The 56,646-nt window shown below is 60.1% G+C and carries 53 protein-coding genes and 5 pseudogenes (2 of these 58 running past the window's edge); 28 read left to right on the forward strand and 30 right to left on the reverse strand.

The window, feature by feature from the left end; translation table 11 throughout:
• The 3 genes from EXE48_RS19445 to EXE48_RS13910 form a co-directional block, all read left to right on the forward strand.
• Nucleotides 1-32, forward strand: the 3' portion of a protein-coding gene (locus EXE48_RS19445) for a DUF7837 family putative zinc-binding protein (RefSeq protein ID WP_443984493.1). 121 nt of this gene lie to the left of the window's left edge; only the last 32 of its 153 coding nucleotides appear in the window; its start codon lies off the left edge, out of view; it ends in the stop codon at nt 30-32.
• 228 nt (nt 33-260) lie between these two features.
• Nucleotides 261-443 carry a hypothetical protein gene (locus EXE48_RS13905; protein ID WP_137705240.1) on the forward strand — a complete coding sequence of 61 codons (183 nt, stop codon included), beginning with the start codon at nt 261-263 and terminating at the stop codon, nt 441-443.
• Nucleotides 444-489: 46 nt separating this feature from the next.
• Nucleotides 490-726, forward strand: a complete 237-nt coding sequence (locus EXE48_RS13910) for a hypothetical protein (RefSeq protein WP_121600554.1) — start codon at nt 490-492, stop codon at nt 724-726.
• Between the two features lie 184 nt (nt 727-910).
• Here EXE48_RS13910 and EXE48_RS13915 read toward each other — a convergent pair whose 3' ends face one another.
• The gene (locus EXE48_RS13915; protein ID WP_137711827.1) at nt 911-2,299 is read right to left on the reverse strand and encodes an ATP-binding protein; all 1,389 of its coding nucleotides are present in this window, start codon (nt 2,297-2,299) and stop codon (nt 911-913) included.
• A 1,723-nt stretch (nt 2,300-4,022) separates the two neighbouring features.
• Here EXE48_RS13915 and EXE48_RS13930 point away from each other — a divergent pair.
• Nucleotides 4,023-4,643 (forward strand): archaellin/type IV pilin N-terminal domain-containing protein, encoded by a 621-nt coding sequence (locus EXE48_RS13930; RefSeq protein ID WP_077152443.1) that lies wholly within the window; start codon nt 4,023-4,025, stop codon nt 4,641-4,643.
• 113 nt (nt 4,644-4,756) lie between these two features.
• Here the strand turns inward: EXE48_RS13930 and EXE48_RS13935 are convergent, their stop codons facing one another.
• The 6 genes from EXE48_RS13935 to tenA all read right to left on the reverse strand — a co-directional run bounded on the left by EXE48_RS13935 (nt 4,757) and on the right by tenA (nt 9,722).
• Nucleotides 4,757-5,311 carry a hypothetical protein gene (locus tag EXE48_RS13935; protein WP_137705233.1) on the reverse strand — a complete coding sequence of 185 codons (555 nt, stop codon included), beginning with the start codon at nt 5,309-5,311 and terminating at the stop codon, nt 4,757-4,759.
• Complete coding sequence (locus EXE48_RS13940) at nt 5,308-6,564, reverse strand: NRAMP family divalent metal transporter (protein WP_137705268.1); 1,257 nt, start codon at nt 6,562-6,564, stop codon at nt 5,308-5,310. The genes EXE48_RS13935 and EXE48_RS13940 overlap by 4 nt, the downstream gene beginning before the upstream one ends.
• 62 nt (nt 6,565-6,626) lie before the next feature.
• Nucleotides 6,627-6,791, reverse strand: a complete 165-nt coding sequence (locus tag EXE48_RS18480) for a hypothetical protein (RefSeq protein WP_158293670.1) — start codon at nt 6,789-6,791, stop codon at nt 6,627-6,629.
• Nucleotides 6,788-8,323 (reverse strand): sodium:solute symporter family transporter, encoded by a 1,536-nt coding sequence (locus EXE48_RS13945; protein WP_137711828.1) that lies wholly within the window; start codon nt 8,321-8,323, stop codon nt 6,788-6,790. Before EXE48_RS13945 ends, EXE48_RS18480 begins: the two co-directional genes overlap by 4 nt.
• On the reverse strand, nt 8,317-9,060 hold the full coding sequence (locus tag EXE48_RS13950; RefSeq protein WP_241992014.1) for a TenA family protein: 744 nt from the start codon (nt 9,058-9,060) through the stop codon (nt 8,317-8,319). The genes EXE48_RS13945 and EXE48_RS13950 overlap by 7 nt, the downstream gene beginning before the upstream one ends.
• Nucleotides 9,057-9,722 (reverse strand): thiaminase II, encoded by a 666-nt coding sequence (gene tenA / locus EXE48_RS13955; RefSeq protein WP_137711830.1) that lies wholly within the window; start codon nt 9,720-9,722, stop codon nt 9,057-9,059. The genes EXE48_RS13950 and tenA overlap by 4 nt, the downstream gene beginning before the upstream one ends.
• Before the next feature lie 505 nt (nt 9,723-10,227).
• On the opposite strand from tenA, the gene EXE48_RS13960 reads away from it, so the two are divergent.
• Both EXE48_RS13960 and EXE48_RS13965 read left to right on the forward strand, forming a co-directional pair.
• Nucleotides 10,228-10,533 carry a helix-turn-helix domain-containing protein gene (locus EXE48_RS13960; RefSeq protein ID WP_137711831.1) on the forward strand — a complete coding sequence of 102 codons (306 nt, stop codon included), beginning with the start codon at nt 10,228-10,230 and terminating at the stop codon, nt 10,531-10,533.
• Nucleotides 10,530-10,973: a metal-dependent transcriptional regulator gene (locus EXE48_RS13965; protein WP_137711832.1), complete on the forward strand. Its 444-nt coding sequence runs from the start codon at nt 10,530-10,532 to the stop codon at nt 10,971-10,973. Before EXE48_RS13960 ends, EXE48_RS13965 begins: the two co-directional genes overlap by 4 nt.
• A gap of 179 nt (nt 10,974-11,152) precedes the next feature.
• On the opposite strand, the gene EXE48_RS13970 is transcribed toward EXE48_RS13965, so the two are convergent.
• Nucleotides 11,153-11,701, reverse strand: a complete 549-nt coding sequence (locus tag EXE48_RS13970) for an OsmC family protein (protein ID WP_137711833.1) — start codon at nt 11,699-11,701, stop codon at nt 11,153-11,155.
• A 431-nt stretch (nt 11,702-12,132) separates the two neighbouring features.
• Nucleotides 12,133-12,879 carry an IclR family transcriptional regulator gene (locus EXE48_RS13975; protein WP_137711834.1) on the reverse strand — a complete coding sequence of 249 codons (747 nt, stop codon included), beginning with the start codon at nt 12,877-12,879 and terminating at the stop codon, nt 12,133-12,135.
• Nucleotides 12,880-13,202: 323 nt separating this feature from the next.
• On the opposite strand from EXE48_RS13975, the gene EXE48_RS13980 reads away from it, so the two are divergent.
• From EXE48_RS13980 to EXE48_RS14005, 6 genes are all read left to right on the forward strand, one after another.
• Entirely contained in the window at nt 13,203-14,549 is a 1,347-nt protein-coding gene (locus tag EXE48_RS13980) for a sugar ABC transporter substrate-binding protein (protein ID WP_137711835.1), read from the forward strand.
• A gap of 17 nt (nt 14,550-14,566) precedes the next feature.
• Nucleotides 14,567-15,637 carry a carbohydrate ABC transporter permease gene (locus EXE48_RS13985; protein WP_053773106.1) on the forward strand — a complete coding sequence of 357 codons (1,071 nt, stop codon included), beginning with the start codon at nt 14,567-14,569 and terminating at the stop codon, nt 15,635-15,637.
• A complete protein-coding gene (locus EXE48_RS13990) occupies nt 15,637-16,473 on the forward strand; it encodes a carbohydrate ABC transporter permease (protein WP_053773107.1) in 837 nt (278 codons plus the stop codon). Before EXE48_RS13985 ends, EXE48_RS13990 begins: the two co-directional genes overlap by 1 nt.
• Before the next feature lie 2 nt (nt 16,474-16,475).
• A complete protein-coding gene (locus tag EXE48_RS13995; protein WP_053773108.1) occupies nt 16,476-17,597 on the forward strand; it encodes an ABC transporter ATP-binding protein in 1,122 nt (373 codons plus the stop codon).
• Between the two features lie 6 nt (nt 17,598-17,603).
• On the forward strand, nt 17,604-18,752 hold the full coding sequence (gene dgoD / locus EXE48_RS14000; protein ID WP_137711836.1) for a galactonate dehydratase: 1,149 nt from the start codon (nt 17,604-17,606) through the stop codon (nt 18,750-18,752).
• A 76-nt stretch (nt 18,753-18,828) separates the two neighbouring features.
• Nucleotides 18,829-19,695, forward strand: a complete 867-nt coding sequence (locus EXE48_RS14005) for an SDR family NAD(P)-dependent oxidoreductase (RefSeq protein WP_053773110.1) — start codon at nt 18,829-18,831, stop codon at nt 19,693-19,695.
• Nucleotides 19,696-19,753: 58 nt separating this feature from the next.
• Here EXE48_RS14005 and bga read toward each other — a convergent pair whose 3' ends face one another.
• Complete coding sequence (bga, locus tag EXE48_RS14010) at nt 19,754-21,847, reverse strand: beta-galactosidase Bga (protein WP_053773111.1); 2,094 nt, start codon at nt 21,845-21,847, stop codon at nt 19,754-19,756.
• A 128-nt stretch (nt 21,848-21,975) separates the two neighbouring features.
• Between bga and EXE48_RS14015 the strand changes: the two genes are divergently transcribed.
• The 4 genes and pseudogenes from EXE48_RS14015 to EXE48_RS14030 form a co-directional block, all read left to right on the forward strand.
• Nucleotides 21,976-23,979, forward strand: a complete 2,004-nt coding sequence (locus EXE48_RS14015; RefSeq protein WP_137711837.1) for a glycoside hydrolase family 36 protein — start codon at nt 21,976-21,978, stop codon at nt 23,977-23,979.
• A 228-nt stretch (nt 23,980-24,207) separates the two neighbouring features.
• Nucleotides 24,208-24,846, forward strand: coding sequence for a bifunctional 4-hydroxy-2-oxoglutarate aldolase/2-dehydro-3-deoxy-phosphogluconate aldolase (locus EXE48_RS14020; RefSeq protein ID WP_053773112.1), 639 nt, complete (start codon nt 24,208-24,210; stop codon nt 24,844-24,846).
• Nucleotides 24,843-25,410: pseudogene (locus EXE48_RS14025) on the forward strand (PfkB family carbohydrate kinase); the annotation flags it as partial. The gene EXE48_RS14020 and the pseudogene EXE48_RS14025, both read left to right, overlap by 4 nt.
• Nucleotides 25,411-25,477: 67 nt before the next feature.
• Nucleotides 25,478-25,925, forward strand: a pseudogene (locus EXE48_RS14030) (CBS domain-containing protein); the annotation flags it as partial.
• 12 nt (nt 25,926-25,937) lie between these two features.
• Here the strand turns inward: EXE48_RS14030 and EXE48_RS18810 are convergent.
• Both EXE48_RS18810 and EXE48_RS19285 read right to left on the reverse strand, forming a co-directional pair.
• Nucleotides 25,938-26,111, reverse strand: a complete 174-nt coding sequence (locus EXE48_RS18810) for a DUF8595 family protein (protein WP_199236398.1) — start codon at nt 26,109-26,111, stop codon at nt 25,938-25,940.
• Nucleotides 26,108-26,233, reverse strand: coding sequence for a hypothetical protein (locus EXE48_RS19285; protein WP_274595444.1), 126 nt, complete (start codon nt 26,231-26,233; stop codon nt 26,108-26,110). The genes EXE48_RS18810 and EXE48_RS19285 overlap by 4 nt, the downstream gene beginning before the upstream one ends.
• A gap of 215 nt (nt 26,234-26,448) precedes the next feature.
• On the opposite strand from EXE48_RS19285, the gene EXE48_RS18940 reads away from it, so the two are divergent.
• The 5 genes and pseudogenes from EXE48_RS18940 (at nt 26,449) to EXE48_RS19380 (ending at nt 30,252) form a co-directional block, all read left to right on the forward strand.
• A complete protein-coding gene (locus EXE48_RS18940) occupies nt 26,449-26,754 on the forward strand; it encodes a DUF8134 family protein (protein ID WP_206750431.1) in 306 nt (101 codons plus the stop codon).
• A 92-nt stretch (nt 26,755-26,846) separates the two neighbouring features.
• On the forward strand, nt 26,847-28,637 hold the full coding sequence (locus tag EXE48_RS14040) for a nitrite/sulfite reductase (protein ID WP_137711839.1): 1,791 nt from the start codon (nt 26,847-26,849) through the stop codon (nt 28,635-28,637).
• A gap of 2 nt (nt 28,638-28,639) precedes the next feature.
• Entirely contained in the window at nt 28,640-28,939 is a 300-nt protein-coding gene (locus EXE48_RS14045) for a DUF6360 family protein (RefSeq protein ID WP_121600541.1), read from the forward strand.
• Between the two features lie 5 nt (nt 28,940-28,944).
• Nucleotides 28,945-29,859: pseudogene (locus EXE48_RS14050) on the forward strand (RNA-guided endonuclease InsQ/TnpB family protein); the annotation flags it as partial.
• A gap of 27 nt (nt 29,860-29,886) precedes the next feature.
• A complete protein-coding gene (locus tag EXE48_RS19380) occupies nt 29,887-30,252 on the forward strand; it encodes a toxin-antitoxin system TumE family protein (protein WP_394348058.1) in 366 nt (121 codons plus the stop codon).
• Nucleotides 30,253-30,295: 43 nt separating this feature from the next.
• On the opposite strand, the pseudogene EXE48_RS14060 reads toward EXE48_RS19380, so the two are convergent.
• The 6 genes and pseudogenes from EXE48_RS14060 to EXE48_RS14085 all read right to left on the reverse strand — a co-directional run.
• Nucleotides 30,296-30,616: pseudogene (locus EXE48_RS14060) on the reverse strand (7-cyano-7-deazaguanine synthase); the annotation flags it as partial.
• Nucleotides 30,617-30,758: 142 nt separating this feature from the next.
• Nucleotides 30,759-31,217 carry a hypothetical protein gene (locus EXE48_RS14065; RefSeq protein WP_137711840.1) on the reverse strand — a complete coding sequence of 153 codons (459 nt, stop codon included), beginning with the start codon at nt 31,215-31,217 and terminating at the stop codon, nt 30,759-30,761.
• A 3-nt stretch (nt 31,218-31,220) separates the two neighbouring features.
• Nucleotides 31,221-31,760, reverse strand: coding sequence for a DUF7342 family protein (locus tag EXE48_RS14070; RefSeq protein ID WP_137711841.1), 540 nt, complete (start codon nt 31,758-31,760; stop codon nt 31,221-31,223).
• Nucleotides 31,761-31,829: 69 nt separating this feature from the next.
• Nucleotides 31,830-31,937, reverse strand: a pseudogene (locus tag EXE48_RS19130) (7-cyano-7-deazaguanine synthase QueC); the annotation flags it as partial.
• A gap of 123 nt (nt 31,938-32,060) precedes the next feature.
• Nucleotides 32,061-32,312: a type II toxin-antitoxin system HicA family toxin gene (locus tag EXE48_RS14080; RefSeq protein ID WP_004050680.1), complete on the reverse strand. Its 252-nt coding sequence runs from the start codon at nt 32,310-32,312 to the stop codon at nt 32,061-32,063.
• Complete coding sequence (locus EXE48_RS14085) at nt 32,313-32,573, reverse strand: type II toxin-antitoxin system HicB family antitoxin (RefSeq protein ID WP_137707419.1); 261 nt, start codon at nt 32,571-32,573, stop codon at nt 32,313-32,315.
• A 98-nt stretch (nt 32,574-32,671) separates the two neighbouring features.
• Here EXE48_RS14085 and EXE48_RS19520 point away from each other — a divergent pair, with 98 nt between their 5' ends.
• The gene (locus EXE48_RS19520) at nt 32,672-33,091 is read left to right on the forward strand and encodes a DUF8127 domain-containing protein (RefSeq protein WP_514111748.1); all 420 of its coding nucleotides are present in this window, start codon (nt 32,672-32,674) and stop codon (nt 33,089-33,091) included.
• 6 nt (nt 33,092-33,097) lie between these two features.
• Here EXE48_RS19520 and EXE48_RS14100 read toward each other — a convergent pair whose 3' ends face one another.
• From EXE48_RS14100 to EXE48_RS19140, 5 genes are all read right to left on the reverse strand, one after another.
• Complete coding sequence (locus EXE48_RS14100) at nt 33,098-34,255, reverse strand: Fic family protein (protein WP_137711842.1); 1,158 nt, start codon at nt 34,253-34,255, stop codon at nt 33,098-33,100.
• A gap of 658 nt (nt 34,256-34,913) precedes the next feature.
• Entirely contained in the window at nt 34,914-38,252 is a 3,339-nt protein-coding gene (locus tag EXE48_RS14110; RefSeq protein WP_137711843.1) for a tetratricopeptide repeat protein, read from the reverse strand.
• 841 nt (nt 38,253-39,093) lie between these two features.
• Nucleotides 39,094-42,606 carry an Eco57I restriction-modification methylase domain-containing protein gene (locus tag EXE48_RS14115; RefSeq protein WP_137711844.1) on the reverse strand — a complete coding sequence of 1,171 codons (3,513 nt, stop codon included), beginning with the start codon at nt 42,604-42,606 and terminating at the stop codon, nt 39,094-39,096.
• 258 nt (nt 42,607-42,864) lie between these two features.
• Nucleotides 42,865-43,749, reverse strand: a complete 885-nt coding sequence (locus EXE48_RS14120; RefSeq protein ID WP_137711845.1) for an IS1595 family transposase — start codon at nt 43,747-43,749, stop codon at nt 42,865-42,867.
• Nucleotides 43,750-44,018: 269 nt separating this feature from the next.
• Nucleotides 44,019-45,116 carry a hypothetical protein gene (locus tag EXE48_RS19140; RefSeq protein WP_241992015.1) on the reverse strand — a complete coding sequence of 366 codons (1,098 nt, stop codon included), beginning with the start codon at nt 45,114-45,116 and terminating at the stop codon, nt 44,019-44,021.
• Between the two features lie 495 nt (nt 45,117-45,611).
• On the opposite strand from EXE48_RS19140, the gene EXE48_RS14130 reads away from it, so the two are divergent.
• The gene (locus tag EXE48_RS14130) at nt 45,612-46,427 is read left to right on the forward strand and encodes a hypothetical protein (RefSeq protein ID WP_137711846.1); all 816 of its coding nucleotides are present in this window, start codon (nt 45,612-45,614) and stop codon (nt 46,425-46,427) included.
• Nucleotides 46,428-46,496: 69 nt separating this feature from the next.
• Here EXE48_RS14130 and EXE48_RS14135 read toward each other — a convergent pair whose 3' ends face one another.
• Nucleotides 46,497-47,720 (reverse strand): outer membrane protein assembly factor BamB family protein, encoded by a 1,224-nt coding sequence (locus EXE48_RS14135; RefSeq protein ID WP_137711847.1) that lies wholly within the window; start codon nt 47,718-47,720, stop codon nt 46,497-46,499.
• 313 nt (nt 47,721-48,033) lie between these two features.
• Between EXE48_RS14135 and EXE48_RS14140 the strand changes: the two genes are divergently transcribed.
• The 3 genes from EXE48_RS14140 to EXE48_RS14150 all read left to right on the forward strand — a co-directional run bounded on the left by EXE48_RS14140 (nt 48,034) and on the right by EXE48_RS14150 (nt 50,276).
• The gene (locus EXE48_RS14140; RefSeq protein ID WP_137711848.1) at nt 48,034-48,555 is read left to right on the forward strand and encodes a hypothetical protein; all 522 of its coding nucleotides are present in this window, start codon (nt 48,034-48,036) and stop codon (nt 48,553-48,555) included.
• A gap of 326 nt (nt 48,556-48,881) precedes the next feature.
• Entirely contained in the window at nt 48,882-49,298 is a 417-nt protein-coding gene (locus EXE48_RS14145; RefSeq protein WP_137711849.1) for a DUF1648 domain-containing protein, read from the forward strand.
• Nucleotides 49,299-49,385: 87 nt separating this feature from the next.
• Nucleotides 49,386-50,276, forward strand: coding sequence for a DUF7351 domain-containing protein (locus EXE48_RS14150; RefSeq protein ID WP_137711850.1), 891 nt, complete (start codon nt 49,386-49,388; stop codon nt 50,274-50,276).
• Between the two features lie 7 nt (nt 50,277-50,283).
• Here EXE48_RS14150 and EXE48_RS14155 read toward each other — a convergent pair whose 3' ends face one another.
• The 5 genes from EXE48_RS14155 to EXE48_RS14175 all read right to left on the reverse strand — a co-directional run bounded on the left by EXE48_RS14155 (nt 50,284) and on the right by EXE48_RS14175 (nt 54,102).
• Nucleotides 50,284-51,684, reverse strand: a complete 1,401-nt coding sequence (locus tag EXE48_RS14155; RefSeq protein WP_137711851.1) for an alpha/beta hydrolase — start codon at nt 51,682-51,684, stop codon at nt 50,284-50,286.
• 114 nt (nt 51,685-51,798) lie between these two features.
• The gene (locus tag EXE48_RS14160; protein WP_137711852.1) at nt 51,799-52,740 is read right to left on the reverse strand and encodes a hypothetical protein; all 942 of its coding nucleotides are present in this window, start codon (nt 52,738-52,740) and stop codon (nt 51,799-51,801) included.
• A gap of 410 nt (nt 52,741-53,150) precedes the next feature.
• Nucleotides 53,151-53,423 (reverse strand): DUF7521 family protein, encoded by a 273-nt coding sequence (locus EXE48_RS14165; protein ID WP_137707441.1) that lies wholly within the window; start codon nt 53,421-53,423, stop codon nt 53,151-53,153.
• Complete coding sequence (locus EXE48_RS14170) at nt 53,420-53,755, reverse strand: DUF7521 family protein (protein WP_137711853.1); 336 nt, start codon at nt 53,753-53,755, stop codon at nt 53,420-53,422. The genes EXE48_RS14165 and EXE48_RS14170 overlap by 4 nt, the downstream gene beginning before the upstream one ends.
• Nucleotides 53,752-54,102 carry an ArsR/SmtB family transcription factor gene (locus EXE48_RS14175; protein WP_137711854.1) on the reverse strand — a complete coding sequence of 117 codons (351 nt, stop codon included), beginning with the start codon at nt 54,100-54,102 and terminating at the stop codon, nt 53,752-53,754. Before EXE48_RS14175 ends, EXE48_RS14170 begins: the two co-directional genes overlap by 4 nt.
• Before the next feature lie 1,212 nt (nt 54,103-55,314).
• Here EXE48_RS14175 and EXE48_RS19450 point away from each other — a divergent pair.
• Nucleotides 55,315-55,452, forward strand: a complete 138-nt coding sequence (locus tag EXE48_RS19450; protein WP_137711855.1) for a recombinase family protein — start codon at nt 55,315-55,317, stop codon at nt 55,450-55,452.
• Here EXE48_RS19450 and EXE48_RS19455 read toward each other — a convergent pair.
• Nucleotides 55,447-55,683 carry a hypothetical protein gene (locus EXE48_RS19455; protein WP_443984492.1) on the reverse strand — a complete coding sequence of 79 codons (237 nt, stop codon included), beginning with the start codon at nt 55,681-55,683 and terminating at the stop codon, nt 55,447-55,449. The two genes, EXE48_RS19450 and EXE48_RS19455, sit on opposite strands and share 6 nt — an antisense overlap.
• Before the next feature lie 340 nt (nt 55,684-56,023).
• Here EXE48_RS19455 and EXE48_RS14190 point away from each other — a divergent pair, with 340 nt between their 5' ends.
• Nucleotides 56,024-56,646: the beginning of a PAS domain S-box protein gene (locus tag EXE48_RS14190; protein ID WP_137711857.1), read on the forward strand. 3,148 nt of this gene lie beyond the right edge of the window; 623 of the gene's 3,771 nt are visible here — the first part of the coding sequence; the start codon lies at nt 56,024-56,026; its stop codon lies off the right edge, out of view.

Consider the following 56,646-nt stretch of genomic DNA (forward strand, 5'->3'; position numbering starts at 1 on the left):
CGTCCTGTGAGAAGGTTGTAAAGCCGGAGTAGAAAGGATCACAGCGCACTACGCAGCTGGGTCCGCCTGAAAGGAGTAGTCGATCGCGATACCGTCATACGGGAGGGTCAGGTTTGGGAGGCCCCCTTGACGCAAGACGATACCTGCGTTCACCAAGACGTCAAGATCAAGCGGCACGAACGCACCTGAGAGTGGCTTTCGCTCAAAACCTCTCATTATCATCGGTGGATCATTTACGCGTTGAGACCGTAGAATGCGGTATGGCGACAATCGACGCAGACAAAATGATGGTCATCGCCGGGGTGCTACTCAGTACCCTCGCGTTCGTGGACATTTACAAGACGTGGAAAAAGACACGACGAACCGAGCGCACTGAGGACGAACCCGACGTGACAGCGAGGGCCGGAGAACAAAACCAGAATTCACCGGCGTCAGAAGGATGAACGGGCTGGGGCAAACATCTTTACGGCTATAGTTTCAATTCAATATATGGTTGATACAGACGATGCGGTGGCTGATGTCGCAGAGGATATCGACGCCGATGGACTAGGTACTGCGGTGATCGCGTCGATTGGCTCCGTTGCGCTGGCCCTGTACTTCTACTACGTCCGCGGGGACAAGCAACGTGGACAGTTCGTTGGCCTCTGGCCTACGACGATCCTCGCCGTGGCATCCTACTTCAAACTCGAAGAGATCCGCCAGAAGCTGGACGAGCTGGACGCTTAATTTCTTCGCCGTCCAGAAGTCGAGATCTCAGCTTTGTACCTACTTTGACATCCTCCCGCGCCTGAAGACGCGGGAATCCCGAGCGTTGGGATATTAGGGTTTACAGACTCCCTGTTCTCTCGTGTTGAACGACCTGCTCTCGTGGTCGGACAGGAAGACTCCAAGCTGTGCCAACCAGCCGTTACTATCCAAGCGCGGCGACGACGTCGTCGATTGTATAGAGACGGACATCGTCGCGCTCGCGGGCGGCGCCTTGGACACTGTCGGCAAATCCACTCCGGGAGAACAGCGCGTATTCGACGGTTCGCGAGCCACCGCCCGACAGCTGCCACCGGAGTTCCTCGACGTGCGTCTCCAGCGATGCCAGGGCGCCGTAGTCAAGCGGCGATGCCTGATACTTACACTCGCCGACGACAAGCGTGTCTTCGTCAGTGAGCCCGACGACATCGATCTCGTGGTCTTGATACCACCACTGCCCAACATCGACGATCGGCGTCTCGTCGTACAGGGTCCACAGGGCCTCACAGCACAGTTGCTCGAAAGCAGGAGCGACGAAATCGGCCAGCTCGGGGTCGACAAGTCGGTCGTAGGCCTCCTCACCGAACTGGTCGTACCGATCCGCACTCCCGTACAAGAATCGGAACCAGAATCGGAACAGGGGATCCCGAAGTCGGTACTGACTCCGCTTGGATCGTTCAGGTTTCTCAGTCACGGGCACATGCCGTTCAATGAGTCGGAGCCGGGAGAGCCGATCCAGATACGTCGATAGCTGGTTGTAGTCGATACCTGTCACGCTGGCAATCTCGTTGCGGCCTGTTGCCCCACCGGCGATCGCTTCGAGGATCGAGAAGTAGCGCGTCGGCTCCGTTAGTTCCATCCGGAGAACGTACTCCGGCTCGTTACGGAGCGATCCGTGGCGAGTTAACACCGTCTGCTGGATGTTCTCGCCGAGGGACCGATCCGCGTCGAGTTCCTCGAGGTAGTAGGGAACACCACCGAACACGCTCCACGCGCGAACGGCCTCGTCCGCCGTCGCATCGTCCGGGAAAAACTCCGTCGCGGCGTCGAACGAGAGTTCACGGATGTCGAGTGTAAGGGAGGTTCGCCCGTACAGCGGACTGTCTCCGAGCAGCGTTGCTTCCTCCATCATACTGATCGACGACCCGACCAGCACGAACGTCGTCTCCGACTCGTCGAACTCGTGGTCGAACAGCGCCTGTAACACCGACGGGAGGCTCTCGTCCTGTTCAATCAGGTACGGAAACTCGTCAAGGACGACAATCGCGTTCTGGTCGGCTAGATACCGGAACAGGCGCTCCCAATCAAGACGGATATCTTCGATACCAGGAACCGTGTCGGCCGCAGCTTCGACGAATTGTTCCAGTTGGAGCTCCCGCGTCTTCTGTCGTGCCTGATAGAAGACCGCGTTCTCTCGTCTCTCAAGCGCCTTCTTGACGAGTCTCGTCTTCCCGAGCCGTCGTCGGCCGTACACGACGGCGAGATTCGCGTTTTCCGAGTCGAAAAGCCCGTGGAGCCGAGCCAACTCCTCTGAGCGGTTCACGAAGCCTGTCATGGCGCTGAATTAGTGGTGCGGAATAAAAATATTCTGAATAATCATATTCTGCAATATCATATCTAGAGATATTATCGATTGAGGATTCAACAGAGTCGTGTATTTGGCTCTGTTGAAATCCTATTCTTCAGATATGTTCTCGTCTGAAATAGCCGGTTGATGAGAGTTGCTTACTGATACATCCGTTCGAAAACAGACTGTGTAACGATTATAACGACGGTGACAATGGTAAACCTCGACAACAGTCCAAAATCGGTCAATGCCCGTAGGGCGATCAGAACACCAATGGCAACTACAACAGAGGCGGCTAGTTTCTGGTTCTCGCGGGAGACCATATCGTAAATCAACAGAATTGAACAAAGTACCTACCGGAAAGAGGTTCCTCTGTACTGGCCGCAACTGAGTCAGAATATCTCACTTACTGAGGATTTCAATAGAGTCGCGCCCGTAGATATATAGGCCCTCATTCTCAAACATAGGAATTATGAATACTGAACCACGCCGCATACTCCTCGGTGTCTTGTTTGTGCTTCTTGGAATCGCACTAAGTGGATTCAGTTTGATTTATGATGCGGTTACACCCTTAGGACTAGCCCTCAGTCTGTTGTTTGTACTACTCGGTATCGCCTACATATGGTCAGATGGAACGATTTCAGAAGAGTTGGGGATAGGGATCTCATAACGGTCATTTGGATCTGTTGAAATCATATTCCTCAGACATGCCCTTATCAAAACCGCTGGTCAGTGTGACGATGCTTATCGACCCGGTGACCAATTTCCTGTAAAAAACAGGTAGGCCTCACCGAATAAAATGAGAGCGAGAATCCCGACGGGAACGGCCCATATCCCACCAATGCTCAATATTTCCAGTAGAAATCCGACCGTTATTCCAGCGATCAGGAACAGGAGGCGCGAACCGAGGGACTCGCGTTTGGAGGATTGCCCGGACATTATTTATGCCACGTTGCTTAGGGTTTAAAAGTCATATCCAATTGAATCCTTAGCACTAACCTTCGATATATTTCGTTTTGAATAATTCAGAGTGATCGATCAAGATTATGAACAAGACAAGCGATAGTAAGTTCACGGCTCTGTTGAAATACTTAAGAAATGACAGGTCGGCGTACGGGATACAGCGGACCCAACTAGTCCAGCAAACCGTTCTCAATACATCGAAGTCCCCACAAGTATTCCGGAGAGAACATTTCGACCGGCGGTAGACTACTCCCAGTAGGAGTCAACCGATTCACCAGCGAGCCGTGCGCGGACAAACAGGTACGTGAAATGTACGGGAACGTAGCCGAGACAGAATAACCAGCCCTGTGGATTTGAGACTAAGTTCCATGTGCGTTCAACGCCTCTAGATCCCTTAGAAAGCGTCTCCAACCCGGTAACTGACTCAAGAGCTGGCCCGACGATATATACAAATACGCAAAGATAGAGTATGCCCACGACAAGAAGCTCGAGTGACTGATCGGAACGCATCGTTCGTCAAGTGATGGACAATAGATGTAGGCCGCAAATAAGGTCACTGGCTCTGTTGAAATCCCATTCATCAGATAGATTTTCACCTGAAACAGCCGGTCGATGAATTCTCTGTATTGACCGTGATCGGTCTGGAACATATCTCCTGCTGAGGATTTCAACAGAGCCGTGTACTTGTAATTTCGATACTGATAGCTACCGATGAAACGTTTAGTATGATAACCGCGCAAATCACTCCATGACATCGATCGACGATCGTGGCGCATCCCCAGTTATTGGTACTATACTCATGGTCGCGATCGTCGTAGTCATCGGTGTCGCTGTCGGGATGACGGCGATGGGATACAGCGACGATCTTCGAGATCTGACGGCCCCTGTAACCTACGGGGATAACCTGATCCAGAATCCCGGATTTGAACGCGGAAACAACAGCTGGGAAGACGGCACTGGAAACACAACCTCTGCCGCGAAAATTGTCGAGGGAGGCGGGATAGACGGCTCGAATGCGGTGCGACTCCAGAGTGTCAGCGGGCAGCAAGACTACGTTGAACAAAATCTTGACACGGTGTTGAGACCCGATGCGGAGTACCGTCTGTGTGCGGAATCTCGTCTTGACGAACAGAGTGGCGGACGGGCATGGGTTGGCGTCCAGCACGCCGACGGTGGACCCAAAAATCACCTCGCCATCTGGGAGGTGACGTGGGGAGAATACCGCGGACAGTGTGAGTATTTCAAGGCTGATGCTGAATTGAAAAATATTACAGTGTGGGTGTATACTGAGGGTGACGAATCGGTTCTTGCTGACGAGTTTGTCCTACAGCGAACGCAGTTCCTGACTGATGCAAGGCCCGACGAGTAGCCAATAGCATCGGTTCTGATTCCTCTGCTGTGAACACGGCGTAGGATGCGTCACGTCCCGGCCGCGTCGGCCAACTTTTTGCGGCGGCCAAATAGGGAGCTCCTTAGGGAGGGTTAACTGAGTTCGATTGTTCGATCAGTCCAACTCCTCAGGCGGCGTAAAACCGTCTGTTCACGCCGCGAGACGGGATCATTGCTCCCGAACTCGTCTCCCTCGTAGGCGTTGACGACGACGCAGTCAGCTTGGCTACAGTACTCGATGAACTTGTCTAGGTCTCCCGCCTCATGTTGGAATCCGATGGTGGCGTCGTTGACGAAGACGGCGGCAGGAGCGGACGGTGCGTCGTTGAACCGGCGGTTGGCTCGTTCGGCATTTTCACGGGCTAATTTGAGCACGTCTGCCGTCTCACTGCCCTGTGAGCGCGGGGCGTTTGCTTCGACGGGGTCGATCCAGACCTGGTCGGGAATCTCCACGAACCGGCACAACCGGCGGCCGACGACGCGGTCGGTTCGACCCAGCTCGGGGCCGAACTCGAAGACAACCGTTTCCTGTGTCCGACCGTCTTCAAGCCAATTCGTGAGTGTCCGTGCGGTGAGACTCGTCTTCCCGACCCCAGATGACCCGACGATCAGTGTCCGTCCGGTCAGCGGGATCTGTGTCTCTGTCACACCAACACCTCCTCACGGACGTATTTAATACCCGAGACGACCGTCGCCACGCCGAGTAGGAGGGCAAACGCGAGGACGGTCCCGGAAAGGACGTCAATACCGCTTCCGGCCTGCTCTCGGAGAAAATTCACTGCGAGCGTTCCGGAGACGACCAGTAGGCCAAGTCCTCCGGCGTTTGCCAGCGTGGAAGGCGGCTCGGACACCGCATCGCTGTTAAGCAGGTAGAGTACGATCGCGATGGCGAACGGCGTCCCCACTGTTCCCAATGCGAGGACGAGCACGAGTTGACTGATAACCTCCCCGCCGATGAACGCGCCAGCAGCGGACACCAGTGCGAACCCCGCGAGCAGGACTCGATATCGCGTGTCCGAAACCGATGTCCCCCAGCCGAGCTTGTCTGCGACGAGAAACGGCGGGACAACGGTGTTTCCACCGAGGGTGGAGACGGCAGCGCCACCTAGGCCCAGAAGAAACAGCGTCCCGGCGCTGTCACCGACCAGCGGACCTAGCGTCTTTCCGGCACCGATCGCGGTCAGTTCCGGATCGGACAGCACGCTCGCTGCCACGAGGAACACGGCGACACTGTAGACGCCGAACGCCCCCAGCATCGAGACGCTGATGTCCAGTGCGGCGAGGTCGTAGTCTCGAACGGTCCAGTCCCGTGCTCGCATCGTATACGACTGCATCGTTATCAGCGTGATGTGAACCGCGCCACCGAGGATGCCAGCTGCGATCAGCCCGCTACCCGCGGGTAACGACGGCACGAGACCGGTCGCAGCGGCCTCGTAGTCGACGGGGACGACCCACAGCGACGCGACGAACGCGAGCACGACGACCGTCACCAGCGCCTTAGAGAGGAATTCAACGAACCGGTAGCCACGACCGGCAAGCCCGGCCGCGAGAACTATCCCCCAGACCAATCCCCAAATCCGGGCATTGACACCGGTCAACGACGCCGAGACAGACGCGGCAGTGTTCATGATGACGAACTGCGCCGCGCCCGCGACGACAACAACGTCGACAACGAGGACGACCGCCCACCCCTCACCGACGTGGTCCTCCACGACGTCTACGATACCGCGTTCGGTGAGTAGCCCGAGCCGCATCGCGAGAAACTGCGCGACCGCACCCGCGGCCGCGGACAAAATAACAACCCAGAGGAACGTGTAGTCGAAGCTCGCACCGGCGGCGATCAGGCTGGCCATCGTCGCCGGGCCGGCGGCGATGGCACCGGCTACCCACGACGGACCCATCTCGCTGAGGTATGCACGAACTGCACTACCACCTGTGGACAGACGTTCGGATCGTTGATTGCTCACAACTCGTCACCGGGCTTGGACGTGCCCGTGTGGCCCCCGTTGCCACCGATCCAGCCGAACTCAGCGGCGATCACATACACCTCATACAGGAACACGGCGGAAACGGCCGAGACTGTCCCCCAGAGTAATATCGCGAATTCGGCCGACCCAACTGGGGTCATTGGTCGTCCACCTCCCGGTCCTCCAGTTGTCCGCCGTCGGGTTGTAGGTCGTCCAGCCGTCGGATCTCGCTCGCGAGCTCGTCGAAATCATATCGGTGTGACGAGCGCTTGGCAAACGCTAGCGTACACACAGTTGCGGTCACGAAGGCACCGGCGAACGACGTGAGATAAAGCCCGTCAGGTGACGGCAACATCGCACCGACGAGTGGGATCGAACGGAGAGCGTCGGCGATTCCGAGCGGAAACGGGAAGACTGCCGCACCGACCGCGAGGCCACCGACACTACTTATGAGTGCGCCCGTCCCCGTGAGTTTGTCCGAGAACAGTCCGTACAGGAACGGGACCGCGACGGCTGCGCCCAAGAGGTCGGCAAACAAGAAGAGCGCCAACACACTCTGCGCCGTTTGGCTGACGTAGATTGCCGCGACGGCGACGACGATTGTGAGAACTCGGGCGCTGAGCGAGAGCGTCCGGTCGTCGGGGTCGTCGAGTAATCGCGGGAGGTCTGCCGTGACAACGCTCGAAAGCGCGTTGAACAGCGTGTCGACCGAACTCATCACGAGCAGGAGTGCGAGAAGTGTGACCGCGACCACGGCCCACTCCGGGAACGTCTCACCCAGAAGCGCAAAGAACGCTGTCGAAGGGTTCTCGACGGATGCGTTGCCGACGGCGACAACGCCGAATAAAGCGGCGAGTAAGACTATCATTCCGTTAGCAACGGTCGCGGTTCGGAACCCTCGCGCAACCGTCTTCGCGTCAGAGCCCGCGTATATCCGCTGCCACCACGTCTGATTGATTAGCTCGGCTCCGAATATCGCGAGCGCGATAGCGATCCCGAACCGGATCCCGTCCGAGTTCAGTGGGTCGAGCAGAGACGGGTCGGTTGCGACGATCCCGTCGTAGACTGCTCCCGTTCCGCCGAGGGTAACGATCGCGCCGGTGAAGGCGACGACCAACAGCGGGAGAACCAGTGCGGTCTGGACCGTGTCGGTGAGAATGCTCGCGCGGAGTCCACCGTACCCCGTGTAGGCCAAGACGAACCCGCCGACGAGGACCGCCGTCAACCACTGTGGCACGTCGGCGACGAGCGCGAGGGCTAACGCGATCCCAGTGAGTTCAGCGGCGAGAAAGATGAACATATAGAACACGCTCACGAAGAGAATGAACGTGTACATCGCGCTTCCATATCGAGCGTACGCGTACTCCGTGAGTGAGTGCCCGTCGGGAATTACGTCGCGAACCCGAGGTCCGATCTTCGAATACGCCAACATGGGAAGCGCCTCACCGACCGCGTAGCCGACGACCGCCGCGATACCGAAGGAGGCCCCTGCTTCGGGCGCCGACAGCAGGACCCAGACGCCCATCACGGAGGCGATCAGCGTGGCGGTCAGCTGTCCCCCACCGGCCGAGTTGCGGGCGGTAATGAGGTCCTCGGCCGAATCAAACCCCCCACGGGAGGTGTAGACCCCCATCGCGGTGAATGCGACGAGCGTCGCGATGGTGAGTCCGAGCACTGTCTCAGTCGTCACCATCGCCGACCAGCCTCCGACATCTCCTGATCGTACGCTGCCGCGAAGAAGGCGAACTCCAGCTCAACAGTCCGCCGGAACAACCGCTCGAGGCCGCGTTGTCGCTGTGGCGAGACCATAGCACCCTCGCGGTCGAGTTCTCCTCGGAGCCACGTCACGAAGTCACCGAACGAGTCGTTGTTGTGGAGGTCGATCCACTCGGCGAGATAGAAGCGGTCAGGCCGCTCAGGAGGCATGTCCGTGGCCCATTCGAGATAGATCCACTCGGCAGGAACCAGCACGGCGAGTGTTTCGGGGTAACCGCCTTCACGGCCGGCCCGTTCGAGCAAGTCCACAAACGCTCTGCTGCTGGCGGTGAGTTCCGGATCCGCGTCCGTCGCCTCGGGGACATCGAGCGCCTCGAAGGCCCGTTCGAAGTAATCGTTCTCGTCGTCCGTGAGTACGGTCAAGAATTCGGTAAGTGACGACTTCGCCTCCATCGTGGGTGCGTCACCGACCGCGCGACCGACCGTTCCGACGAGCGTTTCCACGAATGCGTAGTCCCGAACAAGGTATCGTCGGAACGCGTCGTCGGCAAGCTCGCCGCTCCCGAGTTCTCGCACGAACTGGTGCGTCACTGTATCGGTCCAGTCGGGTTCAGCACGTCTGCGAAGCCAGTTAGTGAACGAGGGGTCGTCACGGTTCGCGGCGTAGGTGTCGAACGAGTCCGGCGCGCCCGTGGTCTCGTCGCCGGCGCTCATATTGCCCACTCCTCCTGTCGCCATGCGGCGTCCCAAAACCGGTATTCGTAGCGGGCCGAGGTGTGGAACAGTTTGCGAAACCGCTCTCGCGTCTCGGTATCGGCGTCGGCTGCCACGTCGTTGAGGAGTTCTTTACACCACGTCGTGAGTTCGGTGAACTCCTCGCCGGCGTACGTCTGGATCCACTCCGCGTACCGTTCGTCGTCGGGAAGTCCCCTATCGGCGAGTCGTTTCCCGGTCTCGTTGAATCCCCACATACAGGGGAGTAACGCTGCGACGAGGTCACCGAATGTCTTCGTCGCGGCCACTCGGACGAGAAAATCGGTGTACGCTCGTGTCGTGGGGGACGGTATCGTCGCTTCGAGATCCGCCTCCGAGACACCAAAATCTGCAGCGTACGCACGGTGAAGGTCCATCTCCGTGTTGATCGTCGAATCAAGCAGTTCGGCGAACGTCCCCATTCGACCGATATCGGGAGCCTTCGTCGCGCCGTGTGCAAACACTCGAGCATACTGGGTCAGGTAGTAGTAATCTTGCTCAACCCAGTAGCGAAACGTGGCCTCGTCAAGTGTCCCTTCACCGAGCTTTTCGACCATTGGGTGATCGACGATGGCCTGCCACGTGGCCTCAGCCACATCGTTGAGTTCGTCGGTAAAGACCATAGCCGATATCCATCGTTCGTCAACTTATAACTTGGTAATATAATCAAGTAATGGCAGAGGGAGGCTAATACGTCTCTCCCGCTTCTGGCGGATGACGCTTGACTTTGAGACGGTTGCGTTGAGAAGATATTCTCCGTCTCCACGGAGACGCCGCTGTCGGGAAGATTGAGACCGACACTAGTCTTGAGCCGCATCTTGTCTCGGACGATCAAGCGTTTGCCGTCGAAACCGACGATGGGCAGTGGTCGTATTGAGATGTGGCCGCGCCGGCCTCTGGAACGCGGCCGAGTACGCCCAGTCGGTACTCATCGAGGAGGTATGGTACCTCTTCGGTAGGACCCACCAGATTAGGATGGCCGCCTAGCGGGTACTCGCTAAGCAGGTCCCAAAAGCGCTCAAGCCGATTGGTGTCAACATCACGCTGACTGTCTGCGGCGGGCGCGCCTGACTGGCGGTTTTGCTACTAGCAAACCGTTTATATTACACGAGGGGTAGCACCAACGAGATGAGCGACGAGACGCCACACCGCCGCCGGCGGCGCCGGCGTCGTCGCGACAACGGCCGGTTCGCGGAGACAGTCCCGCCCGAGGCGGTCCAAGACGTGTTTAGCGCCGTTGACAGCCCGGTCGTGACGACCACAGACGTCGCAGACGTGCTCGGGGTATCGACCGAGGCAGCGCGGACGAAGCTCAACGGGCTGGTCGGGCGGGGGGAGCTCCGCCGGCGTGAGACCGGCCGGACAGTCGTGTACTGGGTAGCCGACGACCCGTGGCCGACCGGCAAAGGAGCGGCACGGGGGCGGACACGATGAGTGACGCGTCCTCTGCGAGCCTCCCCGTGAGCCCGGCGGAGGGGCGTCATCTCTGCGGACTGCTGGTATTGACGCTCACCGACGACTCCCCGGTCGGCACCGGTGTTTTGGCCGACTCCCTCGGTGTGAGCGGGCCGACGGTCACCGAGACGATTAAAACACTCGACGAAGCGGGGCTGGTGACCTACGAGCCCTACGTCGGGGTGGAGTTGGCCTCCCGCGGCGAGCGCATCGCACGGGACCTGCTGTGGCGGCGGTGTCTCGTCCAGCAGTTTTTCGAGACGGTGGATATCTCCTTGGACACCGAACAGGCCTACCGGATCGGCCGGACTGTTCCCTCCGGAGAGCTCTCCCGACTAGACGATCAACTCTCCCGGCCCTGTGACCGCCCCTGCGAGGCGACCGACGCGCTCGACTGCGAGCGGCTGGTCAGCCGGTGACCGACGGTGCGGTCCGTCAGTCTCCGCGCGGCCGCTGGGTTCGCGCTTGTTACAGTTAAAACAAGCCTGAGTCAGCGGTTAGAAATATCCTGCGTATTGACCGCCGAGGATTCTACTAGATTTCGTTAGTGCGTCGGGCGGATGGGTCCCTTTCCTGATTCACCCGACGGAACGACCACTTACTCGAACTGGAGATCGAAGTTGAGTGTGACCTCGTTCGTCACGTTGTCGTACACCGGCGAAGTTGCTATGACTTCCTCGTGTAGCTCCCTGAGTTCGTCTTCCGACGCGTCTGCGTCGAGGTGCGTCGTGGCACGGATCTGGTCGTATCCCGCTCGGACGTCCTCGCTCAATCCGAGGAACCCACGGAGATCGATGTCACCCTCGAACTCGAAAGAGAGGTCATTGAGCTGAATGCCGTGAGCCGCTGCGTGCCCAGCGTACGTTACGCTCAGGCAGGATCCAATCGCAGCGAGGAGATGTTCAACTGCGTTCGGACCAGCACGCTCGCCGAGCAGCGCTTCGGGTTCGTCGCCAGTGATCGTGAACTCCGGCGACTCGACTGTCGTTCCATCCTGCGTGAAATCGCTTATGTGTGTCTCACTCGCAAAACCACCGATCCACTCAGTTTCTGCCCGGAAGGTGAATGATTCCTTATCGGGGTCTTTAGAAGCCGATTCAATCAGGTTTTCGAGCGCGTCTGTATCTATTCCATTGAGTTCAGCCATTCTTTTCTCACACAACACTATCTGCGTTCTGAATACAATACTTTCGCCTCGCTCTTGATAGATGAGGATCCAAATCGGGTAGGCGCGCGCCGATAACGCGCCGTCGGCCAGTTCGATGAGTCCCTCGAGTACTTCGTCACGGTCGGCTTCGCGGACGAAAAAGCAGCCCTCCGGTGACCGCCAAAGGGAGTATTTTGTGCGTCCCAAGCAGTGCGGCACGACCTGAACTGACGCAGTCGCCGTGGGGCTCGAATGAGCTCGTCGCTGGCGTCGACGACGGGGTTTGCGACCGCTACAATGTCATCCCGCTCAGTGCCGCGGGGGATTGCAATTATTCCACTATCCGTGATCTGGTCGAGTCGATCAGTTCTGACGAAAAATCTGTTTCCGGAGAGATATTAACTCGGACCGAATCGAGGAGGGCTGCCGCGTCACAACAGTTCGAGTTCGATCGTTTTTGCGGTGCTGGATACGAGCCCAGCTGTGTCTTCTTCGAGTCGCTTTCCCTGCATCTCGTCGGCCGGTCCAGAGACGCTAACCGCGCCCATAGGGTCACCGTCGACGACGATAGGCGAGGCGACACAGCGCCAGTTTCCGTCGAGTTCGCCGCGGTCGAATGCGATCTTTCGATCTCTGATCGACCGGAGCTCTGATCTGAGCGTCGCGGGATCTGTCACGGTTCGTTCGGTCTCCTGATCGAGTCCGTGTCGAGCGACGTACGCGTCGATCTCGTCCGGGGACCGGAACGCGAGGACCGCCTCCCCGGCGGCGGCCGCGTGAAGTTGGACGCTCCCACCGATCGGAATCGGGTGGTCCTGCTGGCCGGCGCGGTGGAGGTACACTACGTTCGGCCCCTCGGGGACGACGAGGTTCGCCACCGCGTTCGTGTTTCGTGCGAGCCCCCGAATTTCACCACGTGCCGCTTGGTAGACGGGGTTCCGTTCTCGTGTCCCGAACCCAATCCGGAGGCATTGGTGCGTGAGTTTGTACATTCCCTCCGTGTTCGTCACATATCCGAGCGTACAGAGCGTCGAGAGGTGGTTGTAGACCGCGCTCTTCGAGACTGCTAATTCGTCGGCTAGTTCGGTGACGCCGCCGCCGTCACGCTCATATAGCTCTTCGAGGATCTGGAGGGATGTCGCGGTTGCCTGAACGGTGACGGAGTCTACATCTCCCATCGTTTCGATAGGTTGTACGGACGACAGAGGTATAACCTTTGTTTACCATGGATGAACGTTGTGGGAGCTATGAATATATTTTCAAACTCAAATATAATAACACAATATTCAATGAGCAAAATTAAATAGATTCGCCGCCATATAGTGTAATAACTTATATAAGATAGTCTTGTTCTGACCAAGAAAACACATCACGAGCGTTTGTAACCTACTTTTAGAACAGTTGTCCAGTACATTTATATATCTATACTATAACAGAGCAATAGTCAGGTACGATCATGACTGATAAACTAAGCTACGCACAAGTGGGGCGACGACGGCTGATGAAAGGCGCAGGACTTGCGGGGATCGCGGGCTTCGCAGGCTGTGTCGGAACCGGTGATCCGGACAGTGGAGACGGTAGCGACGGCAGCGACGGCAGCGACGACAGCGACGGCAGCGACGGCGGTGACAGCAGTGACGGCAGCGGAAACACGGCGATGGCGTCCGAAATCGACGTGTGGGGCTGGGACGTTGCCGCGCGAGCGCTACAGATCACGGCCGAAGAGTACGAGGCAGAAAACGACGCGACGGTCGCGGTCGAGGAGTTCGGTCGCTCGGCGATGAAAGACCGCCTCCAGACCAACCTGCTTTCCGGCTCCGGTGCGCCGGCGGTCTCCATGCTTGAGTCCGTTGACGGTCCCTCGTTCATCGCGACTGACTCCATCGCCCCCCTCACCGACGAAATCGATGAGGCGGGCGTTCAGGAGGACTTCGTCTCCGGCAAGTGGGAAGCACTCACTGTCGACGGCGACATCTACGCGCTCCCGTGGGATACTGGCCCGACGGCGGTCTACTACCGCCGGTCGGTGTACGACGAACACGATATCGACCCCTCGTCGATCGAGACGTGGGCAGACCTCATCGAAGAGGGCCAGAAGCTCCCGGACGACCAGTACATGCTCAACCTCCCCGAGGGCGACCTCTCTGGCGTCTGGCGCTACCAGTTCCGTCAGCTGTCCGGCGAGCCGTTCCTGGACAGCGGCGAGGTGAACATCCACAACGAGAAGTCACTCAAAGTGGCCCAAAACATCAAAAAGATCTACGACGCCGACATCGCGGCCAACATTGAGGGCTGGACCTCGGCGTGGTTCAGCGCGTACGGCGACGCGACCATCGCGTCGCTCCCTTCGGCGGCGTGGATGGAGGGGACGTTGCGCGCAGAGCTACCCGACACCGCCGGCGACTGGGGCGTATACAAGATTCCCGCCCTGGAGTCCGGCGGTCCACGAGCGTCGAACTGGGGCGGTTCCAACCTCATGATCGCCAACCAGGTCTCCGAAGAAAAGAAACAGCGCGGCTGGGACTACATGGAGTGGTCGCTGGCCACCGAGGAGATGCAACTCGCCATGTACGACGAATACGGACTATTCCCGGCACTGGAGACCGTCTACGACGAGCCAGTGTTCGACGAGGAACTGGACTTCTACGACGGACAGGCGGCTCGTGCGCTGTTCGCCGAGGTCGCACAGAACGCGCCGGGTTACCGGTTCACCGCCGACACACCCGAAGTGTCGCAGGCAATGGAAACCGAACTCCAGCGCATGATAAACGGCGAGCAGTCGCCTGAGGAGGCCGTACAGGCTGCTGCGGAGACGGTCGCCGAAAACACTGATCGAGACCTCGCGTAATCGAGGTAATCGATCGCATGGCAAATTCTGACGAGACAACTGATCGAACCGGCCAAGCGTACCGGCGCCGTGTCAGTGAGAAAGTCCGGGAAGCGACGCGAGAGTTCAGACGAGCGTTCCGTCCGGTATGGGACAGATTCCGGTTCGCGAGACAGGACCTGACAGCGGCGACGCCGACGCTGCCGCGGGTCGCGTACCTGTTCATCTCTCCGTTCTTTCTACTTTTCAGCGTGTTCCTCGCCTTCCCGGTGTTTTACACGCTGTACCTGTCGTTCTTCGAGTACCAGGGCGTCGGACAGGGCTCGCTGTTCTGGATCGATCTAGGCCCGCTGTACATCGAAATACCGCGGATAGCACAGCTTGAATTTGTCGCGCTCGGAAATTACGCTCGGCTGTTCGGCAACGACCTGTTCTGGCAGTCGATGTTTAACACCTCGTACATCTTGGTCATCCAGGTCCCGTTGATGATCGGGCTTGCGCTCGCGCTCGCGCTCGCGCTGAACGCCTCCTTTATGCGACTGAAAGGGGTATTCCGGACCGCCATCGCGCTGCCAGTGTCGGCCAACCTCGTGGCGTACTCGACGGTGTTCCTGTTGCTCTTTAACGAGCAACTGGGATTCCTCAACTACGTGCTCGCGGGCGTCGGACTGGGTCCGGTCCCGTGGCTGACCGACGGGTTCTGGGCGCGAAACACGATCATCGCGGCCGTGACGTGGCGATGGACGGGATACAACATGATCATCCTCCTCGCCGGTCTCCAGACGATTCCACAGCAACTGTACGAGGCCGCGGAGATTGACGGGGCGAACCGCTGGGAGAAGTTCCGGTACGTCACGCTCCCGCAGCTCAAACCGGTGTTGCTGTTCGTTGTCGTGCTGTCGACAATTGGCACCTTCAAACTGTTCGCCGAGCCGTACGTCATCACCGGCGGCGGTCCGACGAACTCCACTATCACTATCGTGCAGTACATCTACCGACAGGCATTCATCAATTTCAACCTCGGCTACGCGAGCGCGCTCACGGTCGTCTTCGTGGCGATCGTCAGCGTGTTCTCGGTCGTCCAGATCAAAATCGGAGGTGAGGACTGATGCGCGACCAGCGTCGTAAGGACGCGGTCTGGCAGTTCCTCACCTACGCGTTCGTCATCACGATGGTCATCGTGATGATGGTCCCGCTGTACTGGATGTTGGTGGCCGCAACGCTCCCGCAAGAGCAGTTTCTGCAGTTCCCGCCGCGGTTGATCCCCGGCACCGCGTTTATGGACAACTTCGCGGCCCTGCAGGAGCGACTCGACTTCGTCCGGACGATCCGGAACAGCGTCCTCATCGCCGTCATCTACACGCTGCTGTCGCTTGTGCTGTGTTCGATGGCCGGCTTTGCGTTCGCGAAGTATGAGTTCAAGTACAAAGAGCCGATCTTCTACACGATTTTGGCGACGCTCGTGTTACCCATCCAGCTGCTCGTTATCCCGCTGTTCCTGCTGATGGCACAGCTGGACTGGACGAACACGTTCCGAGCGATAATTCTCCCGTGGGCAGCGAACCCCATCGGAATCTTCCTCATGCGACAGAACATGAAATCGATTCCAGACGCCCTGCTTGAGTCCGCGCGGATGGACGGGGCGACGGAGTTCCAGATATTCTACCGAATCGCGCTCCCAACGATGCGGTCGTCGCTGGCCGCGCTCGCGATCATTCTGTTCCTCTTCCAGTGGGACCTGTTCCTCTACCCGCTCGTGATCTTAGAATCCTCGGACATGTACACGATCCCAATCGGGCTGGCACAGCTAACCGGGTTCCAGCGGATCTATTACGATCAGATCATGGTAGCGGCGACGCTCGCCATCGTGCCGATGGTCGTGCTGTTCTTAGTGTTACAAAAGCAGTTCGTCAGTGGCATCCTCGCGGGGTCGCTTAAGGAGTAACTATGGCAGGAATCAACATCACAGACCTAGACAAGGTGTACGACTCCGGAACCGAGAAGGTGGTCGCGGTAAAGGATCTCTCCGTCGATATCGACCACGGCGAGTTCCTCGTGTTGGTCGGTCCGTCCGGCTGCGGGAAATCGACGACGCTTCGCTGTCTCGCCGGTCTCGAAGACGTGACTGAGGGGTCTATTGCGTTCGGCGACCAAGACGTCACGGACCGCCGGGCCAGCGAGCGCGACGTGGCAATGGTGTTCCAGAACTACGCGCTGTACCCGCACATGACCGTCCGAAGCAACATCGGCTTCGGGCTGAAGCTCTCGACGAAGCTCACCGGCGACGAAATCGAAGAGAAAGTCGAGGACGTCGCCGAGATGCTAGGTATCAGCAAGCTCCTCAACGAGAAGCCGAAAGCGCTCTCGGGAGGGCAACAACAGCGCGTAGCGCTGGGCCGCGCAATCGTCCGCGAGCCGTCCGTGTTCCTAATGGACGAGCCGCTCAGCAACCTCGACGCGAAGCTTCGGTCGGACATGCGGACGGAGCTCCAGGAGCTTCAGGCCGACCTCGACGTGACGACAGTGTACGTCACCCACGACCAGACCGAGGCGATGGCGATGGGCGATCGGATCGCCGTGATGGACGGCGGCGTACTCCAGCAGGTCGGCTCCCCGGAGGAGGTGTACCGCTCGCCGGTCAACCAGTTTGTTGCGGACTTCATCGGCTCGCCGAGTATCAACCTCCTCACGGCCGACGTCGACGGCGACACCCTTCGAGGACCCGGCGGGTTCACCTACACGCTCGACGACCCGGCGCCGGTCGAAGGACACGACCGCGTCAGCGTCGGTATCCGCCCGGAAGACATCACTATCATCGACTCGGGAGCGAACGTGGCTGACGTGACGGTCGTCGAACCGATGGGCAACGAGAACTTCCTCTACATGGAGATGGGCGGCCACGAACTCACCGCCCGCGTCGAACCGTCCATCCGGCCGGCTGAGGACACGCAGGTCGCCTTCGACTTCAGTGAGGCGGCCGTGTATCTGTTCGATGTCGAAAACGGCGACGCGCTCAAGACCAAAACCGACACCGTCGACCTGTCCGTCGTCGGAACCACTGAGTCATAACGTATCATGTATATTACTGACTACGAGCTGTTCGAAGTACCGCCCCGCTGGCTGTTCTTGAAGCTGACGACGAGCGACGGCACCGTGGGCTGGGGAGAACCGATCGTCGAGGGGCGCTCGCACACGGTCGTCGCGGCCGTCGAGGAACTCCTCGACAACTACCTCCTCGGCGAGGACCCGACGCGGATCGAAGATCACTGGCAGGCGATGTATCGGGGCGGCTTCTACCGGGGCGGTCCCATCCTGATGAGCGCCATCGCCGGCGTCGACCAGGCGCTCTGGGATCTCAAAGGCAAGCAGTTCGGCGCGCCGGTCCACGAACTGCTCGGCGGTCGCGCTCGCGACCGGATCCGGGTGTATCAGTGGATCGGGGGTGACCGCCCGGCGGACGTGGGCGAGGCCGCCCGAGAGAAAGCCGATGCGGGCTTTTCGGCATTAAAAATGAACGCCACCGCCGAGCTGCGACCGATCGACACTCCGGCCACCGTCGCCGACGCGGTCGACCGGATCGCGGCGGTCCGCGAGGCGGTCGGCGACGAGGTCGACATCGGGGTCGACTTCCACGGCCGCGTGTCGAAACCGATGGTGCGCCGGCTCGCAGCCGCGCTGGAGCCGTACGACCCGATGTTCATCGAGGAGCCGGTGTTGCCCGAAAACAACGACGCGCTGCCGGCGATCCGGCAGTCGACCACGATCCCCGTCGCGACTGGCGAGCGCATGTACTCGCGGTGGGACTTCAAGCAAGTGCTGGAGGCGGACGCCGTCGACCTGATCCAGCCGGACGTCTCCCACGCCGGCGGGATCACCGAGCTGAAGAAGATCGCGTCGATGGCCGAGGCGTACGACGTGTCGGTCGCTCCGCACTGCCCGCTGGGGCCGATCGCGCTTGCGTCCTGTATCCAGGTCGACGCCTGCACGCCGAACGCGCTGATCCAAGAACAGTCACTCGACATCCACTACAACGAGACGAGTGACGTGCTGGACTACCTCGCCGATCCCTCGGTCTTCGAGTACCGCGACGGCTTCGTCGACATCCCCGACGGCGACGGGCTGGGGATCGAAATCGACGAGGAACACGTTCGCGATCAGCGTGGCGACGTCGACTGGCACAACCCCGTGTGGCGCCACGAGGACGGCTCCGTCGCGGAGTGGTGATCGCCGTGTCGACCCAAGCGAGACAGGACGGACACGCGCGACGAGCCGCACCGACGCTTCGGTCCCGGAGGGCGCCATGACCCGCCGACACGAGTCGCCGGCCGAACATGCCGTCCCCGGGCGCTTCGCCGGGCAAACCGTAATCGTCACCGGCTCGACGCGGGGAATCGGCGCCGGCGTGGCCGAGCGGTTCGCGGCCGAGGGGGCGAACGTCGTCGTCAGCGGCCGGACCGCGGCCGCCGGTGAGGCCGTCGCCGAGCGCATCTCGGAGTCGAACCGGGGGGCTGACGAGCAACGCGCAGACGACGCCCCACTGACGGGCGACGCGACGTTCGTGCGCGCCGACATGCGCGACCCGGACGACGTGGCCGCGCTGGTGGAGGCCGCGGCCGAGCGCTACGACTCGGTCGATGTCCTCGTCAACAACGCCGGTGTACAGACGGAGACGACCGCCGCGGAGGCGACGCTTGACGACTGGTCGTTCGTCTTGGAGACGGACTTCCGGGCGTACTGGCTGGCGGCACGGGCCGCGCTCGAACACATGGACCGCGGCGCCATCGTCAACGTCTCCTCAAATCACGCGTACGCGACGATGCCCGCGCACTTCCCGTACAACGCGGTAAAGGCGGGGATAAACGGCATGACGCGATCGCTCGCGGTGGACTTCGGGCCGCAGATCCGGGTGAACACCGTCGTCCCCGGCTGGGTTGAAGTTGAGCGGACGCGTGACGAACTGCCCAAGGGCCGACTCGAAGAGGTCGAATCGATCCACCCGACCGGTCGCATCGGCACGGTGGCCGACGTGGCCGGTGCGGTATCCTTCCTCGCAAGCGAGGACGCCGCCTTCGTCACGGGGAGCGCACTGCTCGTCGACGGCGGCCGCGGCGCGGTGATGCAAGACGACACGCTCCCGGACTACCGGGCGCGAGAGCGCTCAGAATAGCTGCCGAGCGCTCGCGGGTGCTTTTTTAAATATCTGAGCTGTCTTAAAATCCGATCGATTACTGCTCGGCGACTTGCAACCCGTCAACGTGATCGCCTTCGACGACAGCGACCCCGTACGGCCCCACGACGACGCAGTGTGCATCTGCGTCTATCTCGCCACCGGCCGCCCCTATGTCGATGGCGTCTCTGTCGGTGTCGTCGACGACAAGCGATTCGGCGTCGATTCCGGGTAGTCGGAGATGGTCGCCCGTGAAGTTTGTCACCCACGTGTGGCCGCCGCGGTAGCCGATGCGGACGCCGTTGGGGAGGCGCTCGGCGCGTCGGACGCCTGCGCGGTCGAGCAGGTCTGCCGCGAGCGTCTCGGCCAACGCCGACTCGGGCCAGACCCCGCAGTAGGTGACGTGACCGTCGCCGACTGCGTTGGTGACGACTGCCGAGCGACCATCAGCCGGACCGTCCATATCGTACTCGTATTGCGTCTCGGCCGCGTCGGGGTCGAGCCACTCGGCCCACGTTCGGAACGGGATGATCGAGTCGTCGTCGACATCGGACTCGTCGACGGGCCGGACTGCCGCTTCGAGGCGTCGCGGGAGCGACTCGTGTTGGTCGACGGTCGCACCCACAAGATCGGCCAGGGGGCCGGGCTGTGACGCCGGTCTGAGCTTGTTTTCCGCATCTTTCACGCCCGTGCGAGGGCCGAAGAGTAGCTCGCCGCCGGCCGTGGCGTAGTCAGTTAGACGTTCGGAGAGGCTGTCGGTGACGAGGTGGAGCGCAGGCGCGACGACGGCTTCGTACCCCGAGAGGTTGGCGGTCGGCGGAACCACGTCGACCTGAACGCCGTGGCCGCGCACAGCGCGGTAAAAGGCCTCTTGGAGTGCCCAGTAGTCGAAGTCAGGCGCATGTGGTTGGGCGTCGAGCGCCCACAGCGAGTCGTAGTCGAACACGACCGCAACTGGCGCGTCGACGTGGTCGGTCTCGCCGAGTGTATCGAACTCCCCGGATGTCTGTGTAGCGTCTGTGTACCCGCGGTCTGGGGAGCCGTCGGCCTTGCGGAGTCCGGCGTGATACTGTTCTTGGCCTTCGAGACAGCGCCGCCATCTAAAGTAAAGGACGGCGTCGGCACCGTGAGCCGCGGCGTGGTGTGCCCAGAGCCGCATCGCGCCCTCACCCGGTTGCGGGCAGTGTGGCGGCCAGTTGACATCGCCCGGCTGCTGTTCCATCACCCAGAACGGGCGGTCGAGCGCGCTTCGGTACAAGTCGTGGTCCATCCCCACCTGATCGGGGTCGCCGGCGCGCAGTTGGTCCGGAGACGCCTCGTCGGCGAAGCGGTCTTGTACGAATCCCGTCGGGTACGAGTCCCACGAAACGAGGTCAAGGTCGTCGCTCACGTCGTAGGCGTTCAGGGTTGGGAACCGCCCCATGAAATTGTGCGTGACGAACCAGTCGGGGTTAGCGTCGCGAATGAGGTCGGCGTGGAGGCGATTGTAGTCGACGACCGAGTCGCTGGAGAACCGGGCGTACGCGAGCAGTCGCGAGGGGTGATGCTCGGCCGGGGTCGGTCCCGGCGGATCGACCTCCTCGAAGGAGCTGTACTGTTGGCTCCAGAACCGATTCCCCCACGCCTCGTTGAGCTGGTCGACATCGTCGTAGCGGTCGGCGAGCCACATCCGAAACGCGTCGGCACAGTCGTCACAGTAACACCTGATGGTGCGGTGACAGCCGAACTCGTTATCCGTCTGCCACCCGGCGACGTGCGGCGAGTTGGCGTATCGCTCCGTCACGCGCTCGACGATTCGAGTCGTCTCCTCGCGGTAGGCCTCAGAATTAAAACAGTAGTGGCGGCGGCTGCCGTGTTCCCGGACCGTCCCATCTGGCTCCTCTTGGCGGATCGACGGCCGCTCATCGACCAGCCACTTTGGCGGCGTCGCCGTCGGGGTACACAACACGACTTGCATTCCGTGGTCGCCGATGAGTTCGATGGCTTCGTCGAGCCACTCGAAATTGAACTCTCCGCGCTCGGGTTCAAGTACACCCCACGAGAACTCCGCCATTCGCACGTATTCGAGACCGGCGTCAGCCATCGCTTCCACGTCGCGTTCCCACTCTTCGCTCGGCCAGTGTTCCGGGAAATAACAGACACCAAGACGCATGACCGACCCACTCTATCACGCCACGTAAGCGTTCGGATGGCCGACGGCTGCTTCGCCGTCTGCCGGTGATCAGCCGATTATGGCGCTGACGTGAGTGGCTATTTGTAGCGGGGTGCTGTGATTTGTGTATGCGCGAACACTCTGTAGGTGCCACCACGGTCACGTATGAGCCGGACAGACAGGAACTCGCGGTCGCGGACGACACCGGCGACCTACTCACCGGGATTCTCCAAGCGTCCGGTACTGCGGACGACCATCCACAGGTCGTAGACGTGTCACTGTCGGACGAAGCAGGCGGCGTCACCGTGGCCTGTACGGTGGCGAACACGGGTAACGAGTCGATTCGCGGCGACGAGGTGGCGCTCTCGTTCGAGACCGCATTCGGGTCGGACGCGCGCGTGTACCGACACGGCTACCAGTCGTGGTCGTCGACGGGGACAGTCCCAGTCGGCGAGCGCTTTCCGGAAGAGGATCCGGACAACGCCCCGATGATGAACGACCTCGTAGCGCCGGAAGACAACCGCGTTAGTAGCTACCTAGCCGGATTCGTTGAGGACGACCGCGTTGTCACGGCCGGATTCCTCGAACACGACCGCTACTGCACCCGGTTCGATATCGACGACGACAACGGCGGTATCGAGACGGTCCGCGCGGTGTGTCCGCTTGAAGGGACGCGCCTGGCGCCCGGCGAGCGCCTGACGCTGCCGCCGTTGTGGGTCGACGCCGACCGAGAACTCCGAGCAGGGCTCGCCGCGCTGGCTGACGAGATCGGGGACCGGATGGACGCACAAATACCCGAGAATGCGCCGACCGGCTGGTGCTCGTGGTATCACTACTTCACCGATCTTACCGAGGCAGACGTCCGGGAAAACCTCGCAGAGCTTCGCGACTGGGGAATCCCGGTTGATGTCGTCCAGATCGACGACGGGTATATGGAGGCGTTCGGCGACTGGCGGTCCTTCGCCGACGGGTTCGAGGATATGAGCGCTGTCGCGGACGACATCGCGACCGCGGGGTACCGACCGGGGCTGTGGCTTGCGCCTTTTTACGTGGAGGAAGGGGCCGACCTGTACGCTGACCACCCCGAGTGGTTCGTGACGGAGCCGACGGAGGCGCCTTCAGACGGCCCCGGAACACCGGTCGACGGCGGCTTTCGCGCCGGGTCGGAACTGTACGGGCTCGACACGACGCATCCGGAGGTCCTCAAGTGGCTGCGGGAAACCGTGTCGACGGTCGTCGACGAGTGGGGGTTCACTTATTTAAAACTCGATTTCCTGTTTGCCGCGGCGCTGCCCGGCGAGCGCTACGACGCAGAGGCGACGCGGATCGAGGCGTACCGGCGCGGAGTCGAAGCGATTACCGAGGCGGCCGGCGACGACGTGTTCCTTCTGGGCTGCGGCGCGCCGATGGCCCCGAGCGTCGGCCTCTTCGACGCGATGCGTATCGGCCCGGACACCGACCCGACGTGGGAGACACCAGGTGAATCCGGCAGCCAGCCGGGACTGAAAAACGCGGTCAGAAACACCCTGAATCGGAACTTCCTACACCGCCGGTGGTGGCTCAATGACCCCGACTGTCAGCTGGTTCGGGACACGAGCGATCTCACCGCATCCGAGCGTGAGGCGTTCGCGGTGCTCGTCGCCGTGTCCGGCGGCGTAAACATGTTCTCGGACCGGCTTGCGGAAATCGACACAGCTGGTCGGCGGCTCCTCCAACGGTCCATCCCGCCAGCATCCGGCGGCGAGGTCGTTGGACTCGACGGAGAGAGGTTCCCGTCGCGGATTGTCTGCGATAGGCCAGGCGACGGCGCCACGACTGTTGCGTTGTTTAATTGGCAAAACAAGCGGTCGACTGTCCGATTCGACGCACACGAGTACGGCCAGGAGGGTGACCGAGTTATCTGGGACGGCCTCTCCGGTGAAGTCGTCGACGGTCAAGTCGTCGAGCGGGAGCTGGCGCCGCACGGCGCGGCTGTGTTTGCCGTTGTCTCCACGGATACTGGTGACCTACTCGGCGACGCCGCAACACTCACAGGGGGGTCCGACCGTGCATCGGAGGCAACTCTTCGGGATGGAACCATCGACGCGACCGTCGGCGGTGAAGCCCTGACATTCGCGCTCAACAGCGAGTGACGCACGGCGCCAATCAGCTCTAATCTGTCGATTTCAGACTATTGAGGTATGGTTCTGCTGCTGTCGATTCCATCGAATGGTACTAAAACGGCTCGTTACCGATCCGGTAGCGAGCCGTTGTCCGGTCTGACTTCGATAGCGGACGCTGACTGCCGCGGGTGTCCGCGGCAGCCGCCCGATCCCATCACCGAAGTTATGTACGGCTACACAGTGTGGACCTGTATAGTAATGAGCGAGGTTGCCGCGCGCGAGCGCATCTTAGAGACGGGTATTGTCGCGATTATTCGTGGGATCGAACCGGATGTGTGCAGTGAGGTCGTCGATGCCATCGCAGCGGGCGGTGTCGATGCGATCGAAATAACAGCTAACACACCCGGCGCAGTCGAAATGATCCGGCGGCTGTCAGCCGAGCACGACGACGTCGCTATCGGCGCTGGCACGGTCCTCGACGCCGAAACCGCCCGGGCCGTCCAACTGGCAGGCGCGGAGTTTGTCGTCACGCCGACAGTCAATGCAGACGTCATCGAAACGTGTAACAGGTACGAGACGGCCGTCGCGACCGGTGTGATGACGCCGACAGAAGCGCTCACCGCCACGGAGGCTGGCGCTGACTTCTGTAAGCTGTTCCCCGCTTCGACCGTAGGTCCCGAGCAGGTAAGCGCTATCAACGGACCGTTACCGCAGGTCTCGTTGATCCCGACAGGCGGTGTCTCGCTGGACAACGCCGCGGCGTTCTTCGACGCCGGCGCCGTCGCCCTCGGCGTCGGTAGTGCGATCGTCGATGGCGACGCAATCGACAACGGGGAGTTCGGCGAGCTGACCGAGGCCGCAAGCGAGTTCACGGCACTGGCGGAGACGCACCGATGACGGGCAGTCTCGTCACGTTCGGCGAGACGATGCTCCGCTTAAACCCGCCGTCTGGAGAGCACTTGGAAACCGCCACGTCGTTGGAGTTCCGAACGGCCGGCGCCGAAAGCAGCGTCGCGATTGCGGTCGCCCGGCTCGGCGCGCCGGCAGTGTGGCTCTCGAAGCTCCTCAACTCGCCGCTCGGACGTCGAGTCACAAACGAGGTCAGGCACCACGGCGTCGAGCCGCGTGTCGCGTAGGTCGACGAAGCGCGGCAAGGGGTCTACTACATCGAGGAGGGCTCCATTCCGAGGGGAACGACTGTCATTTAGGACCGCGCCGACGCGGCGATCACAACGGCCACACCGAGCGAAATTGATGGGGGGTAAAATCGCTGACGCTGATGCGTTTTACATGAGCGGGTTCACGCCAGCGGTCTCGCCGACGCTCGCGGAGATGACGGCCGACCTGTTGGCGGCTGCGAGGCAGGCTGGCACGACGACAGCGTTCGATCTCAACTACCGGTCGAAGCTCTGGTCGCCAGAGGAGGCCAAACAGCAGTGTGAGTCGCTCTTTCCTGATTTACACGCCTAATTTAGAACCTTCGCTCTTATGTAGAAACGCGGAAAGCCCGTATAATTACACTCAGACACCCCTCATAGCGCGGATCGAGGGCGGCGACATCGACCCGCGGCTCTCGACGCTCCGCCGCATCGTGAGCGCCCTTCAGGAGGCGGAAGGCGAGGTCGTGCACGCGACGGACCTGATGAACGAGACGGTGATCAGCGTCGCGCCCGGCGACGCCATGAGCGAGGCGGTCGACCTGATTGAGGCGGAAGCGTACTCGCAGCTCCCCGTCCTCCAGAACGCCGTGTCGGTCAGCTCGATCAGCCAGGGCGATCATCGTCCACGCGGGCGAGAACATCGGTGACCACCCGGTCAGCGAGGTGATAAGCGAGTCGTTCCTGACGGTCGCGCCGTCCCCAACCGTCGACGAGGTCCGGAACCTCCTCGACCACTACAAGGCCGTGATGGTCACCGACGGCGGCGAGACGGTCGGGATCATCACCGAGGCCGACATCGCCGCGCAGCTGTCGTAACCCCCGCGCTTACTACTCCTCCCGGCGCTCGGAGAGCCGCTCCCAGATCTCCGTACACCCCGCGCCGTCCTCGACGTCGTCGAGGTGGCCGTCGTCCGGTTCGGCGTCCGGTTCTTCCTCGGTCCCGTCCCCGGCGGCGTTCCGCTCGTCGTCGTTCGTCGCTCGGGAATCGCCTCGCTCGGTCATTGTCGCTCCGAGGCGTCCTCGAAGAGTTCGGGCGCCACATCCGCGGACGCGTGCTGTCGGTGTGTCCCGTCGAGCGGGTCGACGAGTCGATCGTCGGTGGTGTCAGGAACCGAATCGGTCATTACACCGACGTGCGCGCCCGGGAGTTATAACCGTCGGCACACGCGTAAATCGGACCACTACTCTCGGATACCGGATTTCATGTCCGGTAGATCGGAGAGTAACTTCACACGTATGTCGGTGTAGTCTGCCGGTTTTCCGATATCCGGCCGTCATCGGTACTGTCGTCGGTTGCGAGCAGCGCCACCCATTGGGTCGTCGCGGCCGAACCCAAGGCGTGACCACTCGTTTGCGCGTCCTCGACGACGGTGCGTGGATCTCCGTCAACGACAGCCGGGAAGTGCGTGTCAGCGAACTGTGGCGGCTCGACACGCCGGATCTGTGTCAGTGCGCGCTCACGGATCTGGTCGTCGAGAACTTCCAGTCGGTCGGCGTCGACGGCTCGACCGTGGAGGCGAAGGTGTACGGCCAGTGTATCTCGTGTGGGGCGACCGGGATCACCGGGTGGATACCTATCGGACGGGTACGCGGGGGCGATTTCGTTGAATTCGACCGTTCCGCCGTTCGCCGGGTGCGACGGTGAAAGTAGCGGCAACACGTGCCACATCGAGGGGGCACCGGGGAACGTTGACGCCACGCCGTCAGCTATGTGGATGTCGGCTGTAGGCCGGATCGATGCCGACGGACGTCGAAAACTGGAAATCGGAGGTGTACGGCAACGAGGTGCGCGACCGCTTGTTCGAGTTCGCCGAGGAGGGGTACGACTCGATCCCCGACGACGAGCGGGACGCGTGGTTCGAGCGGTTCAAATGGTGGGGCCTGTACCACCAGCGGAACGGACAGGAGGGGTACTTCATGCTGCGGATCGGGACCCCGAACGGCGTGCTCGGACCGGGACAGCTCCGCGTCGTCGGGGAGATAGCCGACGAGTACGCCCGCGGTCCCGGCACGAACCCGGTCTTCGGTGACGCGTACGCCGACTTCACCACCCGCCAGTCGATCCAGCTCCACTGGATCGAGCTGTCGGACGTGCCGGCGATATTCGAGAAGCTGGAGGCGAACGGCCTCTCGACCCAGCAGGCCTGCGGGGACTCGTGGCGGAACATCGTCGGGAACCCCGTCGCGGGCAAGGACGGGCAGGAGGTGATCGACGCGTGGCCTGTCATCCGCGACCTCAACGAGCGGTTCAAGGGGAACGACGACCACACGAACCTCCCGCGCAAGTGGAAGGTGTCCGTCACCGGCTCCGCCGACGGCTCCGGACAGGGCGACATCAACGACCTCGCCTTCGAGCCGGCGTACAAGGCGGTCGGCGGGGACGGCGGTGAAGGCGGGAGAGAGGGCGGCGGCGACGAAAGCGAGGACGCGGTCGGCTTCAACGTCAGGGTCGGGGGCGGGCTCGCGCGTAACGAGCCGCGGTTCGCCCGCGACATCGACGTGTGGGTCCCTCCGGAGCGGGTCCCAGACGTGGCCGGCGGGCTCTCCGCGCTGTTCCGCGACTACGGCGACCGCGAGGACCGGTACAACGCCCGCGTGAAGTTCCTCGTCGACGAGTGGGGTCAAGAGGAGGTCCGCGAGACGCTCCAAGAGGAATACGTCGACTTCGAACTTGCGACCGCCGGCCGCGACGTTCGGGAGGAGTACACCTACAACGCCGGCGAGGGCGAGCGCAACGACCTGATCGGCGTCCACGACCAGAAAGATGGCCGGAACTTCGTCGGGCTGAACGTGCTCGTCGGGCGGATGGGGGCCGACGACGTGCTCGAACTGGCCGACCTCGCCGAGGAGTACGGCTCCGGCGAGGTCCGGCTCTCGCAGCGGCAGAACGTCATCGTCACCGACGTGTCGGACGAGGCCCTCGGCGAGTTCCTTGACGAGCCGCTCTTAGACCACTACTCGCCCGACCCGTCGCCGTTCATGCGCGGCTCAGTCGCGTGTACCGGCACGGAGTTCTGCTCGCTGTCTATCGTCGAGACGAAGAACCGGCAGGTCCGGTTCGCGCGCTGGCTGAAGGCGAACGTCGACCTCCCCGACGGCGTCGACGAGTTCCACGTCCACCTCTCCGGGTGTACGGCCTCGTGCGCGCAGCCGCAGATCGCCGACGTGAGCCTGCGCGGGATGAAGACCCGCAAGGGCGGCGACCCGGTCGAGGCGCTCGACGTGGGTCTCGGCGGCGGGCTCGGGGAGAACCCGGGGTTCGCCCGCTGGGTCACCCAGCGCGTGCCCGTCGACGAGGTCCCCGGAGCGATCGCGAACCTGATCGACTCGTTCGCCGCCAAGCGCGACGAGGGCGAGTCGTTCCGGGCGTTTGTCGCCCGCCACGACGAGGACGAACTCGACGCCCTCGTAGAGCCGGAGGAGACCGACTACGAGGACCCGATGATGCACAACACGAAGCGCACATGGTACCCGTACGCCGAGGACGACTCGATGGACGACGCGCCCTCGCCGCCGGCGGACGACTGACGATGCCGAATCGCCTGCTCCGCGTCAACGCATACACGACGCTGGACCTCGTCGACGGGCGCGCCCGCGGCCACGAGTTCGAGACCGACGCGCCCGGCGTCGTGAATGTCACCGCGCCGCGGGAGGACCCCGAACAGGTCACGCTGGCGGTCGAACTGGACGGGACGGAGATCGACGACCTCGCCGCCCACGCCGACGAGTTCGACCTCTCGCCCGCGCAAGCGAGAACGCTGGCCGAGGCCCTGGAGTCGACGGCGGACCGGGTCGAGGCCGCGAAAAGCGGTAACGGCGCCGACCCATGATAAATAAACTCCCGCACCACGAGGATTACCACCTCTGGATACCGGCACGCGCCAATCCCGACCAGCGGGATTGGCTTGAAGCGTTAAACGCAGGCGACGCCGAGATGGGTGAAAGTCGGCTGTTCGAGCGGGGTGGAACGTGGTATCTCCACGTCACCGCCACCCGCGACGTGGAGGATGGTTCCGAGGTGTCCACTGAAGAACGGACGCCCATCGGTGTCGACATTGGGGAAGCGTCGCTCGTCACGGTGTGTCACCGCGACGACCACGGTTGCCCGACCGCTCCCGAACTGTGGGCCGACGAGGGGAAGACCGTTCGTCGGCTCAGAAAGACCTACTTCACCGCCACGAGGCGACTTCAGACACGCGGAAGCGAGCGTATCGCTGAATCGTTCCGTGACGACCTGTGGAACCAGATCGACGACGTGTTCCACCGCGTCACCCGCGAAGTCGTGGAGTACGCCGAGTCCGTCGAGAATCCCGTTCTTGTTCTGGAAGACCTGACGTACATACGGGAGTCGATGGACTACGGCGAGTACATGAACCGCCGTCTCCACGGATGGGGATTCGCCAAACTCCACGCGCAGATACGCTACAAAGCCGTCGAGAAGGGTATCCCGGTGGAGACGGTGAACCCGCGCAACACCTCGAAGGAGTGCCACGCTTGCGGTGAGGTAGGATACCGCCCACGACAGGCGACGTCCAAGTGTACGAACGATGCGTGTTGGATGGATGAATACCAAGCGGACGTGAACGGAGCGGTGAACATCGCAGACCGCTACCTCAGCGGAGAGAGTCGTTTCAGAGAACACGAGAATGACGATGACTCGGCTGAGGATGGGGGGCGTTTGACCGCCCCACAAGACACCCACGCCGATGCTGAAACCCAGCAAGGGACGCGTGGAACGAATGCGTCTTGAAACCGTAGGGTCAAGCAGACGCTCGGCCTGAAATCCCGTGGTGGGATTCCCGCGTCTTTAGGCGCGGGAGGAGGTCAAGCGTACGAACCGCGATTGCTCACTGCAACCCTAGACACTGAACAGTATCCCGACGCGGTGGCTACCGCCAGAGTCGATATCCGGTGGTTCACGACTGGTGATTTTTCCATTCATTACGTCGAGACTCGGGGAGATAACACCCACTGGGAGTGCCGCTGGGATCGGCATCCAAATACACACAATACTCGACTCCATTTCCACGAACCGCCAGCCGGAACGGACATCTCAGATCTTGACCTTCCTTCGAGTCATCCACTCGATGTGTACTCAACGGTGTTCGAAGCAATCGAGCAACGTATTGAGTCGCTCTGGTGAGTGGTCTTTCCGACCGAACTGACCACCACCAACTGGCAATGAATCACGAGAACTCCGGCCGCTCAGCATACGCGATCGGATCGCGTGACCCAGCGTTCCGGAACGCCTCTAACCGGAAGGCACAGGCATCGCACGTCCCACACGCCGGCTCTTCGTCCCGGTAACACGACCATGTGATGTCGTACGGCACCCCGAGCACCACCCCGCGCTCCGCGATCTCCGTTTTCGACCACTCGACGAACGGTGCTTTCAACTCAATCTCCGTTTCCGGCTTCGTCCCGACATCGATCACGTTCTGAAACGCGTCGAAAAACGCCGGGCGGCAATCAGGGTACCCGGAGAAATCCTCGGAGTACGCTGCTAATTCATAGCCAGTTTCTGGTCACATGTTCGAGCCTTACGTCAAACTGATCTACTCGTCTCTAGGGTCTTTCTCCTTGTCCTGTAGGTAGCGCTGTAAGGACTTCAGGAGGACTAATCGGAATGATTTCAAGCTGTACCGGGAGTCATGATTCGTCGTTCGCGTATTGATAGGTGGGACGGACACCTTCGAGAAGTTCCTCGACGATTTCCCAGAGGATCAGAGAGGGAGTTTCGTGTTCGAATGTGATCCCCCATCGGTCCTCAGTAGTGGCGGTTGAGTACTGGACATGCGCCTGTCCGAGATCGGGATGATCCTCGTCTTGGTGCCAGCCGGCGTGAAAGCCCGTGTTTGGGTCCGTGTAGTTGACACGGAACCAATCGTCTGGGTCCTGTCGATACCACTTGACGGTTAGTGCTGGTGACTCAGGGCCTGTCGGGGGATCAAGACGAGCCGGATCGAAAATTGCTCGCAGCTGCGTGGCCTCGATATCATCCGGAACGAACTCAACCGTCGAAATCTGTGGTACGCGATCAAGGACGTCTCGCTTCAGTTGCGCATAGAGGTTCGCGTTCGGGTCACCACCCGGATGCGGGACAGACATCCGTTAGCTGTTGGCCTTAGCAGACTCTGTCGTCGGAGCGAGGAAGTCCCATTCACGGATGGCGAAGCCGACAACCTGGATACGCCGCTGAAGCTGCTCCCACTCACGGGCGATCTCGCGGCGACGGTCTTCCTCGTCAGCATCAAGGGACTCGTCAGCGAGCGTTCCGCGAAGCTGGTTCGGTGACTCAACGCCGAATTCGCCCTCCCAGTCACGGATCTGCGTCTTCATCTCGGCGAGACGGTCGGTGAGTTCTTCGACAGTGTGCCCGCTGTCTCGAAGCCGCATCGCCTCCTGTATCGCTTGGCGGCGATAATCAGGGTAGTACGTCGTGTGGGTGCCGCTTTCGTCACGATGGAGGATGCCGTCGTCGACGAGGCGTTCAAGCACGCGTTTGGTTGGCTCGTGTGACCAGTCCGCTTCAGACGCGATCCAGTTAGCCGTCCGCGGCTCCGACAGCTGTCTGGCGGTCATCCGAACCCGATCTTCACCCGTGGTTTGGCGTTTCATCAGGCTCTTGGAGTCCGATTCGTCTCCGGTCATACCACATTGTTCGGACTGTACCTTAATATAAGTTGAGACTATTAGTCCTATATCGAATTAACTCGTAGGTTATGAGAACTCCGGCCGCTCAGCATACGCGATCGGATCGCGTGACCCGGCGTTCCGGAACGCCTCTAACCGGAATGCACACGCATCGCACGTCCCACACGCCGACTCCGTGCCCCAATCTTAATCGTCTGCTGAAACGCGCGGAAAAACGCCAGACGGCAATAGGATATCTTTGGAAACGAGCCGAGTGTGCACGAATTAACGGCCGACGAGTCGGCGTCGAGCCGATCGTCACCGGTGCTCGTCGATCCACTCACACCACGCGTGGAAGTCGTCGGCTCCGCACTGGTCTGCGATCGACTGTAATGTTCCGGTCGGGATCTCGTCTTCTGACGCCATCGGAACAGTCACGATCCGGACTTCGTCCGTATCTGGTGATTCATACCGCATTTTCAGGTGGCTACCGACACGACCGACACGCTTGTACCCGAAGTCGTGGAGAACAGACGCAATCTCGCGCCCGGAGAAGTTCGTCCGGACCATTCACTGCATGAATTCGGGAAGCTCCTTGTCACCGGACTCCGTCTCTTCGAGACCCCACTCTTCGATATCCTCATCGGTGAGGGGTTCACCACCGCCTTCGTGAAGTTCGATCGCCTCCGCAAGCATCCGGAGCGCTTCCGCTTTCGTCTCGCCGAAGGAGGCGACACCGGTCTCGATATCTCTCGCAGTGATCGAGCCGTCATCCTCGTGAATGAACTCGACGCCTTCCCCGTTGGATGCGTCGCGTGTCGCACTCGCCATACTCTTTCTTCGTGGACCGCTCGAATAAGCGTTCTGTCGGATACGACTGAGAAGATGGACAGACAGCACCGCTACAAAAGCAGAACGCGGACCGACCGATGAATTACGAAAACACCGACGGCTCAGCATACGCGATCGGATCGTGTGGCCCGGCGTTCCGAAACGCCTCGAGCCGGAACGCGCAGACATCACACGTCCCGCACGCTGGCTTCCTCATCGCGGTAAATGCCTCACAGGCGTTAGAGGACGTTTCTCGCCCCGTTGACCAGTACTCACCAGCAGTCAAGCAGGCGGTTGAGACCGGGGGTAGTCAGTCTCAGACGAATCTTCAAGAAGCGATTGTAGTTGACGCTAGCGGGCGATATTACGCGGTGTACACCTCAGGCACGACGTCGCTTCTCTCCGAAGAGCCAGACTCGGAACGTGTGCTCGGGTTCTTGACAGTCATTGGCGGTGCTATGCTACTGTTCGGGGCGGGAGCGATGGGTACCGATCCAGCATCCGGGGTAAGCGACTAAGCTTTGCTACCGTTGTACCGGCCGTTCAAGAATATCGAATACATCGATAGCTTTGTACTCACGATTTCGCTGCTTGCCAGTCACTTCGATAACAATGCCATCCGATTCGAGTTCTTCAATCGCATTGTAGGCAGTCTGTCGACTTACGTCGAACCGATCCGTGATGTTGTCTGCGGTGAAGTACGGCAGTTCAAACAGTTCGCGGGCGAGTTTGTGACTTGTCTTTTGATTCGGATACTGCGCTTCGTACTCTCGCCGGAGTTCGAGTAATTCGAATGTTCGCTCGTAGGAGTCCTTCGCTTGCTCTTCAATGCCTTTGATAAAGAACGCAATCCAGTCGCGCCATTGGCCTTCTTCGCTAACCGCACGCATCGTCTCGACGTACTCCTGCTTGTTTCGATTAAAATAGGCACTCGGATAGAGGTACGGCTCAGACAGATAGCCAGCCTTGTATAACTGGAGGACGATTAGAATCCGTCCGAGACGACCGTTGCCGTCCGAGCAGGGGTGAATTGTCTCCAACTGATAGTGAGTGATCGCAAGGTCAACCAGGGAGTGGTACTCGCCGTCCATCTGAATATATGCTTCAAGCGAGTCCATTAGCTCCGAGACATGGTCCGCCGGTGGTGGCACAAATGGGGACTGTCCGGGACGAGGCGACGGAATATGAACATCATCATCTCGCCACTCACCAACAACGTCCCCCTCGTTCCGAACTCCGTCGAGTAATGTTTCGTGGAGTGATTTGAGCAGTTCGACCGAAATCGACTCTCCTTGTTTAATTGCGTCAAATCCATCACTGAGTGCGCGCTCAGCGTTCAGAACCTCCTGTAAGTCACGGCTCACACGCCCAGAACTGCCTGATTTCTGGCGTGTATGATACGCGTAGACTTCGTCCATCTCGATATCTGCGCCCTCAATTTCTGCTGTTTCGACTGCTTCGAGCCGGAGGAGCGACGTATACAGTACCGGCGAGAAATCGACAGTGGGACTAATCCCGTCGATACGTCCCAGCTGGAACGTCGCATCTGATATCGTCGCTGTGAGATCCTCGTCAATCTCAACCCGCGATGAGAGGGGCAACTTCTCTGGAATATAGTAGGGATCCGGATGCGACTGTTGGTAGTGCCCCGGCGCATCTGGTGGCAAATCCTCTGCTCTCATTTTGAATTACTTTGTCTCTAATACGACTTAATCATACGGGTTATAAACAAATTTGGATAAGCGGGATCGAAGACCGCTCCAAATCAAATTCCAGTCGTTGTGCTACAACTATATCCGCTTAATCTAGCTGAGACAAATAGTGTCGACGGTTGCGCTAATCCCACATGAACAGTGGATACCGACGGTGCCGGCGGTGTGTTGTGATGTCTGAGATTTCATATCGATGGCGGGGTCTTCACTTCGAAGTTGGTGTGTGATGACATTGAAGAGGTAGAGAATTCATTTCGATGGAGGGGTGTTCATATCGACACCACCCCTTTCATCTCGACAAGGGTTATGAACTGGCTGCTTCAGAAGTCGTGCGAAATAGTTCGAGGTCCTTGTCAAGGAGATATGACTCAATATCCTCAATTGGGTGCCCATCTCGGATGAACTGTTTGTAGTCCTCAAACGCGTCGTCGCGACCAGCGGGGAGGATCACGATTCCGGTCATGCTTGAGTAGAAATCACTAGTGGAAAGCAAATAATTGGCTACAATTTCATTGACTCTGTTGAAATCCTAAGGACCTGATAGGATTGGCGTGCGAGATATAGAGGCTATATTCAGCACCTCCCTCTGTCGTTTAGGAGTACTCAGGCGAGTCGTTCCGTCACGATGTCACTCGGCGTCGAGCGATTTCAGTAACCTCGCCGCCGCGAGCAGGTCCAACTGAGCGAACTCGGAGTCCTGCTCGTCCGCGGTCGCCTCTAATTCGTCCGGTGTGGTTTCCGTCTCGCCCTCTGCGAGTCGTTCGGAGAGTACTTTGCCCCCGAACGTCCGCTCCTGGTCTTCGTCGATCGTATCGAGTACCTCCCCTGCGTCGTACGGGAACGCCTCGTCGTCGAACAGGCGAGCGTACGCGGCGAGAACCACCCCGGCGCTTACGATAACCGGGGAGACGTCAGTGTCGGCACCGAAGGTCTCCCGCCGGTCCCATATCTCCTCAAGGAGCCGGAAAGCTGCCTCGTCGTCCCCGGAGTAGACATGATAGACCCCATTCAGATAGAGTTCCCACGTCGCCTCCTCGCTGACGTCGAGTCGCAGTCGCCGACGCCCGAACTTCGCGGCTGTATCCGAGAGGTCGATCCGGTCGACGCTCCCGGCCCAGTCGCGGGCGCGTTCGCACCACTCGATGGCGGCTTCGGTATCGTCCATTTCCTCGCAGACATCGACGAGGTTCTCGAACGTGGTCAGAGCGTTACGGAACGAACCGATCTCCCGGAACTGTTCGTTCGCTCGTCGGAGGTACTCACGTGCGTCGTCGTAGTCGCCTTGATTTCGAGCGATGAGCCCGAGATTTACAAGGCTGGTTGCTTCGCCCTGTTGGTCACCGAGTTTGCGGGCAAGGTCGAGGCCCTGCTGTAAGTACTTGCGTGCGTTGTCGTAGTCGCCTTGTGACTGAGCGACTGTACCGAGACCAATGAGGCTGGTTGCTTTGCCGTGTCGGTCGCCGAGTTCGCGGGTGAGGCCGAGGCTCTGCTGATGATACTCGCGTGCGTCATCGTAGTCGCCTTGATTTAGAGCGACTGTACCGAGACCAGTGAGGCTTTTTGCTTCGCCCTGTCGATCGCCGAGTTCGCGTTTGATGCTTAGGCTCCGCTGGAAATACTCGCGTGCGTCGTCGTAATCGCCTCGATCATTAGCGACATTCCCGAGATTGTTGAGGATTTTTCCTTTGCCCTGTCGGTCGCCGAGTTCGCGTTTGATGTTGAGGCTCTGCTGGAAATACTCGTGTGCGTCGTGGTAATCGCCCTGACTTTGAGCGACTATACCGAGATTGTTGAGGCTTTTTGCTTCGCCCTGTCGGTCGCCGAGTTCGCGTTTGATGTCGAGGGTTCGCCTGTAGTGAACGCGAGCCTGGTCGTACGCCCCTCGGTCCAGACAGACGTGTCCCTTCTGCGTCTCGATTCGCGAGACTGTATCCCGATCGCAGTTCGACGGCACGGGCATCTCTAGGTCGGTGCCGAACTCGAACAGCGGCGTGAGCGCCGGTCGATCCCTACCGAGGTCAAGAATCTCGACTGCGAGGCGCTCACCGAACGCCGCCGGGTCGTCCTCGATACGCTCCAGCACCGTCGAGTCGGGATAGCCGCCACGGAGATACTCGCGACACGAGTCGTCGAGGACGGCGTACAGCGCCGTCAGGCAGGTATGAAATCGGTTCGGATCGGGGGTGCCGAATTCTCGTTCCCGTTGCTCCTGATTTTTCACGAAGGCCTCCGCCTCCTGTTGGAGGTACAGCATCGCCCAGAGTTTGTGTGTCGTCGCCGGTACCTCGGCGTCCGGGTCGTCGGTCGAGTAGACGAACCAGCCTTCGAGGGCCGTGCGGATCTCCATGATTTCGTCGTGGACGGCTCCGTCGCGGCCATGTTTCTCACAGAGTGCGTGGGCGAGTTCGTCGTGATTACCGACGCCGGTGGCGACCAGCAGTGCCGTCGTCAGCGCGACATCCTGCCGCAGGTCGGCGTCGAACCCGGTAACATCCGTCCAGTGTTCCCGTCCGTCGGCCGTCCCGGTGATCGTTCGGTACTTGTTCGTGACGTCTTGTAACAGGCCGCCACCACTGCCGCCGACCGGGAGGTAGTACGACAGGAAGAGCATCTGGCCAAAGTCGCCGCCCTGCTGGAGTTCGTTGTGAATCCGATCCGGGGGCGCCCCTACCTCTCGTCCGGTCGTCGCCTCGAATCGGTTGAAGACGGCGCGGATCTCCGCCTCGGACAACCCTTCACCGAGGGAGTACCGGGGGATATCTCGGTACGCCTCGGCTATCTTCTTTTGTGCGCCGGTTTCGAGCTGCCCCGGTTCGCCGAATCGTTCCACGTCACTACGCCGGGCATCAAGGAGGAAGCTCACGCGATCGCCCCGGAGGTCCGCCATCGCCTCGTACACGGCCTCGGTTTCGTCCCTAGCTGCGTCCTCAACGGCGACGAGCGTGTGCCCGTCGCTCTCCCGTACGGCCTCGACGAGCGATCCCGAACTCGTGAACGGTCGACCTTTCCCGCTCTCCCGATAGAAGACGGTACCGGTGTCGGGGTCGTCGTACCACAAACAGGCCACGGACTTACAGACGGTGCTCTTGCCCGACCCCGCGGGACCGACGATTAGCCGGTCATCGCCATCGCGGAGTGTCGACAGTAGTTCCTCGCGCACGGTTCTATGTCCGTGGATTCCTGCGCGTGGGGCGGCGAATCCTCGTCGGACGTGTGTAAGGTCGAAGCCAGCGCGCCAAGCCGCCTCGGAATCGGTGATTTCGCGGTCGAACTCGACGGGAGCGACGTAGACGAATCCCTCGTCGCGGAGATCTCGTCGCACCAGCGCCCGGAAGTTCGCCCGAAGCTCCTTTCGTGTCTCTCCCAGTTCCTCTTCGAGATCGGCGAACCGCCCCTCAATATCGAGCACTGTCTCGAGCGTCTCTTGGACCTGGCGGGACTCGATGAGGTCGCGAAAGTCCAGAAAGAGCGCCTGTGCCTCGTAGACGTCGTCCGTGTCGAACGCCTCACACAGTTCCGCGCCGAGGTTCTCGATGTCACCTTTCAGGATCCGTTGGACGGCGTTATCCAGTTCGTCATGTTTCTCGCCGGCGTAGTACTCCTCTATCACTTCTCGAAGATCTTCGGGGCTGCCCCTAGCGGCGTCGATGGCGGCGTCGCCGAATCCCTCGGGAAGGAAGTGACTGATTCCCTTGGCAAGCTTCACGCGATACGCGTGTTCGTCCTCGTTGGTCTCCTCAATATATTGCGTGAGACGGCGGTCTGCGATACGGCTGTACTCAACCAATTCAGTCTTCGCAAGCGTTCCGACGACCGCGCCGCCAACGAGCACTGTCGGGTCCGCGGTGGCGACCCCCGCTGTCGTCTGTAGGATGCCGCTGTCGACGAGCGTCTGGATGCCGTCGCCGATCGCGTCGGCGGCGGCTTCCGCATCGATCGCCGGGAGCCAGTCAGGGCCGGGTGCCATTAGTTCCCATATATTAGTGAAAAAGCATAACGCTTCCCTCTAAATCAGGTGACACGGGCCGGCATCCCGCGTTCGTCGACACACCCGGTCGTGGGCCCCCACGTGTTGCCGACAACCGACTCTCGTTCAGACGATGTGCCTTCCTTACACAGCTAATCCGCCTCGCTCTCTTTTCCAAGTGCCGTCCCTCTCTTCATCCTATCAGTCAGGCTTGACGAGCGCGACACTGCCTCCCGGCGCCAGGTGTGCTTCTGTATCCATCTCGGGGTGTAGGCGATGCGCGTGAGGCCGGCCGTTCGCCGCGCCTCGGTAGACGCGAGGTCGTGGCCTGCGCCCGCGTGTTGAGGCCGATTGTGGTGGTATCTGGACCTGTCGGCTTGGAATATTTGTGACTTGATGCGAGTCGTGTGCTGGCTCGATGTAGGGTGGTCAGTGCTGTGTATCAGCATATAAACTATCTGTACTGAGTGATTCACAGGAGGCGTTGACCGATACGCGCTGTGTATTCAGCATAGCATCTCCAAACTATCAATATTTGAGAATTTCAACAGAGCCGCCACTGTCGATGTCGACTGTGACGAGTGTTCTAGAGGTATTGATAAAGAGCAAGACAGCTGATCACCCGCCGAAATCGGGTGGGTATAGTAGCTGCTCAACACCGTCGTAATTCCTTATGTAACTCTTGCTTCCCGGTGTTGTCTACATGTTACATAAGGGGTTGATATCGGACATCGTGTGAACGAAACCGAAAAGCGCCCGTTGCGGGTTTGTCGTGCTACCGAGTGGGCGTAATTAGCGCAATAATCACGATCAAAAGCGGGTTACTGTGCGTTGCCTCGACTCACCAAACCTCGAGGAACTCTTCGATGGTGTTCTCGTCGGTGTCACCGAGTCCGTACACGTCTCGAAGCACGATCTCGTCCAACTCGTCACACAATCGGTCGAACTCTTCTTTCAACTCCTCAATCCGCTCTATGTCGCCGAGATACTCGTCCATCAGTTCGACGACGGACTCGTGGGGCGGCGTGTCCATATTGAGTATTTCAGAGCGTGAGAGCCGTCGGTCCTGGGCGGTCAACAGCTCGAACACGAAGTCTCGGACTCGCTCGTCCTCAAACTCAATCTCGTGGCTCTGCTTCATTACCACCTGATACACCTTGTCCTCACTATCCACCTCCATCTTCACGTCCTTGCGAATCGGACCCTGTCGATAGTCGTCGCCATCGAGATTGATGGACTGGGCGAGATCGAGGACGGAACTGTCCTCCTCGTAGTCGGGCAGGTAGTTGCGCACGTCACTGGTCTTGTACTCCAAGTTCGTGCGCTCCGCCCGGGCACTCTGAATGTCCTCGCCGTACTCCGCAACCGTGTCCTTGGGAACATCCTCGGGGAGAACGATAGGGTGCGGCTCCAAGTACCGCTTGTTGTACGAGTAGTACTTCCCACCGAAAATCGGCGCGATGTGTTTATGATAGAACTCCAATACGGACGAGTTGAGGAGGGCGACGTAGTACAGGTGGTCTTTGGACGTGGGTGCGTATTCGTCCATCAACTGCACACCGTAACCCCCAGCATTCCCACCACCTAGGAAATAGTACTCACCATCAAGATCAGCGACGAACCGACTGTAGTCACTCATAATGTTCGTCATAATCTTGTCTGGCTCCATTTTGTCCACGTTTTGCCGGCGGCCGAACGCCCACCAATCGTCCCCTTGATAATCCCGATCGTGAAGGTATTCCTCGTGGTCTTGGAGGAAATTCCATGCGTTTTCGTACTCATCTTCAAGCGTCTCTTTGGACATCAAATCGGCATCTCCATCAGAGACCTCGTAGGGGAAGACAAGCCAGAGCCCCTCCCAATCAACCCCCCAACGATCAATTTCAGGGCCTCGGAGAAGCCGCCGAAGAATGCTTTTTTCGATGGGTTGCGCCTCATCATCACCTTTTGCACGGAACTGTACTACCTCCTCATCACTATCCATAGCACCGTCCCCAACAAATCCAAGATAGACTGGATTTGCACTCGTTTGAATACCGACAAATACCTCGTCAGAAACTTCACGGAGTCGTCGAGAGGCCGTTTCTTCGACTCTATCGAATACCTGCCGCTCATCTTCCAACGGCATTGGCTTCCAACTCGGTAAGTAGTCATCCGAGTTGTCTTCCCGCATTAATTCCTTCGGGTACTCAAACAGATCGTATTCGCTTACCCCATCAGGGTTCTCCCATGAATCACGATGGTGAATTTCTTCCAAGACACCATCTCTTTCCTCTGCAAATCTCGCGCACTTCACAGGCTGATCCGATGAGAGATCCCGATCAAGTGAGAAGATGCACGGATACGGGGTGGCAGCATCGAACACCTCCACATCGTTGAACTCAACAAGACGTCTTAACGGCTCTTCGGCTATTTTATCCCGTATTTCTTCTGCGTACTCATGGGTGAGAAGTCGATCAGGAGTAATATACGCAAGGCTTCCATCGTCCGACAACCATTCTATACCACGCTCAATAAACGGCACGTAGATGTCAAAGGACTTGCTACTAATTGAGGAGTAACGAGCTGCGTATTCCTCCTTCGGCCCGTTGATTTTCTGTGTCTTGACGTACGGCGGATTCGCCACTACCACATCGAACTCAACTTCGTCCTTGATGCGGTCAACCGCGTCCCTGTCATCGAGGAACGACTGCGCACGGCCATTATACTGGGCGAACTGGCCAATCTGTGACTGCTGACCTGTGTCGTCAGTACTACCCTCCTGCTGCTCCAGCACGGTCGGCGTCAACGTGTCCGCGACGTGAATCTCGAACCCATCCATCGTGTAGGACGGGTCTTGCTCCGTCACCTTGTCGTAGAGATCAACGGTGCGGAAGAGGAGATTGATCTGGGTGATATGGACGGCGAATGGGTTGATATCGATGCCGTACACGTTCTCTTCAACCCGTTCCAGTATCGTCCGCGCCTCCTCTGCGTCGAGGTAGTGGATGCTGGTCTTGCCGAACTTGTTGATGTAGTGCTGGATAAGCCTCTCCGTCGCCTCAGTCAGGAAGCCACCACTCCCACACGCCGGATCGAGAACCTTCTGCCGGCCGATGCCCTCATTCGCCTTGTACCCGGTTTCGTCCAGCATATACCGGATGACCTCGATGGGGGTATAGTACTCGCCGAGTTTCTTCCGCTCATCTTGCGGCAAGTAGTCCTCGTAGACGTGGCCGAGAATGTCGCGGTTGACGTACTCGAAGTCGAACCGGTTGAGTCGTTTGAACACCTCGCCGAGCCGGTAGTCCAGGTCATCCTCAAGATTCTCTTGGCGGCTCTCCTCGTCGGAGTCGAACCGCTGGCGCTTGTCTCTCGACACCCACCACCAGTCGAAAATACCGAGTTCGTACAGGTCTGCGTAGTGATCATCAATCCTGTCGTACGTGTCCATCAACGCCTCAAGGTAGGGACGCTTATCACCCTGTTCGAGTGCGTCAGCCATTCCTCGCCCGGACAAACGCGTGTTCCCGACGATCTCCTTGTCCTCTGCGATACGGGCGAACAACGCCCGGTTCATCAGGATATACGCTGTCTCCCGACAGAACGTCTGCTTCGCGTCATCACTCTTGCCAGTGTATTCCCGCCAGTCCTTCCAGTCGGGGAAGGTCGTCTCCAGAAACTGCTTGGGGTAGGAATTATCTGGCCGCTCTATGTAGTCGTCGAAGAACCGCGCCATCACACTAGACAGCTCATCCAATGACTCCTTCACCGCCTCAAGGAACAGGTCATACCCCTCGTCATCTGTCCCCGGCTGGTACTGAACGGGCACCTCCTTTGCCCGATCACGGAAGTAGTCAGCGTCGCCGACATTCGTGTAGCGGTCACAGCGGAAGTACTCCAACCTGCCGAGTGCCTCGCGCTGCTCCTCGGTGAGATCCTCAACCGACTCTGCGTTGGCCACGAGACCAATATCAAACCCGTCGATGGACGAGATCGAACGATCCTCGGCTGAGTACTCGTAGACACGGAACTCGTGGCCGTTCGTTAGGATGCCGTACTCTGCACTCCCAATCCCCACCATGTAGGTCTCCAGCTGTTCCACATCGCCAAGTTCCAGCTCGTGTGAAGGACGCTTCGTCTCGCACGCGATGACTGGGAATGGCGGATGGCTGTCGTCGTAACAGAGGACGTCCTTCCTATCGTCCTCGAAATTGACGTGTCCCTCCCCCTCGGTGCGTGACCACTCAAGCGCGTCCGTAAACAGATGATCGACAAGACTGTACCTGAAGTCGAATTCGCTCCCCTCAGAACGAATCTCATCACCAATATTTTTGAAGGCCTCGTGGATATCAGCGAGGAACGTGTCCGACATTAAACCCATATTCAAACACAACCTTGTTAAAAATTTACTCACAGATAGCTGGCGAGGTTGCTGTATGGAGGTGTTCTACAGCCCACTACCGATGCCTACTCGGTAGGGGATGAGATGATGGTCTACCTCGGCGAGGACGACTCCGAAGGGTGGGAAGGTCAGCGTTCGAGATAGGGGCCGCAAGCCCGAAATCTGGCACTAATGTCGGTCGTCCAGGACGAATTCAGTAACGCTCTTGTGAAGTACATTGTTGATGAGTCAGAGAACTTCTCGAATAATCTGTTTCAGTGCTCCTCGTCCCGGTTTGCGGAGGATTCGTCGCCGAAGTTGGAGCGGTCTGAGATACGCTGTCAGTTTGTCCTTTGAGACGCCTCGATGTGGCGAGAGCCACCGTCGCGCCAGCGACGCGTGGCTCTCACACGTGTTCACGTGCGCGTCTCCATCAACGTACTCGCCGCCACCGTGAATAACTGCTTCTCGGTGGAAGTTCTCGTCATCCTCAAGCGGATCGTAGGCCGGAAATCCGTCCGTATCGACGGTCAGCGACTCTTTCTTGTGGTTGTTGAGAAGGAGTCGCACCGTCGCTTCGTCAGCGGATTTCGCTGGGACGACGTACCGCTGACCGGTGCCGCGATCAACGAGCGTGAACACCGGCGATTTGTCCTCTTCATACGTTCCTCGTCCGTGTTTCGAGAGGGCACGCGAGCGCGACCGAGAGTCGCGCTCGCGGCCTTTCTTCCCGGCAGAGACGTAGAACTCGTTGATCTCAACCGGGCCAACGAGAGAGATGTCTGGCGCGTCGAGCGTTCTGGCGAACTGCTCGACGCGCCGGCAGAGCGAGCGATACGAAACGTCAATTTCAGCGTCTAGCTGGCGGATACTCGTGTTGAACCGGAGTAACGAGTAGAACGCGAATAACAGCTTGTCGAAGCCGACCTTCGCGTGCGCGAAAATCGTGCCGGTCTTGTCGTTGAACGTGCGGTCGTAATCCTCACAGAGATACCGTTGGTACTCTCGATAGCTGCCGTGTTTGATCACCGATTTAGACCGGCAGAGCGGGCAACAGAGGCCCTCGCGCCAGCGAACCTGCTCCAGCAGGTTCGCGGCGCTCGCCTCTGAACTCAGCAATTCAAATGGGAACATTGCGTTCGGGTGACGCGTTCGCGTCACCCTTGCCCGCTACGCTTTCACAGCGACAGCTCTACCTGACCAACAATCTGCTTCGCAAGAGCGTGTACCCTATATTGACCACACCCAGGTCAGAATGTATCACTTCCTAAGGACCTCAACAGAGCCTAACTACCCGAACTCTGTCAGTACCGGCGTGACCGATACAGATGGTGGATTGAGCACAGAGATACCGTTCGAGAACTCAGGTCGTCACCGGGAGTACCATGATGCCACACGGATAATCAGTTCACGCTCTTCGACAGTTCAGCCCCCGCTTTGAATTTCACTTCCTCTGGCGCACTCGCAGCGTTCACCAAGTGCAACACTGGCGCATCCACCGCCACGTGCGTCACGAACCGATAATTCTCTCCTGTCTCACCATCATCACCTCTAGTCTCCCCACCTCGACTGGTGATGACATCGAGGATATCATCCGCCAACTCAGTGTCACCGTCCTCAATAAACTTCTCAACAGTGCTTGAATCAATCCGCGCCCCCCGCAGCGAACGCTCACCAGACACCGACCGCTTCACCAAGTCACCGAACCCGTCACCATCAGCCGAGAAATCGAAGCAGCACTCGATACCAACCACCTCCGTCGGACCAGCCATCGACAACACCGTCACCGACTCCTCGTACAGCGCAGCGTCGTCGATGACCCATCCACCCGTGTACACGAGTTGGTTGTTGCTCTCACACCGCTGGACGTACAACAACGCAGGAAAAGGCTCTGGACACCGCGGCGGCTGCACCATCACTTGATACACAGACACGCCCGACCCAGCCCCCGACTCAGTCGTACGAGCCCAAACACCCGGACCACACGGGTCATCATCCGCAGCAACACACACCCTTGCAGACTTGTCGTCCACCGTCGGCGGCGTATTGACGACAGTCACCATCCCACCCTCACCCCGAACGACCTCAAGGCTCCCGCCCGTCGCCGTCGGCCCCGTCACCTCCGCAACGAAGTGCGGCGTCGTCCCGCACAACGCACCCGGGTACACGTCAGGGTCTGTATCATCACAATCGCCACCGCCACGCGACTTCTTCGAGTCAGCCTTGGAAAGCCCCGCAAAACTCTCATCGCCCGTCAGATACGCCATGAGCCGCTCCGGCGTCACCTCCTCACGGAGACTCCCATTCCCACCCGGAACCTCCGCATCAGGCAAACACACCGAGAACCGCTCAGCAACAATCGGTTCACCACTCAGATACGCGACGAGGTCAGCGTCCTCCTCAGAACCGTCACCGACACCATCACCATCAGAATCTGAATCCGTATCACCCGCCTGCGTCTTCCGCTTATTGCTCCGCGACGAATTGTAGTCTTGAGCCATCAGCGCCGACGACGTAACCCACCCTTCCAACTCTACATCCCCAAGCTGCCCGGCAGACACCGTCGGAGTCAACCGACTCACGTGCGGGCTCCCCGGAGCCATCATAAACGTGACTTCCGTGTCATCATCATTCCAGTCTGTCCCTGCGAACACTGCCGCAGGCGACGAGCCCGTGTTCGTCACTGACGACGCAACTTGATTCAGACAGCCAGCGAGTCCCCCAACTACAATAACCCCGCTCGCTGCGAGTAGTGACCGACGGCTGACGGTCGTATGTGGCACAGTATTTCGGTGGTTGTTGCGTCTCTCTGAATACATAATCAAACAGTAGAGGGTACACGCTACCATAAATTTTCTTATATTTGTGGCTTGTTAACAGGAAATTCGGAGGCCGACTCGCGCGCTGTATTCAGCAGAGTTGCTGGAACGTAGCACGAAAGGAGAACGTGTAGAAGGCCCACAGCCCTTATGATTCAGGTGCCAGAACAGATTATAATGACTGGTCGACCGCAGACGCGTTGCCTTGATCGCCGAGCCATACTTGGGCTATCGGTGTCGGGATTAGCCGCACTCGCTGGCTGTGGGGATGCGAACACCGCTGGGGAACCGAGCGAGTCCGATCCGGATAATAGTGAGGAGCCTAACGAGTCGGAGACTGAGGGTGAGACGGTACGGGAGCGGAATTTGGACGATGAAACAGAGCGCTCAGATGCGAGTACGCTGTTGAATATCAGAGACACGCTTGACACTGACAATCCGTTGTTCGATCCGCAGAGTAAGACGTTCACTAGCGACGCCTCGGCGGGCATAGAGGCCGTTCCACTTCGATCGGGATTCACGGTTGTCGCGTTTGAACACGATGGTGAAGATGACTTTATTGTCGAGACAGACGGGTCAGTAGGGGGGCTTGTAGTCAAAAGTTCTGACACGGCTGGAGCCGCCTGTTTCGCAGCTGATCGTGGAGACTACAACTTCGCCGTTGCAACTGAAAAGAACTGGTCGATGACAGTTGGGCAGCCATTTGCGCCACCAGAAGAAATTCGGACCCCAAGCGTCAGTGCCAGTGGCGACGGACACGCAGTAGTCGGACCGATTGAGCTTGCGGAGACGACGACGTTCATTGGCGAGCACGAGTCTGACGGCGGGAATTTCGTCGTCGAGGTCTACAACGAGGACGCCAGCGGTGGAACTCCAGACGAAGTCGTGTTCAACCAGATCGGCGAGTTCTCCGGCGAGGCGCGTGCAGATCCGGCCGGTATTTCATGGCTCGAAATCGAGGCTGACGGCGTCTGGCGGCTAGAAATCGAATAGTCGGGCCATCAGTTCACAACGGCAATTCAGTTCTGGACACCGTTCGTCGCTAACTGCTCTTCGGACTGGTCACCGCTCTGTAATTGCGTACACTTCGCCGGGTTCTGTCGCAACGTATGCGACGCCATCGACTACGGCTGGCCCGTCGACGACTCCGCTCCGAGTGTAGTCTCCGAAATAGACGCTCCGCGTCTCGACGCGCCAGTTTTCGGTTCCGTCACCCGTTGCGAGAGCGAGGACCGTTCCGTCGCTTCGAGACCCCACGTAGACGGTGTCACCAGCGACTGTCGGTGAGCCGAGCTGGCCGACACCGTCAAACTGCCGCTCCCACTCGATCGTTCCGTCGGCCGTTGAGAGACGTGTCACGGTACCGTCACCGGTTGCGAAGACCGAATCGGGCGTGACTGCGACGGTTTCTTCCGACTCGTGACTGAGTCTGGTACGCCATTGTGGTTCCCCATCTTCGGCACGGAGCGCAGTCGCTTCGCTGTCTTCTGAGCCGAAATACATCATTCCATCGACGACGACCGGGGAACTGGATGTTCTGACAAACGTGGGCTGTCGCCACTTCTCCTCGCCCGTTTCGCTGTCGATAGCACACGCTGTGCCACCTTCATCAAGAAGATAGACGGTGTCGTCGGCGACTGCGAGCGGCGATCGAATTGAACCGATCTCGTCGCCGTCGGGAGTCCACCGCCACTCCTCTTCACCCGTCGTCCCATCGACCGCATAAATAGGTGGCCGTCCGGATGGCCCCAGTTTCCCCAGAACGTATGCGGTCCCGTCAGCGACGGTCACTCCTCCCAGTCCACCGGACTGTGAGTCTGGCTCGAACGTCCAATTGAGCTCGCCGGTCTCGGCGTCTCGTCCCTCAAGGTCAAACGTGGGGACAAAAACGGTCCCGTCGGCGACGGTTGGAGTAGTCGTGTGGCCATTCCACTCCCCGCCAATCTGCTGGCCAGTTTCTCCGTCAAGGACTAATCCACCGGCATACACGTGACCGCCGTCAACAACGACGCCTGACTCCGCCTCTGTAAGAGCACTGTACCGCCAAGCGACTGTAGCATCATCTCTCGGGCCCGAAACACTGGAATCGTACCCGGTGTTGCGAGCATCACGCCTGTAACTTGGCCACGAGGCTGTCGAGCTAAGAGTGACATCCGACTCGTGAAGCGTTCGTCCGCGCTCATTATCTCCGTCTTCCTCGCCGCGAGAGAATACACATCCCGCAAGACACGCCGTCGCTGTAACGAGACTGCCGCGGAGGGCACCGCGTCTTGAGTGAGAGGACATATAGCAGAATTTTGATCGGTCCGGTATATGCCTTGTCTGTGAGACGGGAAAGACAGGGTATCTAAACACTCTGCTGATCGATTCGTGAACCACCTGTACCGTCCGAATCGATCTATCCTGATTTCGTCACTGCGACGTGCCGCATTCGCGCGCTCTATTCAGCACGGTCGCTAAATCATGTTATTAATTAAGGATTTCAACAGAGCCAGTCAGGGTAGATTGGCCGCTAGGGGCTGTAGTGCCGCCAGTCCACGTATCAAACCGTTGTTTGAGGGTACACGAAGGCTATATCGCTATCCCACTCAGTGTAACCATGTCCCGAACACCGTTGACGCTGGCCCTCCTCTTCGTCGCCCTGCTGGCCGGGTGTGTGGCGACGGGTCCTGCTGCCCCAAGTGACAGCTCCGACCCGACTCGTTCCCCGACCACCGGCGCTCCCACCACCGGTGCGACCTCGGACGAACCACCACTCGACTTCGACGGCGCGAACGACACGCTCGGTCCGGACGAACCCCCGCACATCGTCCGCCTCGTGAACGACGGGGACACGACGCGGAACGTCACCCTCACTGTCGCCCGCGACGGCGTGACGGTCTACAAGGGGACGTTCCGCTCGTTCCCAAACACGACGGTCCTCGGCGAGATCGACCACGTCGGGAACTACAGCCTCACCGTCTCCGTCGTCGGGAGCGAGGCCATACTCACCGAGGCGCTCGCCGCGTCGTCGTTCGACTGTAACTACTCGACGACGACGTTCGACCTTCGCGACCCTGAACCAACGGTACAAACCGTCTCGACGGAGATGGCCTGTGGCACCCCCACGTCCGGTGATTGAACCTCCATCGCCAGTGGCCGTTCCGTCCCAGCGCTGTTGGGAAAATTTGGTGTGGTGGGGAGTCGTCCGAGGGCTTCGCGTTCGGGAGCGAGGCAGCGATCGGTGCCCTGGGTCCCGGGGGTTCGTTCGCCTTTACCGATCCCGACCGGGAACTGGGGTTTGCTTACGCCTCGAACCAGATGTGGACACACGTCTGGGACGACCCACGAGAGCTGCGGCTCCGACGTGCCGTCGAGACGTGTCTACAGGCGCGATGACGCCCCTTGAGTTTGCTCCTGTACCCGATTACAGGAACGACTTTTCACCGCCCGCTGCCGTTCCCGGTTATGAAGCTCGATGCCTTCCGGCCGGCCGACGTGGGGTCGCTGGCTGCCATCGCACTCTCCGTCATCGTCGGACTGGTCGCGCTCCCAACCCTCCCGGCCGAGGTGGCCGTTCAGTGGGCGGCCGACGGCTCGCCCAGCACCGTCCTCCCGGCCGTTCCGGGTGTCTTTTTGACGCCCGCGTGTGCCCTGCTCGCGTTCGCGTACCTGCGTGGCGGCGGGCTCCTGCCGGGGCGCGACCCTGAACTCCGGTCGACGACCGGCCTCGCCGTGGTCGCCAGCGTCTCCTACCTACAGGTCGCGTTGGTCGCGCTCAACCTCGGGGTATCGGTGAACCCCTTGGTCGTCGTCGCGCCGGCCGTCATCGCCGTTCTCGCGGCCACGTACGCCGAGCGTATCGCGAGCGAGGGTGTCGTCTGAGCCCACGTGGTTTTGTCGTTCGCGTCCTCGATACAGGTATGGGACACGGAGGGAAAAGTCGGGGCGGGGCGTTCAGCAGGGGCCACGATGCGTGACGGTGAGCCACCCGGAGCGACGCTCGACCCGGCAGCCGCGACGGCGACCGTTGAGATACTGGCCAACGAGACGCGGCTCAGGGCCGTCTTGGCGCTGAGCCGCCGGCAGGCCGAGGGGCTGACCGACCCGGCAGTCGGATTCGCCGAACTCCGTCGCCTCGCCGGCGTCGAGGACTCCGGTAACTTCGCGTACCACCTCAACCGCCTCCAGGACCGGTTCGTCACCCACACCGAGGCGGGCTACGTCCTGACCGACGCCGGCACCCAGGTCGCGAGCGTCCTCCACGCGGGGACGCTCGCCCCCGGGGAGACGGTCACACAGGAGACCGACCACGACTGCGTGATCTGTGGCGGGGACATCGAGGCCCGTGCGACCACCGGCGGCGTCGAGTTCGCCTGCGATTCGGGCCACGGCTTCCGCGAGGTCGGCCTCCCGGCAGCCGCGCTGGAACGGGGTGTCGACCACGCGATTCGCGAGGCGACCCGGCGGATGTTCTCGGACCTCGAGACGACCGCCACCGGCGTCTGTGCCCGGTGTCACCAGCCGGTCGAGTGGGGGCTCCAGACCGTCGACGAGGCCGCCGGCGCCTACCACGCGACCGCGCGGTGTACCGCCTGTGCGATGGTCTACGGGAGCCCGCTGGTCGCGTGGGCCGTCGCAGACTGGGACGTCCGAGCGCGCCTCCGGATGGCCGGATTCGACCTCCTGGACCTGCCACCGTGGGAGCTGCTGGACCTGCCCGCGTCGCCCCCAACGCTTGTCGACGGCGACCCGTCGGCCGACCCCGGCGAAGTCGTGCTCCGTCTCGTGTTCGAAGTCGGCGAGCGACCGTTCACGGTGGAGATGGACGGGACCGCGACGGTGTCGATCGAGGACGGGTAGCCACGCTTCAGCCCCACCGCGCTTCGAGCCACACGTCGATATCGGCAACCACCTGCTCGGCAACGTGACCCGCGGTCCGGTATTCGGCGGGCGAGGCCGGTCCCGAACCGGAGAGAAACAGGTGGTTCAGGTCCGGGTACGTCTCGAATCGGGCGTTTGGGTCGTCGGCGAGTGCGTCGCGCCACGCGTCGATGTCGGCTGTCGTCACCTGGTAGTCACGGCCACCGTGGCACACGAGCATCGGCACGTCGAGCGACCGGGCCGTCTCGAAAGCATCGTACGCCTGTAGACTCTCCCAGTAGGCCTGACCTGCCCCCAGTACCACCTCGTCGTCGTCGATATCGAGTCGGTCGACGCGGTCGGCGGCAGCGGTGACGGCGTCAAGACGCGCCTGTTCCCCGTCCGAGACGCTCCCGTCAAGCTCGATGAGGTAGCGCGTTTGTTCGACAAGCAATTCGTGGAGCGATCGCCCAGGTGGGGCAAGCATGACTACCCCCGCCACACCGTCGGTTCGGGCTGCGACGCGCGGTGCTAGTTTCGCACCGAGACTGTGGCCGACGACCACTGTCCGGTCTGTGTCAGCGCCGTCCTGTGACCGGAGCATCTCGATGGCTGCCACCGCATCGTCGGTGTATTCTTCGTCGATTGTCAGTGTTGCCGGGTCGACCTCGCAGGCAGCAGTCCGTTTCGTATAGCGAAGAGAGGCGTTCCCGGCCGTCCCCAGCCCGTATGCCAGATCGCGGTACGGCTGGTTCGGGCCGAGCGTCCCGTTCAGGTCTGTCGGTCCCGACCCGCCCAGCAGAACGAAACTAGCTGGGGCCGGACCACCGTCTCCGGGAACTGTCAACTCGCCCGGAAGGGCGCAGCTACCCGGGCCACGGACGGACACCTCGCGCGTCTCGAACGCGCTCTGGTCGACGTACGACGGCGGCGTCCATTCAGCACTCGCAGGAGCGACCAACTGGAAGCCAACCACACGCCCCTCGTCGTCGAACACCAGCCGCAACCCCTGCCGAGCCTGTGCGAACCGGACGGTCACGACGACGGCCGCAAATGACTGGACGGTCACTCGTTCTGTCCTTTCGATCTCGACGTACGGGCCGTTGGCCCGCTGGAGGTCAGCCCAGGTCGCCTCGAGAGCAGCGGCACTTACCTGTTCAGCGACGCTCGGCGCGAACACCTCGCGGGCGGCCTCGTACTCCCCGGCGGCGAGTTGCTCAGTGAACCCGAGCGCAGCGTTGCGGAGCTCGGCGTCTGTCAGGGTCCGTTCGGGCGTCTCAGTCTCGGTCTCGTTTGGTGTCGACGCGGGCTGGCCGTTTTCACTACATCCGGCGAGGCCAAGAGCAACGCCCGAAGCGGCGATCCGGAGGAATTGACGACGTCGATGACGCGGCTCACGGTCGGTCATCGGTGATTCCTCCGGTGAGAACGGTAGTGTCGGGGACGGTTCATACCAGACTGTGGGTTGGACGCTACTAATCTGTACCCTGTAATCACGTACAGTACGGTGAGCAATCGCCGTTCACACAGCATCACTCACCCCAGCAAGCGGCGCGGAGACGTTCAGCTCAGCCGGCACCGGCGGATGACAAGCCGCGTTTATCGGCCGGGTCCCAGTTTGCGTACTGTAGCGTTGTGGCTCACCCATCGACACCTGCCAGCGGTCGTATGTGAGACGGACCCAGTCGGTCGCGGTCACCGCGGCTGACTCGTTTGCTGCCACCGCGAGTCGGTTCGCCAGTTCGAAATGCTCTGGACAGGTTCCGTGGTGAAGCACGATGGCGGCGTCAAGCCACTCCTCGGGGGCGTCTGCTTTCCCTGCCGTGAGAAGCGAGAGGACGCGCTCGGCCCGCTGGTAGTCGCGGCGCCGGTCGACCACGGCGCCGGTTTCCCGATCGCGCTGGTCGGTCCGTTCGAGGTAGTTCAATTGCCGGTCGGCTGGCCAGTCCTCGGCCGGGACCGCGGGTGGCGCGGCTGCCACGGCGAGCACCGACCCACCGACCATCGCGACGAGAAAGACGCTGGCCACGAACATTCCTGTTCGCGTGAGGTGGTGTGTGGGCAGGCCGCCGAGTCGGTCACCCCCGAACCGGCTCACAAGCAGTCGGGCGAGGATGCTTGCGGCGACGACGTACGGTAGGAAGACGATGGCGAACAACGCCATAATGGTGAGGATGCCCGCAGCAGTCCCGAACACGTATCTCATAGCGACGAGCGCCACCACGGTCGTGAACCCCCCAATCAACCACCCCCGAGAGAGCGAGGCTGCGGTGACCGCGAGCAAAACCATTCCGAAGGCGGTGATCAGCAGATAGTACACGATGGAGAGGCCCCCGGCTGCTACCAGAGAACCGGTATCACCGTCGGCGACTGCTACGGATCCGAAGACGAGCACGACGTGTAGACAGATGTACCCCACCGCCGCGGTCAACGCCGGGCGCTGGGTGAGTATCGTTGAGTTCACAGCTCGAATCGGTCAGGAATTACCAAAGACCCCGATAACAGACTGCTCGGGCGCCGAGTCGTCGAAACAATTATGTCACCCGCCACGTCTCAAACGGCTCGCTACGTCTTGAGCAGACACTCAGATTCTCGCACCGACGGCTCGCAGATGCGAAGACGGCTTCGGCACGAGCAAGCAGACCAGCGACCACGTCGAATAGAAGACGGCGGGTAGCCCGTCGAGTTCATCGAGGTGGGTGTGGTCTCCGTCGCAAGCGTGACCAGACTCCACCCACACTCATCGCTCTCTTCCTTCCGTCGGACTGTCACTCCTCATCATAGATCCGTTGCCGGGAAGTTTCACCGTTATCCAAGCTGCTGGCCTCGTCACGGTCCGTCGGTCGCTGAGGGGTCTACGACGGTGGTAGCCGTTCATGCGCGTGTGAACGCGTAGAGTAACAATAGCAGGCCGAAGAGCTGTGACACGACGGCTACGTCGACGTACGCGGGGATACCGAGTGCTACTGACACCGGATAGAGGAGGAGCGACGGGAGCGTCACCAGCGCGACCCCAGCCCCAAGGAACAGGAGGGGCCGACTCCCGTTGCGGATGTACCCCCGGTAGCACTGCGCGACGACGATGACGCTCAGGGCGGCCACGAACAGGCTCGCCGGAACGAGGAGCGGGTCGACGGTAGCCGTCACGTGTCTTCACCTCTCTCGCTCCCACGGGGGGCGTAGATGGCGTACAGGATCAGTAGCAACCCCAGACACTGGATGACGACGCGCAGCAATGGACCGCCGCTGGCGAGAAGCGTCGTCTCGCCGACGCTCACGGTGGCGCCCAGTAGCGCATCGCCCGCGGTCAACACGATGAGACCAAGCGCGAGCGCTCGGGCCACCCGCCGCCGACCCCGCCTGAGGCCACGAAATGCGAGGTATCCCACCGCCAGCCCCAGCGGCACCGTAAGCAGGAACAATGCGACGGTCACGAACGGGGGGAGCAACAACGTCTCGGCGGTGGTCTGGGCTATCATCGTATCTCCTCGAACAGGTCGGTCAGCCGGTCGGCCGGATCGGTTGGCGTCTCGCGCTCGATGTCGACCTGGTACTCCCCATTTTCGAGCTTGACCGTCACGCGGCGGAGTCGTGTCCGGTAGACGTTGTAATGGTGGCCGTCGCGCCGAGGTCTAACACGGCTACGGACGAGGTCGTGTTCTTCCAGCGCCTCCAGCCGCCGGTAGACCGTAGAGGGGTCGGCATCCAATCGCTCGGCGAGCATGGCTGCGTCCACGGCCTCCTCGCTCGCTGCGGCGAGGATGTTCCTCGCGTACGGGTCGGCCAGCAGTTCTGCGACCGCCGCGAGCCTGTCTGCTTCGTCCATCAGACGGCGTATCGGCTGGGAGTCGGTTCGAGGGGGCAGCGCACGTCTGTACGTGGAGAGGCAGGGTACATGAACCCTGACGCCGGTTTGTTCATTTGACGAATCGGCCCGTCCCTCACACGTCCAGAGATCGGCGTGCTGGAGTACTAACGCGGTTAGAAATCCGAACCCCCGCGCGAGGCGTTCAGGACTGTAGCGAGACGACGAGCGCAAGCAGGCCGAGCGCGGCGACGAGGAGTGGCTCCCCGGGCATGTCAGCGCTCCTCCACTCAGCGCTTCTTTGGCTCGTCATCCCGCGGAAGGCGTACCAGGGCTACGGGCGCAATACATACCCACTGATGCTCTACCCCGCGACCGGCATGGTCCTCTTGACCGCCGTGCCATCGGTCCTCTTGCTGTTCCTCTCGCTATTCACCGACCTACCCGAGCTACTTCGTCGCAGTGACGAACGACTCGGAGATGCTTGGCTTCGTGGCCATCGCCTATTCGCTATGCGGTCGGTTCGGACTGGACGACGCATCGAAGTGAAACATGGCCTCGTCGGGGGAAATCTACACACAGTTGAGTGTCTCGCTCGGTGCCTAAATTAAGTGGCTCGTCGGGTTACTGCTGAACACACAGCAAAGATTAGCCACGCATGATAGAGCAGCGGTCAGAGCGTCAATACTGAGCATCAATTAGAGTGCTGTCGACTAGACCGACTGTCCATAGATATAGTTATCATGTTATCTGACGTACATGGCACATGAACAGAACACACGTCTACATCGTAGCGGGTGTGTTACTCGCCTGTTTTGGCTCAGTCATCGCTCTCGGCGCGTTGCTCACGAGTATCGGTATTCAAACAGGAATAGACGGGGACAGCGTACTGACCGGGGCTGGCATCGCAGTCGCTGGAGCAGGGGCTGCGTTCCACTTTCTTACACGGTCTTCCGAGCCAGTCGCCGATAGAGACCCCGTCCAATAATAAACCCGCGAGACACGTATGCGTTCGGCAGCGGAAGTGTCCCACCGATTACCGCCGCAGACCGTCGTGCTGTATCTATCCTCTGTATCTTGTACTGATTGACCTGCCAAATCATAAATATATACTGCTGTTTCACTATCCCTCAGTATTGGACAGCTGATCTCAAGATTCGTCGAGAAGGTAGTGGTTTACATAGGACCGCGGTAACCCCCTCTTGTTTAATTTAGTGGTGTGTCCTCGAAAACATGAGCGAGAACGGATCCACTGCCGCGGCGATCTACGCCCGGGTCTCGACATCGGACCAAGACGTATCCCGGCAGCTCGACGAAGCGCGTGAACACCTGGAGCGTCTCGGTATGGCAGACATTGAGAAGTATCTATAGGTCGTCTCCGGCGCCGCCGACACCGACACTCGCGAGGTGTACAACCAACTCCTTGATGACGTCGAGACGGGACGGTTCGATCTCGTGGTCGTTCACGAAATCAGTCGACTTTCTCGGCTCGGTCCGACTGAGATTCACGAGTTCATCTAACACTGCTTGGAACATGACACTGGCGTCGAGGCCCTCGACGTTGGCCTGAAGATTCACGTCGACGACGGGGAGCTCCAGCAAACAATAATCGTGGTTGAACCATACATCCGAGGCTGTCCGAATATCTGATTCTGGTCCAGCAAGCGATGTTCGGCCGTACAGCGGTGTCGACTCATACGCCGGCCACTGAGCGTATTTTCGTTGCGCGAGGCATCGAAAGACAGTCTGATGAGAGTCCGCGGCACTACAACATACTGACACCATACTCCTCATGAACGAATCTACAGGCGGAACAGGCCGAGTGCCTCGGGGCTTGACCCCGAGGCGGTTCACGCGGCCAGTACAATGAGACACATACTGTGGCATATGATGTCCTTTCCGTTGAGTGAAATACTATGTGTCTTCACGAACAGCACAATATATGAGTTCAGTTCCAACTCTCTCAGAGGTTCGGGAGGTGTTTGAGGCGCTTGGGCCGCCTGGAACGCCGTTTGCGACGACTGAGGTCGCCACAACATTCGAGTGTACCGACCGAACAGTCTACAACAGACTTGAGACGTTCGTCGAGGATGGTGTGTTGGAGACAAAGAAAGTCGGTGCCCGTGGTCGTGTCTGGTGGCGACCAGTGGAGGGAGACAGCAAGAACGAACGGAATACCGAGGAAACGTACCAGAAACTGTTCGAGTCGATCAACAAAGGACTCTGTGTTATCGAAGTACTGTTCGACGCTGACGAGCAACCAGTCGATTACCGATTCCTCGAAACGAACCCCGCGTTCGATGAACTTACTGGCTTGCGAGATACCGTGGGTAAACGGATACGCGAGTTGGACGTAAACCACAACGACAACCGAATCGAAAAATACGGTGTCGTCGCACAGACGGGCGATCCTATTCAGTTCACAGAATATACAGAGTATCTCGGTGAACAGTGGTGCGAGATTAATGCGTTCCGGATTGGTGACCCGACAGAGCACACCGTTGCTGTTCTTTTTGATGATGTTACCGAACGTAAACATCCTGATAACACGCTAGGTGAGGGTGA

The sequence above is a fragment of the Halorubrum sp. ASP1 genome, assembly GCF_005435135.1.
In the GTDB taxonomy this organism is placed as follows: Archaea; Halobacteriota; Halobacteria; order Halobacteriales; family Haloferacaceae; genus Halorubrum; species Halorubrum tropicale.

Excerpts from the sequence above, each read along its gene's own strand:
- EXE48_RS14175 (WP_137711854.1), bottom strand. The coding sequence starts at position 54,102 with ATGGACGAAGCAGACAGGCTCGCGGCGGTCGCAGAACTGCTGGCCGAC.
- bga (WP_053773111.1), bottom strand. The coding sequence starts at position 21,847 with ATGCGTCTTGGTGTCTGTTATTTCCCGGAACACTGGCCGAGCGAAGAG.
- EXE48_RS19520 (WP_514111748.1), top strand. The coding sequence starts at position 32,672 with ATGAATTACGAAAACACCGACGGCTCAGCATACGCGATCGGATCGTGT.
- EXE48_RS13980 (WP_137711835.1), top strand. The coding sequence starts at position 13,203 with ATGAAAGGCGCAGGACTTGCGGGGATCGCGGGCTTCGCAGGCTGTGTC.
- EXE48_RS13915 (WP_137711827.1), bottom strand. The coding sequence starts at position 2,299 with ATGACAGGCTTCGTGAACCGCTCAGAGGAGTTGGCTCGGCTCCACGGG.
- EXE48_RS13975 (WP_137711834.1), bottom strand. The coding sequence starts at position 12,879 with ATGGGAGATGTAGACTCCGTCACCGTTCAGGCAACCGCGACATCCCTC.
- EXE48_RS13945 (WP_137711828.1), bottom strand. The coding sequence starts at position 8,323 with ATGGTGACGACTGAGACAGTGCTCGGACTCACCATCGCGACGCTCGTC.
- EXE48_RS13960 (WP_137711831.1), top strand. The coding sequence starts at position 10,228 with ATGAGCGACGAGACGCCACACCGCCGCCGGCGGCGCCGGCGTCGTCGC.
- EXE48_RS19450 (WP_137711855.1), top strand. The coding sequence starts at position 55,315 with ATGAGCGAGAACGGATCCACTGCCGCGGCGATCTACGCCCGGGTCTCG.
- EXE48_RS14065 (WP_137711840.1), bottom strand. The coding sequence starts at position 31,217 with ATGTCTGTCCCGCATCCGGGTGGTGACCCGAACGCGAACCTCTATGCG.
- EXE48_RS19140 (WP_241992015.1), bottom strand. The coding sequence starts at position 45,116 with ATGGCTCAAGACTACAATTCGTCGCGGAGCAATAAGCGGAAGACGCAG.
- tenA (WP_137711830.1), bottom strand. The coding sequence starts at position 9,722 with ATGGTCTTTACCGACGAACTCAACGATGTGGCTGAGGCCACGTGGCAG.
- EXE48_RS14100 (WP_137711842.1), bottom strand. The coding sequence starts at position 34,255 with ATGAGAGCAGAGGATTTGCCACCAGATGCGCCGGGGCACTACCAACAG.
- EXE48_RS14070 (WP_137711841.1), bottom strand. The coding sequence starts at position 31,760 with ATGACCGGAGACGAATCGGACTCCAAGAGCCTGATGAAACGCCAAACC.
- EXE48_RS14020 (WP_053773112.1), top strand. The coding sequence starts at position 24,208 with ATGAGCGAGGTTGCCGCGCGCGAGCGCATCTTAGAGACGGGTATTGTC.
- EXE48_RS13905 (WP_137705240.1), top strand. The coding sequence starts at position 261 with ATGGCGACAATCGACGCAGACAAAATGATGGTCATCGCCGGGGTGCTA.
- EXE48_RS14170 (WP_137711853.1), bottom strand. The coding sequence starts at position 53,755 with ATGATAGCCCAGACCACCGCCGAGACGTTGTTGCTCCCCCCGTTCGTG.
- EXE48_RS14150 (WP_137711850.1), top strand. The coding sequence starts at position 49,386 with ATGCGTGACGGTGAGCCACCCGGAGCGACGCTCGACCCGGCAGCCGCG.
- EXE48_RS14155 (WP_137711851.1), bottom strand. The coding sequence starts at position 51,684 with ATGACCGACCGTGAGCCGCGTCATCGACGTCGTCAATTCCTCCGGATC.
- EXE48_RS14015 (WP_137711837.1), top strand. The coding sequence starts at position 21,976 with ATGCGCGAACACTCTGTAGGTGCCACCACGGTCACGTATGAGCCGGAC.
- EXE48_RS13930 (WP_077152443.1), top strand. The coding sequence starts at position 4,023 with ATGACATCGATCGACGATCGTGGCGCATCCCCAGTTATTGGTACTATA.
- EXE48_RS14135 (WP_137711847.1), bottom strand. The coding sequence starts at position 47,720 with ATGTCCTCTCACTCAAGACGCGGTGCCCTCCGCGGCAGTCTCGTTACA.
- EXE48_RS14145 (WP_137711849.1), top strand. The coding sequence starts at position 48,882 with ATGAAGCTCGATGCCTTCCGGCCGGCCGACGTGGGGTCGCTGGCTGCC.
- EXE48_RS13985 (WP_053773106.1), top strand. The coding sequence starts at position 14,567 with ATGGCAAATTCTGACGAGACAACTGATCGAACCGGCCAAGCGTACCGG.
- EXE48_RS14085 (WP_137707419.1), bottom strand. The coding sequence starts at position 32,573 with ATGGCGAGTGCGACACGCGACGCATCCAACGGGGAAGGCGTCGAGTTC.
- EXE48_RS14110 (WP_137711843.1), bottom strand. The coding sequence starts at position 38,252 with ATGGCACCCGGCCCTGACTGGCTCCCGGCGATCGATGCGGAAGCCGCC.
- EXE48_RS14005 (WP_053773110.1), top strand. The coding sequence starts at position 18,829 with ATGACCCGCCGACACGAGTCGCCGGCCGAACATGCCGTCCCCGGGCGC.
- EXE48_RS14080 (WP_004050680.1), bottom strand. The coding sequence starts at position 32,312 with ATGGTCCGGACGAACTTCTCCGGGCGCGAGATTGCGTCTGTTCTCCAC.
- EXE48_RS13970 (WP_137711833.1), bottom strand. The coding sequence starts at position 11,701 with ATGGCTGAACTCAATGGAATAGATACAGACGCGCTCGAAAACCTGATT.
- dgoD (WP_137711836.1), top strand. The coding sequence starts at position 17,604 with ATGTATATTACTGACTACGAGCTGTTCGAAGTACCGCCCCGCTGGCTG.
- EXE48_RS14130 (WP_137711846.1), top strand. The coding sequence starts at position 45,612 with ATGACTGGTCGACCGCAGACGCGTTGCCTTGATCGCCGAGCCATACTT.
- EXE48_RS13995 (WP_053773108.1), top strand. The coding sequence starts at position 16,476 with ATGGCAGGAATCAACATCACAGACCTAGACAAGGTGTACGACTCCGGA.
- EXE48_RS13910 (WP_121600554.1), top strand. The coding sequence starts at position 490 with ATGGTTGATACAGACGATGCGGTGGCTGATGTCGCAGAGGATATCGAC.
- EXE48_RS18480 (WP_158293670.1), bottom strand. The coding sequence starts at position 6,791 with ATGACCCCAGTTGGGTCGGCCGAATTCGCGATATTACTCTGGGGGACA.
- EXE48_RS14120 (WP_137711845.1), bottom strand. The coding sequence starts at position 43,749 with ATGTTCCCATTTGAATTGCTGAGTTCAGAGGCGAGCGCCGCGAACCTG.
- EXE48_RS13965 (WP_137711832.1), top strand. The coding sequence starts at position 10,530 with ATGAGTGACGCGTCCTCTGCGAGCCTCCCCGTGAGCCCGGCGGAGGGG.
- EXE48_RS13990 (WP_053773107.1), top strand. The coding sequence starts at position 15,637 with ATGCGCGACCAGCGTCGTAAGGACGCGGTCTGGCAGTTCCTCACCTAC.
- EXE48_RS14140 (WP_137711848.1), top strand. The coding sequence starts at position 48,034 with ATGTCCCGAACACCGTTGACGCTGGCCCTCCTCTTCGTCGCCCTGCTG.
- EXE48_RS14040 (WP_137711839.1), top strand. The coding sequence starts at position 26,847 with ATGCCGACGGACGTCGAAAACTGGAAATCGGAGGTGTACGGCAACGAG.
- EXE48_RS19285 (WP_274595444.1), bottom strand. The coding sequence starts at position 26,233 with ATGACCGATTCGGTTCCTGACACCACCGACGATCGACTCGTCGACCCG.
- EXE48_RS13940 (WP_137705268.1), bottom strand. The coding sequence starts at position 6,564 with ATGGGTCCGTCGTGGGTAGCCGGTGCCATCGCCGCCGGCCCGGCGACG.
- EXE48_RS14115 (WP_137711844.1), bottom strand. The coding sequence starts at position 42,606 with ATGTCGGACACGTTCCTCGCTGATATCCACGAGGCCTTCAAAAATATT.
- EXE48_RS13950 (WP_241992014.1), bottom strand. The coding sequence starts at position 9,060 with ATGAGCGCCGGCGACGAGACCACGGGCGCGCCGGACTCGTTCGACACC.
- EXE48_RS18810 (WP_199236398.1), bottom strand. The coding sequence starts at position 26,111 with ATGACCGAGCGAGGCGATTCCCGAGCGACGAACGACGACGAGCGGAAC.
- EXE48_RS14045 (WP_121600541.1), top strand. The coding sequence starts at position 28,640 with ATGCCGAATCGCCTGCTCCGCGTCAACGCATACACGACGCTGGACCTC.